The sequence below is a fragment of the Streptomyces sp. NPDC001700 genome (assembly GCF_053596435.1).
In genome coordinates this window covers 1-57,671 of the sequence record NZ_JBSFGE010000012.1, presented here as the reverse complement: position 1 = coordinate 57,671, position 57,671 = coordinate 1, and the positions used below count along the sequence as shown (strand labels likewise).

Below are 57,671 nucleotides of genomic sequence, written 5' to 3'. Positions count from 1 at the left end.
GCCCGAACGACGTCCGCCTCTATTCCGACCCGGCGGGACATCCCTTCAGGCTCCGTACGCCTTAGTCGAGGGGCGCTCAGGCCGCCGCCGGGAGGTCCGGCCGCAGCGGCCACGCCGGGTCGCAGACCTCGTCCGAGCCGTTGAGCGCGAACCATGCCTGGAGGCCGCGCGCCTGCGCCGCGTACCAGACCGTCTGCCGGGCGTGCAGCTCACTGGGCGTCAGCTTCTCCAGCCGTGACGCGAAGCGGCGGCCCACCGCCCGGACGACCTCCAGGGCGGCCGTCGCGTCCGCCGCCGCGTCATGCGCGCCCGTCAGCTCGACCCCGTAGTGCGCGCACAGATCGGTGAGCGTGCGGCGCCCCTTGCGATAGCGGTCCAGGTGCTTGTCCAGCACCCGGGGATCGAGGACGGACAGCGAACGCAGCGACAGATACGTGGCCAGCGTGGCATTGCGATGCCGCTTCAACTCGCGGTCCAGCAGCGTCAGATCGAACGGCGCGTTCATCACCACCACCGGGGTGCCCCGCGTCGTCTGCTCGGCGAGCGCCCGCGCCACCTCGTCCATCACCGGCGCGGGCCACCGGCCGTGCCGCTGCAGATGCGCGTCGGTCAGCCCGTGTATCTCGGTCGCCGCCTGTGGCACCGGTATGCCCGGGCTCACCAGCCAGCGCCGTATCTCCGGCAGACTCCCCGTGCCCCGCTGGACGACGAGAGCGGCCGACACGATCCGATCGTGCTCGACGTCGATCCCGGTCGTCTCCGTGTCGAACGCGGCGAGCGGCCCCTCGAACCAGGACGACATGGCCTCAACTCCTCGTGCATATGTGCCCCATGACCTCCGGATCCCGCCCCGACCTGGTGATACCCGGAGGGAGGTGGCCGAACCACCACTGTTTGCACGGCATCTGACGGGGAGACAACACAGATGTACGGACACCGGCGACGACCGGAAGGCGTCACATCATGGCGCTCGCGCAGCCCGAACCGGCCCCGTCGGCGAGCGGTTTGCTGCCCGAGCGGACCGCGCCTCCGCGTGGCCACATCGCCACCACCGCCTGCATGGAGACCCTGCAGGTCGGCTATCTGCACGCGGTCGCGGCGGCCGCGGGCTGCTCGCTCGCGCAGCCCTTCCCGGACCACGGCATCGACTGGCACGTCAGCCACAGCGCGCCCGGCCACGTGGCGGACGACGAGGTGACGATCAAGGTGCAGCTGAAGGCCACGTACCAGCTGGCACCGCATCCGCCCGGCCCGACCTTCGCCTTCACCCTCGACAACGACCACCTGGTCAAGCTCGCCCGCAGCCCGGTCTCCGTGCACAAGATCCTCGTCGTGATGATCGTGCCGCGCGGCCGGGACGACTGGATCCGGGCCGGGCACGACCGTCTGGCACTGCGGCACTGCTGCTACTGGATCAACCTGGCGGGCCACCCGGTGACGGGCCGCCGCCGGACCACCGTGCGGATCCCGACCTCGCGGATCTTCGACGATCGCGCGCTGTGCGAGATCATGACCCGGGTCGGGGCGGGAGGGAGACCCTGATGGACCGCGACCCCCTGCGCGCCCCTCCGACGGACCGCGACCCCCTGCCCGATCCTCTGCGGGACCGCGACCCTCTGCGGGACCGCGACCCCGGCCCCGCGCCCCGCCCCGACGAGGTGGACCCCGCCGTCCTCGGCGCCCTGCTCGCGCGGCACGGCTGGCACCGCCGAGGCGGCGCCCAGGGGCGGTACGCCCGCTGGACGCCCCCGGGCGAGCTGCCCGGCACCAGCCTGCTCGTGCCCGAGCACCGCGACTTCCCCGACAGCGGCGACCTTCTCGGCGAAGCGCTGCTCGCCCTGGCCCGCAGCGCCGCGCCCTCCGCCCGCGAGGTGCTCACCGGCCTCGCCGTGCCCAGCGACGAGGTCCGCTGGTGGCGCGAGGTGCCCGAGTCGCTGGTGCCCGGGTCGCGCGGCGGCACCGCCGCCTGGCCCGCGCAGGAGCGGCTGCGCGCCGCCGCCCGGGCGACCCTGCTGGCCGGGGCGCTCGCCGCCCGCGCCAGGGCCGGGTACTACGGCGCGCGGCACCGCAGGGCGGCCGAGGCGTCCCTGCAGCACGTGCTGACCGGACCTACGGGCACCGTGCCCGGCGGCCACCAGCTGACCGTCTTCGTCCCCGTCGAGGACGGCCGGGCCACCACCGCCACCCTGCTGCGCGCCCTGTACGCGCTGCGCGACGCCGTCGACTACCGGCGGACCACCGGCGGCATGGAGGCCTTCGACGCGGCCGTGGCGGCGGGGGTGAGCCGCGAGCTGACCGAGGCCGTCGTGGCGCTCGTCCAGGGCACCGAGGGCGCGCGCATGGCCCTGGAGTGGTCACCGGCCGCCGGTCCGCCGCCGGGGCTCTCCACCCGGCCCGCACCGGTCGAGTTCACGCCCGGCGATCTGCCGGGGCTGCGCGAGGCCGGGGCCCGCTACGTACGGGACGAGCCGTCCGTACCCGTACGGGTCACCGGCGCCGTGGTGCGCCTGGGCCGCGCCGGGCCGGGCGGCCCCGGGACGGTGCGGCTGCGGGTGCTGGCCGGGGCGGACGTGGCACGCTTGCGGATCGTGCTGGACGAGGACGACTACCGGATCGCGGGCCATGCCCATCTGGTCGGGCTGCCGATCCGGGTGAGCGGGCGCCTGGAGAGCCGCGGCGGCTTCCGGCGGCTGAGCGGAGCCGGTGGCGTCACCCCGGTGCGGGTGGACGACGCGGAGCGGGACCGGCTGCTCAAGTCGCTCCAGGAGAACCTGGACTTCTTCGAGGAGGCGTGTGGCGAGGAGGCGTGCGGCGAACCCTGATCGCGCCGGGGCGCCGCCTTCGCCGATCGCGCGGATAACCGTTTCGCGGTCGGGCCCGTCGGCTCGGTACGATTCTCGCTGCGCGGCAATCGCCGCGGGTAGCGATCCTTCAGTCAGGAGAGACCGGTGTCAGACGTCCGTGTGATCATCCAACGCGATTCCGAGCGGGAAGAGCGCGTGGTGACGACGGGCACTACGGCGGCGGACCTCTTCGCCGGCGACCGCTCGATCGTCGCCGCGCGCGTGGCCGGGCAGCTGAAGGACCTGGCGTACGAGCCGGGCGACGGCGAAGAGATCGAGCCGGTGGAGATCACCAGCCAGGACGGTCTCGACATCCTGCGCCACTCGACCGCGCATGTGATGGCGCAGGCCGTGCAGGAGCTGTTCCCGGAGGCCAAGCTCGGCATCGGCCCGCCCATCAAGGACGGCTTCTACTACGACTTCGACGTCGAGACCCCGTTCCAGCCGGAGGATCTCAAGCGCATCGAGAAGAAGATGCAGGAGATCCAGAAGAGGGGCCAGCGCTTTTCCCGCCGTGCGATCACCGATGAGGCCGCGCGCGAGGAGCTGGCCGCCGAGCCGTACAAGCTGGAGCTGATCGGGCTCAAGGGGTCGGCCGCGGACGCCGCCGAGGGCGCGTCCGCCGAGGTCGGCGCGGGCGAGCTGACCATCTACGACAACCTCGACGCGAAGTCCGGCGAGCTGTGCTGGAAGGACTTGTGCCGTGGTCCGCACCTGCCGACCACCCGCAACATCCCGGCCTTCAAGCTGATGCGCAGCGCCGCCGCGTACTGGCGCGGCAGCGAGCGCAACCCGCAGCTCCAGCGGATCTACGGCACCGCCTGGCCGACCAAGGACGAACTGAAGGCGTACCTGGAGTTCCTGGCGGAGGCGGAGAAGCGCGACCACCGCAAGCTGGGCGCCGAGCTGGACCTGTTCTCCTTCCCGGACGAGCTGGGCTCGGGCCTGGCGGTGTTCCACCCGCGCGGTGGGGTGATCCGCAAGGAGATGGAGGACTACTCGCGGAAGCGGCACGAGGAGTCGGGGTACGAGTTCGTCAACACCCCGCACATCACCAAGGCCAAGCTTTTCGAGACCTCCGGCCACCTGCCGCACTACATGGAGGGCATGTTCCCTCCCATGGAGTTCGAGGGGCAGGACTACTACCTCAAGGCCATGAACTGCCCGATGCACAACCTGATCTTCAGGGCGCGCGGGCGGTCGTACCGTGAGCTGCCGCTGCGGCTGTTCGAGTTCGGCACGGTCTACCGGTACGAGAAGTCCGGCGTCGTCCACGGTCTGACCCGGGCCCGGGGCTTCACTCAGGATGACTCGCACATCTACTGCACCAAGGAGCAGATGGCCGATGAGCTGGACAATCTGCTCACCTTCGTGCTGGACCTGCTCCGCGACTACGGCCTGAACGACTTCTACCTGGAGCTGTCCACCCGCGACGACTCCGACAAGTTCATGGGCGAGCCGGAGCAGTGGGAGGAAGCCACCGAGGAGCTGCGCAAGGCCGCCGAGAAGCAGGGCCTGGAGCTGGTCATGGACCCGGGTGGCGCGGCCTTCTACGGGCCGAAGATCTCGGTCCAGGCGCGGGACGCGATCGGCCGGACCTGGCAGATGTCGACCATCCAGGTCGACTTCAACCAGCCCGCCCGGTTCAACCTGGAGTACACGGCGGCCGACGGCTCGCGCCAGCAGCCCGTCATGCTCCACCGCGCGCTGTTCGGGTCGATCGAGCGCTTCTTCGCGGTGCTGCTGGAGCACTACGCGGGCGCCTTCCCGGCGTGGCTCGCCCCGGTCCAGGCGGTCGGCATCCCGATCGGCGACGGCCATGTGCCGTACCTGGAGGAGTTCGCCGCCCAGGCGCGGGCGAAGGGCCTGCGCGTGGAGGTCGACTCGTCGTCCGACCGGATGCAGAAGAAGATCAGGAACGCGCAGAAGAGCAAGGTGCCGTTCATGGTCATCGCGGGTGACGAGGACGTGGCGGCCGGGGCGGTCAGCTTCCGCTACCGCGACGGCTCGCAGAAGAACGGGATCCCGATCGCCGAGGCGATCGCCGAGATCGTCGACGTCGTGGAGCGCCGGGTCCAGGTGTGACCCGAACGTGAGGGGCGGTCCTGTACCGGGGCCGCCCCTCACCGCACCTCCATCCGGCGGGGACGAATATGCTGGCCCGCATGACGAGTGAGCCGGAACAGCAGATCGGAGTGGGAACGCCGGACGCGTTCCAGCGCCTGTGGACCCCCCACCGGATGGCGTACATCCAGGGCGAGAACAAGCCCACCGGCCCGGGGGCGGGCGATGGCTGTCCGTTCTGCTCCATCCCGGACAAGTCCGATGAGGACGGCTTGATCATCGCCCGGGGGGAGCGCGTCTTCGCCGTGCTCAACCTGTACCCGTACACCGGCGGCCACCTCATGATCGTCCCGTTCCGGCACCTGGCCGACTACACCGAGCTGGACGCCGAGGAAACGATCGAGCTGGCGGAGTTCACCAAGACCGCCATGACCGCGCTGCGCACCGCCTCGGGCGCGCACGGTTTCAACATCGGGCTCAACCAGGGCACCGTCGCCGGGGCCGGGATCGCGGCCCATCTGCACCAGCACGTGGTGCCCCGCTGGGGCGGTGACAGCAACTTCATGCCGGTCATCGGCCGCACCAAGGTGCTGCCGCAACTCCTCGCCGACACCCGCCGGTTGCTCGCGGACGCCTGGCCGAAGTCGAAGCCGTAGCGCACACCCCGGCTCTGGGGCCCGGCGGCACCGCCGCCGGGCCCTTTGCCGTGCGCGTCGCCTTACGCGTCGTACAGGTCGGCCTTCTTCGGGGAGGCGTCCTGGACCTGGCCGCTGAGGGCCAGCGAGCGGTTGCCGAAGCGCTCGGTGTCCACGCCGTGGTGCTTGAGCACGCCGATCGCCGCCTCGTGGACCACCCGCAGCACGGGGGCGGCGGTCCGCAGCGCGTCGTCCGCCATGAAGCGGTGCCGCCAGGGCTTGTCGGCCCAGGCGTGCCGCAGCCCGAACGGCTCGGGCAGCACGAGCTTCCCGCCGAGGTGGTCGAGGATCGGCGGGTACCAGGTGAAGGGGGCGCGCGCGGCGAGCCGCACCACCTCCTGGGGCTTCACGAGCGGCAGCGGGACCGACTTGGTCTCCCAGAACCGGAAGGTCTTGGCGACCGTCTTCGAGGGCGCCGACGGCTTGCCGAAGAACAGCGGGTGCACCGGGCCCAGCGCATGCCCGGTGACCTCGATCCGCAGCGTCTTGTGCAGCAGCGTCACCGTGATCATGAGCGTGATCACCAACTGGCCGTCCCACAGCACGAACTGCACGCCCAGGTAGTGCCGGTCACCGGCGCCGAACTGCTGCTGATCGCAGATCCGCTGCAGCTCGACGCCCTTTATCTGGAAGCCCTCCTCCTCGGAGGTGCCGCCGCGCTCGACCGACTTGGCGCCCTCGGTGACGGCGGAGACCACCCAGTGGCGCACCTGGGGCGGGGCGGTGAAGCCGCCGGTGTGCAGCGGGGTGCGCTCCAGCATGCGCAGCTGGTCGTGGATCGCCCGGATGACGTCCCAGCTGCGGAAGGGGTCGATCTCCTTGTCGGGGTCGGCGGAGACCAGGTCCTCGGCGAGCTGCCAGCTGCCCCAGCGGGTGCCCATGCCGAGTATGCCCTTGGCGCCGGCGTAGAAGACCACGTTGCTGTACTGCTCGGCGGTGAGCTTGTGCAGCGACTTGCGCAGCACCTCGGCGGAGGTCTGGCCCGGGTGGTTGGGCACGGTCTCGGGCACCTTGGCGCCGACTCCGGTGCCCGAGACCAGCCCGCCCCAGTAGTCCCGCAGCTCCTTGGCGGTGCGCTCACAGATCTGCTTGGCGATGTACCAGCCGATCACCGGGGCGACCACCACGCCCCGCAGGTATATGCCCCAGAAGCCGCCGAACGGCAGCTTGATCAGGAAGATGAGGACGAAGATGCCGAGCGCCGCCATCAGGACGGTGCCCAGCGCTCCCATCCGCTTGTCCTGGGCCCCGGCCACCGAGCGGCGGAGCTGGAAGGCGCCGAGCCACAGCAGCGCCCCGGGGAGGAACAGCAGCCCGAAGATCACCATGACGACGGTGAGGCGGGCGTCCCGGACCTTGCGGATGCGGTTGGCGGCCAGGCAGTGCTCGACGATCGTCTGGGGCTCGGTGCCGAAGGACTGGATCACCTGGTTGCGGCCGCCGCCGAGCATGCGCAGCTGCACGGCGCGCGAGAACGCCTCGCCCAGGTTCGGCTCGAACAGCGAGATCTTGGGCGCCTTCACCTCCGAGACCGTCCACTCGGAGTTGGCCTCCAGCAGCTTCGCCACCGGGTCGTCACGGTAGGCGGCCGAGGCCAGCGCCTGTGTCGCCGCCGTCTCTCCCGCAGACCCGGACAGGGGCACCTGTGCCCCGGGACTGAAATCGAATCCGTCCGTCACCAACGCCCCCAATACCGCACGCTGTTTGCGCTGCGACCTCAGCGTATAGGGGGTGCGTACTGCCTGTCGCCAGGGCGTCGTGGCCTGTGGATAACTTCCCGGCTCACAGGCGCGCGCCGCCCGCCGCCCGCCCCCGCCGAGTTGGCGGCGTGCGGCAGGCGGCAGGCGACGCGCGGCGGTCGGCGGACGACTGGCGGCGGCCTGTGAACTACGCCCCGGCCCCGGCCCGTTCGCCGCGCATCCGCTCGGCGACCTGCGGCGGCATCGGCTCGTGCCGGGCGTACGAGCGGCTGAACCGCCCGGTGCCGTGCGACAGCGACCGCAGGTCGACCGCGTACCGGCCGATCTCGATCTCCGGGACCTCCGCCTGGATCAGGGTCCGGCCGCCGCCCGACTGCTCGGTGCCGACGACTCGGCCGCGCCGCCCGGACAGGTCGCTCATGACGGCGCCGACATAGTCGTCGGAGATCAGGACGCCGACCTGGACCACCGGCTCCAGCAGCTCGATCCAGGTGTCGGCGGCCGCCTCACGCAAGGCGAGGGCGCCCGCCGTCTGGAACGCGGCGTCGGAGGAGTCCACCGAGTGCGCCTTGCCGTCCAGCAGCGTGATCCGCACGTCGACCAGCGGGTTCCCGGTGGAGACGCCGCGCGCCGCCTGGGCCCGTACGCCCTTCTCGACGGACGGGATGAACTGCCGGGGCACCGCGCCGCCGACGACCTTGTCCACGAACTCGATGCCCGAGCCGCCGGGCAGCGGCTCCACCTCGATCTCGCAGATCGCGTACTGGCCGTGCCCGCCGGACTGCTTGACGTGCCGCCCGCGCCCGGAGGACTTGCTTCCGAACGTTTCGCGCAGCGCCACCTTGTACGGGACGGCGTCCACCTGTACCCCGTAGCGGCCGCGCAGCCGCTCCAGCGCGACGTCCATATGGGCCTCGCCCAGACACCACAGCACCACCTGGTGGGTGTCCGGGTTCTGCTCCAGCCGCATCGTCGGGTCCTCGGCGACCAGCCGTGACAGGCCCAGTGACAGCTTGTCCTCGTCCGCCTTGCTGTGCGCCTCGATGGCGACGGGCAGCAGCGGGTCGGGCATCTGCCACGGCTCCATGAGCAGCGGCCGGTCCTTGGCCGAAAGAGTGTCTCCGGTCTCGGCGCGGGTCAGCTTGGCGACGCACGCCAGATCGCCCGCGATGGCCTGGGACAGGGTGCGCTGCTGCTTGCCGAACGGCGTGGACAGGGCGCCCACCCGCTCGTCCACGTCGTGGTCCTCATGGCCCCGGTCCTCCAGGCCGTGCCCCGAGACATGCACCGTCTCGTCCGGGCGCAGCGTCCCGGAGAAGACCCGGACCAGCGAGATCCGGCCGACGTATGGATCGGAGGAGGTCTTGACGACCTCGGCGGCCAGCGGGCCCTCCGGATCGCAGGTCAGCGCCGGGCGGGGGGCGCCCTGCGGGGTGGTGACCTCGGGTGCCTCGCGCTCCAGCGGGGTCGGGAAGCCGCGGGTGATCAGCTCCAGCAGCTCGGTGGTGCCCAGGCCCTGCCGGGAGCCTCCGGCGGCGGGCGCGGCGGCCAGCACGGGGTGGAAGCTGCCGCGGGCGACGGCCTTCTCCAGATCGTCGATCAGCGTCTTGACGTCGATCTCCTCGCCGCCCAGATAGCGGTCCATGAGGGTCTCGTCCTCGCTCTCGGCGATGATCCCCTCGATGAGCCGGTCGCGGGCCTCCGAGACCAGCGGGACCTGGCCGTCGGTGGGCGGGGTCTCGGTCCGCGACCCCGAGGAGTAGTCGTAGACCCGCTGGGAGAGCAGGCCGATCAGCCCGGTCACCGGGGCGTGCCCGTCCGGCGCCGGTTCGCCGCGCAGCGGCAGGTAGAGCGGCAGGACGGCGTCGGGGTCGTCGCCGCCGAAGGTCCGGCGGCAGATCTCCGTCATGTCCTCGAAGCTGGCGCGGGCCGCCTCCAGGTGTGTGATCACGATGGCGCGCGGCATCCCGACCGCCGCGCACTCCTCCCACACCATGCGGGTGGCGCCCGCTATGCCCACCGCGTCCTGGGCCGCGGAGACGACGAAGAGGGCCGCGTCCGCTGCCCGCAGACCGGCCCTCAGCTCCCCGACGAAGTCGGCGTATCCCGGGGTATCCAGGAGATTGATTTTCACCCCGCCCCATTCGACGGGGACCAGTGACAGCTGTACCGAGCGCTGCTGCCGGTGCTCGATCTCGTCGTAGTCGGAGAGACAGCCGCCGTCCTCGACCCGGCCTGCCCGGTTGATCGCGCCGGTCGACAGCGCCAGAGCCTCCACGAGTGTCGTCTTCCCGGACCCGCTGTGGCCGACCAGCACCACATTCCGCAGGGAGCTGGGCCGGTCGGCCGCCGCTGCCCTTCCGGCGGCCCCTGGGTGTGTGTTCGTCTTCTCGCCCATGTGTCTCGCCTCCCGGTCGACACCTTGCGATACTTCGAGCTTTCCACCGAGGTCACGGTGCGTCCATACGTCGCACATCGGGGCGTCGCCCGGGAGGGGCGTGGGAGCGGTCCGACAGGTGCGCGGCGCCCCGGTAGCGCCTGGCTACGATGGGCCAGCCGGTGGCCTCTTGGCCATCCGGCCCGTATCGACCCACCGGGAAGGCCATGCTGAACAAGTACGCGCGTGCTTTCTTCACGCGTGTTCTCACACCGTTCGCCGCCCTGCTCATCCGTCTCGGCGTCAGCCCGGACGCGGTGACCCTCACCGGAACCGGTGGTGTGATCGCGGGAGCGCTGGTCTTCTACCCCCGCGGCGAGTTCTTCTGGGGCACCGTCGTCATCACGCTGTTCGTCTTCTCGGACCTGGTCGACGGCAATATGGCGCGGCAACTGGGCCGCTCCAGCCGCTGGGGCGCGTTCCTGGACTCGACGCTGGACCGGGTCGCCGACGGGGCGATCTTCGGCGGTCTGGCGTTGTGGTACGCGGGTGGGGGCGACGACAATGTGTTGTGTGCGGTGACCATCTTCTGTCTCACCAGCGGCCAGGTCGTCTCGTACACCAAGGCGCGTGGCGAGAGCATCGGGCTGCCGGTGAACGTCAACGGGCTGGTCGAGCGTGCCGAGCGGCTGGTGATCTCGCTGGTCGCCTGCGGCCTCTCGGGCCTGCACATGTTCGGTGTGCCGCACATCGAGATCCTGCTGCCGATCGCGCTGTGGATCGTCGCCGTGGGCAGTGCGGTGACCCTCGTGCAGCGCGTGGTCACCGTGCGCCGGGAGGCCGCCGAGGCGGACGCCGCGGACCGGCCGGTGACCCAGGGGGGCGAGACACGGTGAAGGAAAGGCTGACCGACGCGCTGTACGGGCTCGGCTGGAGCACGGTCAAGAAGCTCCCCGAGCCGGTCGCCGTAGCGCTCGGGCAGCGCATAGCCGATCAGGCGTGGAAGCGGCGCGGCAAGGGCGTGCTGCGCCTGGAGGCCAATCTGGCGCGCGTGGTGCCCGAGGCCTCGCCGGGGCGGCTGGCCGAGCTGTCGCGGGCGGGCATGCGCTCGTACATGCGCTACTGGATGGAGTCGTTCCGGCTCCCCACGTGGAGCAGGGAGCGCATCCGCGGCGGCGTCGAGATCAAGGACGTGCACTACCTGGTCGACGGCCTGGCCAGCGGCCGGGGTGTGGTCCTCGCGCTGCCCCATATGGGTAACTACGACCTCGCCGGGGCCTGGGTCACCACCAGGCTGGAGGTGCCCTTCACCACGGTCGCGGAGCGGCTGAAGCCGGAGTCGCTGTACGACCGGTTCGTCGCCTACCGCGAGGGGCTGGGCATGGAGGTCCTGCCGCACGAGGGCGGAGCCGCGTTCGGCACGCTGGCGCGGCGGCTGCGGGCGGGCGGGCTGGTCGCTCTGGTGGCCGACCGGGATCTGTCCGCATCCGGGGTGGAGGTGTCGTTCTTCGGCGAGTCCGCGAAGATGCCCGCGGGCCCGGCCCGGCTCGCGGCGCAGACCGGTGCGCTGCTGCTGCCGGTCACTTTGTGGTACGACGAGTCCCCGGTCATGCAGGGCCGGGTGTATCCGCCCGTCGAGGTGCCGGAGAGCGGCACCCGGGACGAGCGGACCGCGGTCATGGCCCAGCAGGTCGCCGACGCGTTCGCCTCGGGGATCGCCGAACACCCGGAGGACTGGCACATGCTCCAGCGACTGTGGCTGGCCGACCTGGATCACGGTCCTGGAATGGAGAAGCCTTGAGGATCGGGATCGTCTGCCCCTACTCCTGGGATGTCCCGGGCGGCGTGCAGTTCCACATCCGCGACCTGGCGGAGCACCTCATCCGGCGCGGCCACGAGGTCTCCGTCCTGGCGCCCGCGGACGACGAGACCCCGCTGCCGCCGTACGTCGTCTCCGCGGGGCGCGCGGTCCCGGTGCCGTACAACGGCTCGGTCGCCCGGCTGAACTTCGGCTTCCTGTCGGCCGCCCGGGTGCGGCGCTGGCTGCACGACGGCGCGTTCGACGTCATCCACATCCACGAGCCCACCTCGCCCTCGCTCGGGCTGCTCGCCTGCTGGGCGGCGCAGGGGCCGATCGTCGCCACCTTCCACACCTCCAACCCCCGCTCGCGGGCCATGATCGCCGCGTATCCGATCCTGCAGCCCGCCCTGGAGAAGATCAGCGCGCGGATCGCGGTCAGCGAGTACGCGCGGCGGACCCTGGTCGAGCACCTGGGCGGCGACGCCGTCGTCATCCCGAACGGTGTCGACGTGGACTTCTTCGCGGACGCCGAGCCGAAGGAGGAGTGGCAGGGCGACACGATCGGGTTCATCGGCCGCATCGACGAGCCCCGCAAGGGTCTTCCGGTGCTGATGCGCGCCCTGCCGAAGATCCTCGCCGAGCGGCCCGGGACCCGGCTGCTGGTCGCCGGGCGCGGCGACGAGAAGGAGGCGGTCGCGGGGCTCCCGGAGGAGCTGCGGGGCCGGGTCGAGTTCCTGGGGATGGTCAGCGACGAGGACAAGGCGCGCTTCCTGCGCAGCGTGGACGTGTACGTCGCGCCCAACACGGGCGGCGAGAGCTTCGGCATCATCCTGGTGGAGGCCATGTCCGCGGGCGCCCCGGTCCTCGCGAGCGACCTGGACGCGTTCGCCCAGGTCCTGGACGGGGGAGCGGCCGGTGAGCTGTTCGCCAATGAGGACGCGGACGCGCTGGCGGCCGCCGCGGTACGGCTGCTGGGCGACCCGAAGCGGCTCGCCGAGCTGCGCGAGCGGGGCAGCAGCCATGTGCGCCGCTTCGACTGGTCGACGGTCGGGGCGGACGTCCTGGCGGTCTACGAGACGGTGACGGACGGTACGTCGTCCGTCGACGCGGACGACCGCGTCGGCCTGCTGACCCGGCTGGGCCTGACCCGCGACTAGGGTCCGCGACTGGGCTCCGGCCGCGCGGGCCGTAGACGGTAGCGTGGCGCGCCGTGAGCACACTGATCTGGATCGCGGTCGCGCTGGTCGTCGTCGCCGTCTATCTGAGCTGGACCGCGGGGCGGCTGGACCGGCTGCACAGCCGTCAGGACGCGGCACGGGCGGCGCTGGACGCGCAGCTGCTGCGCCGCGCCTCCATCACCCAGGAGCTGGGCACCGCCGGGGTGCTCGACCCGGCCTCGTCGATGGTGCTCTACCAGGCCGCGCACGCCGCCCGGCAGGCCGAGGAGGAGCACCGTGAGGTCGCCGAGAGCGAGCTGAGCCAGGCGCTGCGGGCCGTCTTCGAGGAGCCCGCGCAGGTCGAGGCGGTGCGGGAGGCGCCGGGCGGTGAGGCGGCCCTGGAGGAGCTGGCGGAGGCGGTGCGCCGGGTGCCGATGGCGCGGCGGTTCCACAACGACGCGGTGCGGGCGTCGCGGGCGCTGCGGCGCCACCGCAAGGTGCGCTGGTTCCGGCTGGCGGGGCATGCCCCGTTCCCGCTGGCCTTCGAGATGGACGACGAGCCTCCGGCGGCCCTGGTGGCGCGCGCGGCGCACTGACGCCTCGGGCTACCGGGCTTCCGGAGGGCGTTGGAGCCACCGGCCTTCGATTGGCCCTTGCCGAGGCCCGGCCGGACCGGGTTTCGTTGATGCGTGTACCACACACGTCCATGACCCGGACCGGATGGCCGGGTCATGAACAGGTATCGAACGGCCCTACGATGGGCTCATCGCACTTTTCACTATCGAGTGAGGTCAAACCGTGTCCACCACGTCCGCCAGCACGTCCCCGTCCGCCCAGAATCCGGCGGCTCCCGCGACCGGCACCGCCCGCGTCAAGCGCGGCATGGCCGAGCAGCTCAAGGGCGGCGTGATCATGGACGTCGTCACGCCGGAGGAAGCCAAGATCGCCGAGGACGCCGGTGCCGTCGCGGTCATGGCGCTGGAGCGGGTCCCGGCCGACATCCGCAAGGACGGCGGCGTGGCCCGGATGTCCGACCCGGACATGATCGACGGCATCATCAGCGCGGTCTCCATCCCGGTCATGGCGAAGTCCCGGATCGGCCACTTCGTCGAGGCGCAGGTGCTGCAGTCCCTGGGCGTCGACTACATCGACGAGTCCGAGGTGCTGACCCCGGCCGACGAGGTCAACCACAGCGACAAGTGGTCCTTCACCACCCCGTTCGTGTGCGGTGCCACCAACCTGGGCGAGGCGCTGCGCCGGATCGCCGAGGGCGCGGCGATGATCCGTTCCAAGGGCGAGGCCGGTACCGGCAACGTCGTCGAGGCGGTCCGTCACCTGCGCCAGATCAAGAACGAGATCGCCCGGCTGCGCGGCCTGGACAACCACGAGCTGTACGCCGCGGCCAAGGAGCTGCGCGCCCCGTACGAGCTGGTCGCGGAGATCGCGCAGACCGGCAAGCTGCCGGTCGTGCTGTTCTCCGCCGGTGGTGTCGCCACCCCGGCCGACGCCGCGCTGATGCGTCAGCTCGGCGCGGAGGGCGTCTTCGTGGGCTCCGGCATCTTCAAGTCCGGCGACCCGGCGAAGCGCGCCGCGGCGATCGTGAAGGCGACCACCTTCTACGACGACCCGAAGGTCATCGCGGACGCGTCCCGCGACCTGGGCGAGGCCATGGTCGGCATCAACTGCGACACCCTCCCCGAGGCCGAGCGGTACGCCAACCGCGGCTGGTAGCCACGGGCTGATCAGCACCGCATGACGCGTCCGGTGGACGGTCCGCGCCGCCGCGGGCCGTCCACCGTTCGCGTATCCCCCGTACAACCGAGCTGACATCCGAGAGGTCCCCGTACCGTGTCCGAGACGTCCCAGACTCCCCTCATCGGCGTGCTCGCCCTCCAGGGCGACGTCCGTGAGCACCTGGCCGCGCTCACCGCCGTCGGCGCCGAGGCCCGGCCGGTGCGCCGCCCCGAGGAGCTGGCCGAGGTCGAGGGTCTGGTGATCCCCGGCGGCGAGTCCACCACCATGTCCAAGCTCGCGGTGATCTTCGGGCTGCTGGAGCCGCTGCGCGAGCGGGTCCGGGCGGGCCTGCCGGTATACGGCACCTGCGCCGGTATGATCATGGTCGCGGACAAGATCCTCGACGGCCGGGAGGACCAGGAGACCCTGGGCGGCATCGACATGATCGTGCGCCGTAACGCCTTCGGCCGCCAGAACGAGTCCTTCGAGGCCGCCGTCGGCATCAAGGGCATCGAGGGCGGCCCGGTGGAGGGCGTCTTCATCCGCGCGCCGTGGGTCGAGTCGGTGGGCGCCGGTGCCGAGGTGCTGGCGACGTACGAGGGGCACGCGGTCGCGGTCCGGCAGGGCAATGTCCTGGCGACGTCGTTCCACCCGGAACTGACCGGTGACCACCGGGTGCACGCCTTGTTCGCCGGTATGGTGCGGGCCGCGCGCTGAGCGGCGATCCCGGTAGGATCTCAGGCGTTCGTACAGAATTGGGTAACGCGAAGGAGACAGGCGGATGTCCGGCCACTCTAAATGGGCTACGACGAAGCACAAGAAGGCCGTGATCGATGCCAAGCGCGGCAAGCTCTTCGCGAAGCTGATCAAGAACATCGAGGTCGCTGCCCGGATGGGCGGAGCCGACATCGACGGCAATCCGACGCTCTACGACGCCATTCAGAAGGCCAAGAAGCAGTCGGTTCCGAACAAGAACATCGACAGCGCGGTCAAGCGCGGTGCCGGTCTTGAGGCGGGCGGCGCCCAGTACGAGACGATCATGTACGAGGGCTACGGCCCCAACGGCGTCGCGGTGCTCATCGAGTGCCTGACCGACAACCGCAACCGCGCCGCCTCCGACGTCCGCGTGGCCATGACCCGCAACGGCGGCTCGATGGCCGACCCGGGCTCGGTGTCGTACCTGTTCAACCGCAAGGGCGTCGTGATCGTCCCCAAGGGCGAGCTGTCCGAGGACGACGTGCTGGCCGCGGTGCTCGACGCGGGCGCCGAGGAGGTCAACGACCTCGGTGAGTCCTTCGAGGTCCTGAGCGAGGCCACCGATCTGGTCGCGGTCCGCACCGCGCTCCAGAAGGAGGGCATCGACTACGACTCGGCCGACACCAACTTCGTGCCCACCATGCAGGTGGAGCTGGAGGAAGACGCCGCGCGCAAGATCTTCAAGCTGATCGACGCGCTCGAGGACAGCGACGACGTGCAGAACGTCTTCGCCAACTTCGACGTCTCCGACGAGGTCATGGCCAAGGTCGACGCCTGAGGGCACATCAGCGCACACACACGGCGGGCGGGTCGGCGGGGACACACCCCACCGGCCCGTCGGCGTTGTCGGCCGGTGCTGTCGGTGGCAGCCGCTAGCCTGCAGGAACACATGACCGAAGCGTGATCGGGGCGACGAAGGGGAGGGCCGCGGTGCGGGTGCTGGGCGTGGACCCGGGGCTGACCCGGTGCGGCATCGGCGTGGTCGAGGGGGTCGCGGGCCGCCCGCTGCGGATGCTGGGCGTCGGCGTCGTACGGACCCCGGCGGACGCCGCGATCGGCGACCGCCTCGTCCTCGTCGAGCGCGGCATCGAGGAGTGGCTGGAGGCGTACCGGCCCGAATACGTCGCGGTGGAGCGGGTGTTCAGCCAGCACAACGTGCAGACCGTGATGGGCACCGCCCAGGCCAGCGCCGTCGCCATGCTCTGTGCCGCCCGCCGCGGGCTGCCGGTCGCGCTGCACACCCCCAGCGAGGTCAAGGCCGCCGTCACCGGCTCAGGGCGCGCCGAGAAGGCACAGGTCGGCGCGATGGTCACCCGGCTGCTGCGGCTGGACGCCCCGCCCAAACCGGCCGACGCCGCCGACGCCCTGGCGCTCGCCATCTGCCACATCTGGCGCGCCCCCGCGACCAACCGGCTCCAGCAGGCCGTCGCCGCCCACCGCACCACCCCGAGCCGCCCCAGGAAAGGCCGTATTACATGATCGCGTTCGTCTCCGGTCCGGTCGCGGCCCTCGCCCCGGACACCGCCGTCGTCGAGGTCGGCGGCGTCGGGATGGCGGTCCAGTGCACCCCGGGCACCCTGGCCGGGCTGCGGGTCGGCGAACCGGCCCGGCTCGCCACCTCGCTCGTGGTCCGCGAGGACTCCCTGACGCTGTACGGCTTCGCGGACGACGACGAGCGCCAGGTCTTCGAGCTGCTCCAGACCGCCAGCGGGGTCGGCCCCCGGCTCGCCCAGGCCATGCTGGCGGTCCACGCGCCGGACGCGCTGCGGCTCGCCGTCTCCACCGGAGACGAGAAGGCGCTCACCGCCGTCCCCGGCATCGGCAAGAAGGGGGCGCAGAAGCTGCTGCTGGAGCTGAAGGACCGGCTCGGCGCGCCGGTCGGCAGGAGCGTGCCCGCCGCCCGCCCGGCCACCGCCGGGGGCTGGAGCGACCAGCTGCACACCGCCCTGGTCGGCCTCGGCTACGCCACCCGGGAGGCCGACGAGGCGGTGGCCGCCGTCACCCCGCAGGCCGAGGCGGCCCTGGCCGAGGGCGGTGCGCCGCAGGTGGCGCAGCTGCTGCGGGCCGCCCTGCAGACCCTGAACCGCACCCGCTGACCGGCCGCCGGGGCGCCATGCCGCGCCCGGCCGGACCGCTCGATGAGATCTCGCGAGGCGAAACGCAGTGAACTGGGACGAGACCGCACCGGCCGACGCCGACGACGCCCTCACCGGCGCCCTGCCCGGTGACGCGGGCAGCCGGCTGGTGGGCGCCGACGCCGACGGGGACGACCAGGCGGTGGAGGCCGCCCTCCGCCCCAAGGACCTGGGGGAGTTCGTCGGCCAGGAGCGGGTCCGCGAACAGCTGGACCTGGTCCTCAAGGCGGCCCGGCAGCGCGGCGGCACCGCCGACCACGTGCTGCTCTCCGGCGCGCCCGGGCTCGGCAAGACCACCCTCTCGATGATCATCGCGGCCGAGATGAACGCCCCGATCCGCATCACCTCAGGACCGGCCATCCAGCACGCGGGCGACCTCGCCGCGATCCTCTCCTCGCTCACCGAGGGCGAGGTGCTGTTCCTGGACGAGATCCACCGCATGTCCCGGCCCGCCGAGGAGATGCTGTACATGGCGATGGAGGACTTCCGCGTCGACGTCATCGTCGGCAAGGGGCCCGGGGCCACCGCCATCCCGCTGGAGCTGCCGCCGTTCACCCTGGTCGGCGCGACCACCCGGGCCGGGCTGCTGCCGCCCCCGCTGCGCGACCGCTTCGGCTTCACCGGCCACATGGAGTTCTACGCCCCCGCCGAGCTGGAGCGCGTGATCCACCGCTCCGCACGGCTGCTGGAGGTGACCATAGAGCCCGACGGCGCGTCCGAGATCGCCGGGCGCTCCCGGGGCACGCCCCGGATCGCCAACCGGCTGCTGCGCCGGGTCCGCGACTACGCCCAGGTCAAGGCGGACGGCCTCATCACCCGGGAGATCGCCGCGAGCGCCCTGGCGGTCTACGACGTGGACGGCCGCGGTCTCGACCGGCTGGACCGGGCGGTGCTCAGCGCCCTGCTCAAGCTGTTCGGCGGCGGCCCGGTGGGCCTGTCCACCCTCGCGGTCGCGGTGGGGGAGGAGCGTGAGACGGTGGAGGAGGTCGCCGAGCCGTTCCTGGTACGCGAGGGCCTGCTGGCCCGTACGCCCCGGGGCCGGATCGGGACCCCCGCGGCCTGGGAGCATCTGGGCCTCACCCCACCGCAGCGCGGTGCCGGGGGCGGCCAGAGCGGCCTCTTCGAGGCATGAAGGCGTGTGACTCCGGCATCATGGCGTCAAGAGCGAATAATGGTGGGGTCAGGAACCCCGGTGCCACGCCGGGCGTTGTTCCATAGGTGCGGGCTCGCTTAGACTCCGCCGATGCCGTCCGTATGCCGTCCGTTCTTCCGGCTGGCATACCCACCCCCGTAGACCAGGCCGCGCCCCAGCGGTCGTGTGAAGGATCTCCGTCCCGTGAATATCGTGACTCTCCTGCCGTTCATCGTGCTCATCGGGGCCATGTTCCTGATGACTCGGTCGGCCAAGAACAAGCAGCGCCAGGCCGCACAGATGCGCGACACCATGCAGCCGGGCACCGGCGTGCGGACCATCGGCGGCATGTACGCGACGGTCAAGGAGGTCCACGACGACACGGTCCTCCTTGAGGTGGCTCCCGCCGTTCACGCGATCTACGCGAAGAACGCGATCGGCGCCGTCCTCTCCGACGCCGAGTACAACCACATCGTCCACGGCATCGACCCCGACGAGGACGAGGCCGCCAAGGCCTCGGTCGTCCCGGACGACGCCTCCTCGCTGACCACGCCCGCGGGCGGCGACGATGACGCCGCCGACGCCCCGGCGTCCGGTGAGCCGGAGGACGAGAAGGCCGGCGCCAAGAAGATCGACCTCGGCAAGAACGACGCCGACGCGGCCGACGCGCCCGAGGACGAAAAGCGGGACGGCGGCGCCGACGCGAAGTAGTCCTGCACTGTGTGAACACGGCGTGCCCCCGCTCGGCGCGCCGTGATTCATGGACGGTCTAGGCTCCGGCGGGGGCACGTCCCCACAAGACTTCGTGGCCGCCCCGCGCGCATGCGTCGCGGGGCGGCCTGACAGGGAGATACGACAAGGTGGCAGCACCGAAGAAGGGCCGCAGGTCCCCAGGGTCGCAGGGCAGGCCCGGGCGCGCGCTGGCCGTGATCCTGATCGCCATGGTGGCGCTCACCGCGGGGATGTTCATCTCCGGTCACACCACACCGCGCCTGGGTATCGACCTCGCGGGCGGCACCAGCTTCACGCTGGAGGCCAAGAACCAGCCGGGCAAGCCCAACGCGATCAACACGGCCAACATGAACACCGCCGTGGGCATCATCGAGCGGCGGGTCAACGGTCTGGGCGTGTCCGAGGCGGAGGTCCAGACCCAGGGCCCGAAGCACATCATCGTGAACATCCCCAAGGGGTTGGACGCGAAGCAGGCCCGGCAGCAGGTCGGCACCACCGCGCAGTTGTACTTCCGGCCGGTGATGACCACCACGTCCGGCGGCAAGACCAAGCAGCCCGGCAGCACCCCGAGCCCCTCCGCGAGCGCGTCCAAGGGCAAGCCGGACAAGGGCGACCAGGGCAGCAGCGGGAAGCCCGAGAACGAGCCCAGCCCCTCCGCGAGCACCCAGGGCCGTGCCGTCCCCGAGGCGCTGAAGGCCGACAAGGCCGCGCCGACCCCGGACCCGTCCAAGACCCCCCAGAGCGGCGAGACGGGCAAGCCGTCGGACGCCCCCAGCCAGTCCGACCAGGAGAAGCTGGCCAAGGACTTCGCGGCGCTGGACTGCACCACCAGGGCGGGGCGCGCCGCGGCAGCGGAGAAGGCGGCCAACACCAAGCCGACCGACCCCGTTCTGGCCTGCAGCCAGAAGGGTGACTCGAAGTTCGTCCTGGCCCCCTCCGAGGTCGAGGGCACCGACGTGGACGACGCCTCGTCCGTCTTCGACAGCCAGAACGCCTCGGGCTGGATCGTGCAGCTCGACTTCAACAGCAAGGGCGCCAAGAAGTTCGCGAAGACGACCGGCGAGCTGACCAAGCAGCAGGCGCCGCAGAACCGCTTCGCGATCGTCCTGGACGGCGAGGTCGTCTCCGACCCCGAGGTCACCCAGGGCGCCATCACCGGCGGCCGCGCCACCATCTCCGGCGGCTTCACCCAGCAGAGCGCCTCGGACCTGGCCAACGTGCTGTCCTTCGGCGCCCTGCCGCTGTCCTTCGACATCGCGGACGAGACCACCGTCTCCGCGGCCCTCGGCGGCGAGCAGCTGAACGCCGGTCTGATCGCCGGTGCCATCGGCCTGGCCCTCGTGGTGATCTACCTGGTCGTCTACTACCGAGGCCTGTCCCTGGTGGCCATGGCGTCCCTCGCGGCCTCCGCCATACTGACGTACACGATCATGGTGCTGCTCGGCCCGGGTATCGGCTTCGCGCTGAACCTGCCCGCCGTCTGCGGTGCGATCGTGGCCATCGGTATCACCGCCGACTCGTTCATCGTCTACTTCGAGCGCATCCGTGACGAGATCCGTGAGGGCCGCTCGCTGCGTCCGGCCGTCGAGCGCGGCTGGCCCCGGGCCCGGCGCACCATCCTGGTCTCCGACTTCGTGTCGTTCCTCGCCGCCGCGGTGCTCTTCATCGTGACCGTCGGCAAGGTGAAGGGCTTCGCCTTCACCCTGGGGCTGACCACGCTGCTCGACGTCGTCGTGGTGTTCCTGTTCACCAAGCCGCTGATGACGCTCCTCGCCCGCCGCCCGTTCTTCGGGAACGGTCACCCGTGGTCCGGTCTGGATCCCAAGCGCCTCGGGGCCAAACCGCCACTGCGCCGCAGTCGTCCCGCCGCCCCCGGCCCCGCCGACACGAAGGAGGCGTGAGATGTCGCGACTCGGCAATCTCGGCGCCAGGCTCTACCGAGGCGAGGTCGGCTACGACTTCGTCGGCAAGCGGAAGATCTGGTACGCCATCTCGATACTGATCACCATCACGGCCATCGCAGGCCTGGCGGTGCGCGGGCTCAACATGGGCATCGAGTTCTCCGGCGGCGCGGTCTTCAACACCCCGAGCAGCAACATCTCGGTCTCCCAGGCCCAGGAGGTGGCGGAGCGGGCGTCCGGCGGCCACACCGCCGTCGTCCAGGAACTGGGCCGCGGTGGTCTGCGGATCCAGATCAGCGAGCTGGGCACCAAGGAAGCGGTGCCGGTCCAGGAGAACCTGGCCAAGGAGCTGGGCGTCAAGACCGACAAGATCGACACCCAGCTGGTCGGCCCGAGCTGGGGTGAGGAGATCGCCGGTAAGGCCTGGCAGGGCCTCGCGATCTTCATGGTCCTGGTGGTGATCTATCTCGCCATCGCCTTCGAATGGCGGATGGCACTGGCCGCCCTGATCGCCCTGATCCACGACCTCACCATCACCGTCGGTGTCTACGCGCTGGTCGGCTTCGAGGTCACCCCGGGCACCGTGATCGGTCTGCTGACGATCCTCGGTTACTCCCTCTACGACACCGTCGTGGTCTTCGACGGTCTCAAGGAGGGCGCCAAGGACATCACCAAACAGACCCGCTACACCTACGCCGAAGTGGCCAACCGCAGCCTCAACTCGACCCTGGTGCGCTCCATCAACACCACGGTCGTGGCGCTGCTGCCGGTCGGCGCGATGCTCTTCATCGGCGGCGGTCTGCTCGGCGCGGGCATGCTCAACGACATCTCGCTCGCCCTGTTCGTCGGCCTCGCCGCCGGCGCGTACTCCTCGATCTTCATCGCCACCCCGCTGGTCTCCGACTTCAAGAGCCGCGACCCGCAGATGAAGGCGCTGGCCAAGCGGGTGCGCGCCAAGCGCGCCGCGGCCGCCAAGGCCGACGCCGAGCGCGAGGGGAAGGACGAGGACCACTCGGCCGACGAGGGCGACGAAGCGGACCTGGAGGACGCGGCCACGGCCGGAGTCGTCGGCCAGCGCCGCCAGCCCGCCGCCCGCAACCGGGGCCGCGGCCGACCGTCGGGGAAGCGCCGATGAGCGGGCAGGCCGCGGAGCAGACCGCGACCGCGACCCCCGGCCCCCTCGGCACCGAGGAGCTGCGCGGGCTGCTGCTCAGCCGCATCCAGGACGTGCCGGACTACCCGCAGCCGGGCGTGATGTTCAAGGACATCACTCCGCTGCTGGCCGACGCCGCCGCCTTCTCCGCGCTGACCGAGGCGCTCGCCGAGCTGTGCGTGCGGCACCGGGCGGACAAGGTCGTGGGCCTGGAGGCGCGCGGCTTCATCCTCGCCGCCCCGGCCGCCGTGCGCGCCGGGATCGGCTTCGTACCGGTCCGCAAGGCCGGAAAGCTCCCCGGGGCGACCCTGGGGCAGGCGTACGAGCTGGAGTACGGCACCGCGGAGATCGAGATACACGCGGACGCGCTGGCCCCCGGCGACCGGGTCCTGGTCATCGACGACGTGCTCGCCACCGGCGGCACCGCCGAGGCGTCGCTCCAGCTCATCCGGCGGGCCGGCGCGCAGGTCGCCGGGGTCGCCGTGCTCATGGAGCTGGGCTTCCTGGAGGGCCGCAGACGCTTGCTGAGCGCGCTCGACAGCGCCCCGCTGGAGGCCCTGATCACGGTCTGACCGGAATCCGCCGAAACCGCCGCCGGAGGGCGGGGACCTGCGCAAGGAACAGGTCCCCGCCCTCCGGCGTTCCCCGGACATCGCGGCCGAGAGGCAAGCGGAGTGGCGGGATCGATACCATTGGCACCCCGACCCCCCGGGGTCCGGACCGCTTGAGGAGTGCTCTCTTGCCAGACGAGGCCCAGCCGCTCTCCCCCGGAGTCCGTCCCGCAGCGGACGCGACCACCGCCGCCGAGCCGACGGCGGCCTCAGCCACGCCCGGAAACGGCGCGGACCGTCCGGCCCCGGCGTCCGGCGCCCCCGAGCAGACGCGCCCGAAGCCCCCGGCGGCGGGCCGCCCGGGCGAGCTGAGGCCCGCCCCGGCCGCGCCGCGCACCACCCAGAGCCCGGCCCCGCGCTCCGGCTCGTCCAACCGCGTACGCGCCCGCCTCGCCCGCCTCGGCGTGCAGCGCTCCAGCCCGTACAACCCGGTCCTGGAGCCCCTGCTGCGCATCGTGCGCGGCAACGACCCCAAGGCGGACGGCGCCACGCTGCGCCAGATCGAGCGCGCGTACCAGGTGGCCGAGCGCTGGCACCGGGGCCAGAAGCGCAAGAGCGGCGATCCGTACATCACCCACCCGCTCGCGGTGACCACGATCCTCGCCGAGCTGGGTATGGATCCGGCCACGTTGATGGCCGGGCTGCTGCACGACACCGTCGAGGACACCGAGTACGGCCTGGACACCCTGCGCCGCGACTTCGGCGATCAGGTCGCCCTGCTCGTCGACGGCGTCACCAAGCTGGACAAGGTCAAGTTCGGCGAGGCGGCCCAGGCCGAGACCGTGCGCAAGATGGTCGTCGCGATGGCCAAGGACCCCCGGGTCCTGGTGATCAAGCTCGCCGACCGGCTGCACAACATGCGCACCATGCGCTACCTGAAGCGGGAGAAGCAGGAGAAGAAGGCCCGCGAGACGCTGGAGATCTACGCCCCGCTCGCCCACCGGCTGGGCATGAACACCATCAAGTGGGAGCTGGAGGACCTCGCCTTCGCGATCCTCTACCCCAAGATGTACGACGAGATCGTCCGGCTGGTCGCCGAGCGCGCCCCCAAGCGCGACGAGTACCTGGCCGTCGTCACCGACCAGGTCCAGGGCGATCTGCGAGCGGCCCGCATCAAGGCGACCGTCACCGGCCGCCCCAAGCACTACTACTCCGTCTACCAGAAGATGATCGTGCGGGGCCGGGACTTCGCCGAGATCTACGACCTGGTGGGCATCAGGGTGCTCGTCGACACCGTCCGCGACTGCTACGCGGCGCTCGGGACCATCCACGCGCGGTGGAACCCGGTGCCCGGGCGGTTCAAGGACTACATCGCGATGCCCAAGTTCAACATGTACCAGTCGCTGCACACGACGGTCATCGGGCCCAGCGGCAAGCCGGTCGAGCTGCAGATCCGCACCTTCGACATGCACCGGCGCGCCGAATACGGCATCGCCGCGCACTGGAAGTACAAGCAGGAGGCCGTCGCGGGCACCTCCAAGGTGCGCACCGACGTGCCCCGGGGCAAGGCCGGCAAGGACGACGCCGTCAACGACATGGCGTGGCTGCGGCAGCTCCTGGACTGGCAGAAGGAGACCGAGGACCCGGGCGAGTTCCTGGAGTCGCTGCGGTTCGACCTGTCCCGTAACGAGGTCTTCGTCTTCACGCCCAAGGGCGACGTCATAGCGCTGCCCGCCGGGGCCACCCCGGTGGACTTCGCCTACGCCGTCCACACCGAGGTCGGGCACCGCACGATCGGGGCGCGGGTGAACGGGCGGCTGGTGCCGCTGGAGTCGACCCTCGACAACGGCGACCTGGTGGAGGTCTTCACCTCCAAGGCGGCCGGTGCCGGGCCGTCCCGCGACTGGCTGGGCTTCGTCAAGTCGCCGCGGGCCCGCAACAAGATCCGCGGCTGGTTCTCCAAGGAGCGCCGCGACGAGGCCATCGAGCAGGGCAAGGACGCGATCGTCCGGGCGATGCGCAAGCAGAACCTGCCGATCCAGCGGATCCTGACCGGCGACTCGCTGGTCACCCTCGCCCACGAGATGCGCTACCCGGACATCTCCTCGCTCTACGCGGCCATCGGCGAGGGCCATGTCTCCGCGCAGAACGTCGTCGGCAAGCTCGTCTCGGCCCTCGGTGGCGAGGAGGCCGCCAACGAGGACATCGCCGAGACCGCCCCGCCCATCCGGCGCTCCAAGCGCCGCTCCAACGCCGACCCGGGCGTCGTCGTCAAGGGCGTCGAGGACGTGTGGGTCAAGCTGGCCCGCTGCTGTACGCCGGTGCCGGGCGACCCCATCATCGGGTTCGTCACCCGCGGCAGCGGCGTCTCTGTGCACCGCGCGGACTGCGTCAACGTCGACTCGCTCTCCCAGCAGCCCGAGCGCATCCTCGACGTCGAGTGGGCGCCCACCCAGTCGTCGGTCTTCCTGGTCGCCATCCAGGTCGAGGCGCTGGACCGGTCCCGGCTGCTGTCGGACGTCACCCGCGTCCTGTCCGACCAGCACGTCAACATCCTGTCGGCGGCCGTGCAGACCTCCCGCGACCGGGTGGCCACCTCGCGCTTCACGTTCGAGATGGGCGACCCCAAGCATCTGGGACACGTCCTGAAGGCCGTACGCGGCGTCGAGGGCGTCTACGACGTGTACCGGGTCACTTCGGCCCGGGCGCGCTGAGAAAGCGCCGCAGAACGTCCGCAGAACGCGAAGGGCGGCCCCGGACTCTCCCGGGGCCGCCCTTCGCGTTCAGACGTTCAGCTGTCCGGCGTCAGCCGCCGAACTCCTCCAGGCCCTTGAGCGCCTGGTCCAGCAGCGCCTGCCGGCCCTCCAGCTCCTTGGAGAGCTTGTCGGCCTTCGCGTTGTTCCCCGCCGCGCGGGCCGCGTCGACCTGGGAGCGCAGCTTGTCGACGGCGTCCTGGAGCTGACCGGTGAGCCCCTGGGCGCGCGCCCGCGCCTCCGGGTTCGTACGCCGCCACTCGGCCTCGTCGGCCTCCTGGAAGGCGCGCTCGACCGTGTGCAGCCGGCCCTCGACGCGGGCGCGGGCGTCCCGCGGCACATGGCCGATGGCCTCCCACTGCTCGTTGATCGACCGGAACGCCGCGCGGGACGCCTTCAGGTCCGAGATCGGCAGCAGCTTCTCGGCCTCGGCGACCAGCTCCTCCTTGCGCTCCAGGTTCTCCCGCTGCTCGGCGTCGCGCTCCGCGAAGACCGCGCCCCGGGCCTGGAAGAAGACGTCCTGGGCGCCCCGGAACCGGTTCCACAGGTCGTCCTCGTGCTCGCGCTGCGCGCGGCCCGCGGCCTTCCAGTCGGACATCAGCTCCCGGTAGCGGGCCGCGGTCGGCCCCCAGTCGGTGGAGCCGGACAGCGCCTCCGCCTCGGCGACCAGCTTCTCCTTGGCCTGCCGGGCCTCCTCGCGCTGCGCGTCCAGCGCCGCGAAGTGCGCCTTGCGCCGCTTGGAGAACGCCGAGCGGGCGTGCGAGAACCGGTGCCACAGCGCGTCGTCCGTCTTGCGGTCCAGCCGCGGCAGGCCCTTCCAGGTGTCGACCAGGGCGCGCAGCCGCTCCCCGGCCGCCCGCCACTGCTCACTGGCCGCCAGCTCCTCGGCCTCGGCGACCAGCGCCTCCTTGGCCTGCCGGGCCTCGTCGGCCTGGACCGCCTTGGCCGCCCGGCGCTCCTCACGGCGCGCCTCGACGTCCTTGGCGAGCTGGTCGAGCCGCTTGCGCAGCGCGTCCAGGTCGCCGACCACATGGTGCTCGTCGACCTGATGCCGGATGTGTTCGATGGCCGCCGTCGCATCCTTGGCCGACAGGTCGGTGGTCTTGACCCGGCGCTCGAGAAGGTCGATCTCGACGACCAGACCGTCGTACTTGCGTTCGAAGTAGGCGAGGGCCTCTTCCGGCGATCCCGCCTGCCACGATCCGACGACCTGCTCACCGCCGGCCGTACGCACGTACACGGTCCCCGTCTCGTCGACGCGGCCCCAAGGCTCGCTGCTCACAGCGCCTCCTCCACATGATGCCGGGGCGGGCGTGCGGCCCGCGGGCATCGTCCACAGTTTCTTCCGGCCGGGCAGCGACGCCCGGGCCGGTCTCCCAGCAGGATGGTGCGGCCATCGCGGCAGACACCCTGCACAACGCCAACATAGGCGACCGGTGCCCCGGCTGTCCGTATCCTGCGCGACCGAAATTTCGCGGTACGCACGCCCGGCGACCTCAGGACTTGGTGACCTCCGCCTTGTTGATCACCACGCTGGCGTTCGGGGCGGTGTTCTGCATCTGATCCGGGGCCGCCGCTCCGGCGGAGGCGATCTTCTTCAGGACCTTCATACCGTCCTTGGAGATCTTCCCGAAGGGCGTGTAGTCCGGCGGCAGCGGGCTGTCCTGGTAGACCAGGAAGAACTGGCTGCCGCCGCTGTCGCGGCCCTGTTTGGTCTGCGCGTTGTACTGGTTCGCCATCGCGACCGTGCCCGCCGGGTACTTGTTGCCCTTGAGGGAGGGGTCCTTCAGGTTCTCGTCCGGCAGCTTGTAGCCGGGGCCGCCCGCGCCGGTGCCCTGCGGGTCACCGCACTGGAGCACGTAGATCTGCTGGGGCACCAGCCGGTGGCACTTGGTGTGGTCGAAGTACCCCTTGCCCGCCAGGAAGTTGAACGAGTTGACCGTGTGCGGCGCCTTGGCCGCGTCCATGTCGATGGAGATGTCCCCGCAGGTCGTCTCCAGGTTCATGGTGTACGAGGCCGACTTGTCGATGGAGACCGCGGGCTCCTTCTTGAACGACATCTTCTTCGGCTTCTTCCCCGCGACCGCCTTCGCCTCCTTGGCGCACGGGTCCGGCGCCTTGCTGGTGGCGGGGGCCGAAGGAGTGGACGCGGCGTCGTCCTTCTTCTTGTCCTTGTCGTCCCCGGAGAAGGCGCCCGCGGCCGCCACGGCCCCGCCGCCCGCCAGCACCACGGCCAGCACGGAAGCGATCACCACATTGCGCTGGCGGGACTTGCGCCGTGCCGTCTCGCGCCGCTGCTGCTGCCGCAGGTACTTCTCCCGGGCAAGCTGCCGCCGCCGCTGCTCGCTACTGACCACCGGGTCGTCTCCTCACGCCGTATGTCATTCGGTGTCCTGCCGGAGGGCTCGGCCGTACCGTATACGGGTTCGCTGTGCTGGGGCCGCCGCCGGTAGGCTCTGGAGCTGCCGACATTCTTCCGCCGGCCGACTCTTCCGGACGACATTTAAGGACGATCGTGCTCATTGCCGGGTTCCCCGCCGGGGCCTGGGGGACCAACTGCTACCTGGTCGCCCCCGCCGCGGGTGAGGAGTGCGTGATCATCGACCCGGGCCACCAAGCGGCCCAGGGCGTCGAGGAAGCCGTCTCCAAACACCGGCTCAAGCCTGTCGCCGTCATCCTCACCCACGGCCACATCGACCATGTCGCCTCGGTGGTCCCGGTCTGCGGCGCCCATGACGTACCGGCCTGGATCCACCCCGCCGACCGCTACATGATGAGCGACCCGGCCAAGGCGCTCGGGCGGTCCATCGGGACGCAGCTGATGGGCGAGCTGACCGTCGGCGAGCCGGACGACGTGAAGGAACTGGCCGACGGCTCCGAACTGAAGCTGGCCGGGATGGAGTTCACCGTCGCGCACGCGCCGGGCCATACCAAGGGGTCGGTGACCTTCAGGCTGCCCGAACAGGCGGACATCCCCCCGGTGTTCTTCTCGGGCGACCTGCTCTTCGCCGGCTCCATCGGACGCACCGATCTGCCCGGCGGCGACCACGCCGAGATCCTCGAGTCCCTGGCCCGCGTGTGCCTGCCGCTCGACGACTCGACCGTGGTGCTGTCCGGCCACGGCCCCCAGACCAGCATCGGCCGCGAGCGCGCCACCAACCCCTTCCTGCGGCAGGTGGCCGCCGGCCCCCAAGGCGCCGCCGACGCGGCCGCGGCTCCGCGACGAGGAATGTGACGAGAGAACCCACGTTGAGCACCTTCAAGGCCCCCAAGGGCACCTATGACCTGATCCCGCCGGTCTCCGCGACCTACCTCGCGGTGCGGGACGCCATCGCCACCCCGCTCCGGCGGTCCGGCTACGGCTACGTCGAGACCCCCGGCTTCGAGAACGTCGAACTCTTCGCGCGCGGTGTCGGCGAGTCCACCGACATCGTCACGAAGGAGATGTACACCCTCACCACCAAGGGCGGCGACGAGCTGGCGCTGCGCCCCGAGGGGACCGCGTCGGTGCTGCGCGCCGCGCTGGAGGCCAACCTGCACAAGGCCGGCAGCCTGCCGGTCAAGCTCTGGTACTCCGGCTCGTACTACCGCTACGAGCGCCCCCAGAAGGGCCGCTACCGCCACTTCTCGCAGGTCGGCGCCGAGGCGATCGGCGCAGAGGACCCGGCCCTCGACGCCGAGCTGATCATCCTCGCGCACGACGCCTACCGGTCGCTGGGGCTGCGTGACTTCCGCATCCTGCTGAACTCGCTCGGCGACGCCGAGTGCCGCCCCGTCTACCGGGCCGCCCTCCAGGACTTCCTGCGCGGGCTCGACCTGGACGAGGACACCCGGCGGCGCATCGACATCAACCCGCTGCGGGTGCTCGACGACAAGCGGGACGCCGTCCAGAAGCAGCTGACCGGAGCGCCGCTGCTGCGCGACTACCTGTGCGACGGCTGCCGCGAGTACCACGCGCAGGTGCGCGAGCTGATCACCGCGCAGGGCGTGGTCTTCGAGGACGACCCGAAGCTGGTCCGCGGCCTCGACTACTACACCCGGACCACCTTCGAGTTCGTCCACGACGGGCTCGGCTCGCAGTCCGCGGTCGGCGGCGGCGGCCGGTACGACGGCCTCTCCGAGATGATCGGCGGCCCGGCCCTCCCGTCGGTCGGCTGGGCGCTCGGGGTGGACCGTACGGTGCTCGCGCTGGAGGCCGAGGGCGTCCAGCTGGACCTGCCGGACGCGACGAGCGTCTTCGCCGTGCCGCTGGGGGAGGAGGCCCGGAAGGTCCTCTTCGGCGTCGTCGCCGAGCTGCGCAAGGAAGGCGTGGCGACGGACTTCGCGTACGGCGGCAAGGGGCTCAAGGCCGCGATGAAGGCCGCGAACCGCAGCGGGGCGCGGTACGCCATCGTGGCGGGCGAGCGGGACTTCGCGGAGGGCGTGGTCCAGCTGAAGGACATGGAGTCGGGCGAGCAGGAGGCCGTTCCGCTGTCCAAGATCGTGACCGCGGTCCAGGCGAAGCTGAGCTGACTCCCTTAGAGGGGGCTGCCGTCAACGCGGCGGGAGCGATTCATCCTGCCAATCGACGCGGCTCCCCGGGGCCGGTCCCGCCCGCCCGGGGCGGGATCATGGCCCCCTGAGCGCCCCGGAGCCCGTGCTTATCCCCGCCCAACGGAAGATCCGCGAAGATGGTCGGGCCCTGACAACGGGGCATTGCGGCGCCATGGGTTGGGGCACAATGGCCGTGCCCGACGGGGCCGGACAGTGTGGAGAGCGACGGACGGCGATATGGCGACGACACTGATGGACGACGTGGAGTCCGACGAGGCGCGGGACGGCGCTCGGACCGGAACGGGGGGCGGCCGCGCCTTCGCGCTCCTGCTCATGATCACCGGCGCGATGGGGCTGCTGGCGGCCTGGGTCATCACGCTCGACAAGAACAAGATCCTTGAGTTCAAGGCCGACGGCAAGGTCTTCACCCCCGGCTGCAGCCTCAACCCCGTGGTCTCCTGCGGCAACATCATGGAGAGCAAGCAGGCCGAGGCGTTCGGCTTCCCGAACCCGATGCTCGGCCTGGTCGCCTACGGGATCGTCATCTGCGTGGGCGTCTCCCTGCTGGCCGGGGCGCGCTTCCCGCGCTGGTACTGGCTGACGTTCAACGCGGGCACCCTCTTCGGCGCCGGGTTCGTGACCTGGCTCCAGTACGAGTCGCTGTACGTCATCGGCTCGCTGTGCCTGTGGTGCTGCCTCGCCTGGGTCGCCACCATCGTGATGTTCTGCTACGTCACCGGCCACAACCTCAAGCACGGCTACCTCCCGGCGCCCGACGGACTGCGGCGCGGGCTGCTGGAGTTCCACTGGGTGGTTCCGGTGATGTGGCTCGGCGTGATCGGGATGCTGATCCTGACGCGCTGGTGGGACTTCTGGACCAGCTAGCCCCACCAGCCAGCCCCAGCCCGGATGACCGCCCGAGCCCGCGAAACCGCTGGCCCGGGCCCCGGGGAACGGGCGCTGTCGGTGCGGTGTCATAGGCTTCCCGGGTGGAGCCAGATCTGTTCACCGCCGCCGCCGAGGACCGCCAGGAGAAGGACCCGTCCAGCAGTCCGCTGGCCGTGCGCATGCGCCCGCGCACGCTGGACGAGGTCGTGGGGCAGCAGCATCTGCTGCGCCCCGGGGCTCCGTTGCGCAGACTGGTCGGCGAGGGCAGCGGGGGCCCGGCAGGGCCGTCCTCGGTGCTGCTGTGGGGCCCGCCCGGCATCGGGAAGACCACCCTCGCGTACGTGGTCAGCCAGGCCACCCAGAAGCGGTTCGTGGAGCTTTCGGCGATCACCGCGGGGGTGAAGGAGGTGCGGGCCGTCATCGACGGCGCACGCCGCTCCTCGGGGGCGTACGGCCGGGAGACCGTGCTCTTCCTGGACGAGATCCACCGTTTCAGCAAGGCGCAGCAGGATTCGCTGCTGCCCGCCGTGGAGAACCGCTGGGTCACCCTGATCGCGGCCACCACCGAGAACCCGTACTTCTCGGTGATCTCCCCGCTGCTGTCCCGCTCGCTGCTGCTCACCCTGGAACCGCTCACCGACGAGGATCTGCGCGGGCTGCTGCGCCGTGCGCTGGCCGACGAGCGGGGGCTCGGCGGCGCGGTCACCCTCCCCGACGAGGCCGAGGGGCATCTGCTGCGGATCGCGGGCGGCGACGCCCGGCGGGCGCTCACCGCGCTGGAGGCGGGGGCCGGGGCGGCCATCGCCAAGGGCGAGGCGGAGATCACGCTGACCACGCTGGAGGAGGCGGTCAACCGGGCCGCGGTCACCTATGACCGGGCCGGTGATCAGCACTATGACGTGGCAAGCGCTCTCATCAAGTCGATCCGCGGCTCGGATGTGGACGCCGCGCTGCACTATCTGGCGCGGATGATCGAGGCGGGGGAGGACCCGCGGTTCATCGCGCGGCGGCTGATGATCTCGGCGAGCGAGGACATCGGGCTGGCCGATCCGACCGCCCTGCCCACCGCCGTGGCGGCGGCGCAGGCGGTCGCGCTGATCGGTTTCCCCGAGGCCGCCCTGACGCTCAGCCATGCCACGATCGCGCTGGCGCTCGCGCCCAAGTCCAACGCGGCCACGACGGCGATAGGCGCGGCGCTGGCGGACGTCCGGGCGGGGCTCGCGGGCCCGGTGCCGCCGCATCTGCGGGACGGGCACTACAAGGGTGCGGAGAAGCTCGGTCACGCCCAGGGGTATCTGTATCCGCACGATCTGCCGGGCGGCATCGCGGCGCAGCAGTACGCGCCGGACAAGATCCACGGGAAGCGCTACTACGAGCCGACGCGGTACGGGGCGGAGGCCCGCTACGCCGATGTGGTCGAGCGGGTCCGGGCGCGGCTGCGCGGCGACCCGCCGCCGGAGTCCCCATAAGACGGCGCGAGAGTAAGGGGTTTCGGCCCGCGCCGCCCCCGCACCCCTGGTCCGGGGGCGCCGTCACGGGCCCGCTCCTAGTCGGCGGCCGCCTCGAACAGGGCGTGCATCGCGCGGCGCAGTTCGGAGACGCTCTCCACCGGCTCCGGGAAGTCGAAGCGCGCGTCGAACGGCTGGTCGGCGTCGTCCGTGAAGCGGACGCGCAGGCCGAAGCGGTCGAGGGCCACGGGGATCGCGGGGCCACGGGTGCACACCATGGACGAGCGCTCGCCCAGCAGGGCGCACAGCCCGTGCACCTGGTCGCTGTGGGCCGAGTGCAGATGCTGCAGCAGCTCGGCCTCGTGCGGGGCGAGCGGGTCGGGGGTGGCCTGCGCGAAGTCGTCCGGCTCGACGCCGTCCGCGCCCCACAGGTCGTCCACACAGGCCTCGGCGACCTCCAGCCGCAGCAGCGTCCACGCGGCGGTCCGGCTGCGCGGTCCGGCGGCGGAGTCGGGCTGCAGGGCCTCCCCGAGGCCCAGCAGCTCACCGACCGGGTGGTGCTGGGCGAGCAGTGCCGCGCTCGCGGCGCGGTCGCCGCCGCGTACGGGGGTGAGCCAGCCCGCCACCCAGGCGCGGCCGCGGATCCGCTGGGGGACCGAGACCGGGGCGACGTCCGTGATCTCTATCACGCAGGTCAGGTCGTCGTCCTGCGCGTAGGCCGCGGCGCGGGCCGCCGGTGAGGCGCCGGGGACCAGCAACAGCACATCCCCGTCCGGGGTGACGGCGCGGGCGGCCGGTCCGTCCGTGGCGAGGTCATCGGGGACCTCGATTCCGGGAATCGTCAATGACGCCGTAGCCTTGGCTTCCACGAGAGTTCGTACACGCTCTGCCGCCGTAGGCCGCAGGGCGTCTTCCTTGGGACGCGGCTGACCCTCCTGAAGGCTCTGAGCAGTGCTGGGCAGGGGGATCCCAGGTCGAAACATGCGTTCTCCTCGGCTAAGGTAAGGCATACCTAACTTACATGGAGGTTCGTTCCACGTGAACCAGTCGCGTCCCAAGGTCAAGAAGTCGCGCGCACTCGGCATCGCGCTGACGCCGAAGGCCGTCAAGTACTTCGAGGCCCGTCCCTACCCGCCCGGCGAGCACGGCCGTGGCCGCAAGCAGACCAGTGACTACAAGGTCCGGCTGCTGGAGAAGCAGCGCCTGCGCGCTCAGTACGACATCAGCGAGCGCCAGATGGCCCGTGCCTACGACCGCGCTCGGAAGGTCGATGGCAAGACAGGCGAGGCCCTGATCATCGAGCTTGAGCGCCGTCTGGACGCGCTCGTCCTGCGGTCGGGAATCGCCCGCACGATTTACCAGGCCCGCCAGATGGTGGTCCACGGTCACATCGAGGTCAACGGCCGCAAGGTCGACAAGCCCTCCTTCCGGGTCCGCCCGGACGACGTGGTGATGGTCCGCGAGCGCAGCCGCGAGAAGCACCCCTTCCAGGTGGCCCGTGAGGGTGGCTACGCCCCCGACGGCGAGACCCCGCGCTACCTGCAGGTCAACCTGAAGGCGCTCGCCTTCCGCCTGGACCGGGACCCGAACCGCAAGGAGGTCCCGGTGATCTGCGACGAGCAGCTCGTCGTCGAGTACTACGCCCGCTGACCCAGCGGATCCGTCTGTGCTCAACAGCCCGCGGGTTCCCCATCGACCGCCGTGTCGGAGGGGAGCCCGCGGGCTGTTTGGCTGAGGGGAATGCGTTTCAGCCGGGCCTGCCCGGCGCGATAGGGTCGATACCTGCCGCCCGCGCCCGGATGACCGCCCGAGACCGGCGGGCGACGGACGACGGACGACTCGGATCGACACACGATGCGAATCGACGGACGACCTGAACGACGACGACCGACGTGATCGGCAGCAGGGAGCGGTGCAACGTGTCCGGTGGAGAGGTGGCCGGGATCCTCGTGGCCGTCTTCTGGGCGATCCTGGTGTCCTTCCTCGCCCTCGCCCTGGTGAGGCTCGCCCAGACGCTCAAGGCGACGACCCGGCTGGTGGCCGAGGTCACCGAGCAGGCGGTGCCGCTGCTCAGCGAGGCGTCCGCGACCGTGCGCGAGGCGAACACCCAGCTCGCGCGCGTGGACTCGATCGCCTCCGACGTCCAGGAGGTCACCTCGAACGCCTCCGCGCTGTCCTCGACCGTCTCCTCCGCCTTCGGCGGACCGCTGGTCAAGGTGGCCGCGTTCGGCTACGGCGTCCGGCGCGCGATCGGCCGTAAGGCGGCTCCCGAGGACGCGCCCACCGGCACCGTCGTTATCGGCAAGACCCTGCCGTCCGCCCGCCGGGGCGGCCGCCGCAACCGTGGATCGAAGGGCTGAGAGACCGGATGTTCCGCCGCACTTTCTGGTTCACCACCGGCGTCGCAGCCGGTGTGTGGGCCACCACCAAGGTCCAGCGCAAGCTCAACCAGCTCACCCCCGAGAGTCTGGCGGCGCAGGCCGCCGACCGGGCGGTGCTCGCCGGACGGCGGATCAAGGTCTTCGCGCTCGACGTGCGCGACGGCATGGCCGACCGCGAGGCGGCCCTCAAGGACGCCCTGGGGCTGACTTCGGCGCCGCCCAACGACCTCACGCAGCTGCCCGCCCAGCGCGGCCGGGCCCAGCTCACCCACACGTCTCCGTACCCCTACCCGAACGCCCGAAATGAGGACCACTGATGGAGTCGGCTGAAATCCGCCGCCGCTGGCTGCGCTTCTTCGAGGAGCGCGGGCACACCGTCGTGCCGTCGGCGTCGCTCATCGCGGACGACCCGACCCTGCTGCTGGTCCCCGCGGGCATGGTGCCCTTCAAGCCGTACTTCCTCGGCGAGGTCAAGCCCCCCTTCGACCGCGCCGTCAGCGTGCAGAAGTGCGTACGGACGCCGGACATCGAAGAGGTCGGCAAGACCACCCGGCACGGCACGTTCTTCCAGATGTGCGGCAACTTCTCGTTCGGCGACTACTTCAAGGAAGGCGCCATCACCTACGCCTGGGAGCTGCTGACCAGCTCCGTGGCGGACGGTGGCTACGGTCTTGACCCCGAGCGCCTGTGGATCACCGTCTACGAGCAGGACGACGAGGCCGAGCGCATCTGGCGCGACGTCGTCGGCGTCCCCGCCGAGCGGATCCAGCGCCTGGGCATGGGCCCCAACTACTGGTCCATGGGCGTCCCCGGCCCCTGCGGCCCCTGCTCCGAGATCAACTACGACCGTGGTCCGGAGTTCGGCGAGGAGGGCGGCCCGGCCGTCAACGACGAGCGCTACGTGGAGATCTGGAACCTGGTCTTCATGCAGTACGAGCGCGGCGCGGGGGAGGGCAAGGAGAACTTCCCCATCCTCGGTGAGCTGCCCAGCAAGAACATCGACACCGGCCTCGGCCTCGAACGCCTCGCGATGATCCTGCAGGGCGTGCGGAACATGTACGAGACCGACACCCTGCGTGTCGTGATGGACAAGGCCACCGAGCTGACCGGGGTCGCCTACGGCGCCGCCCACGAGTCCGACGTATCGCTGCGCGTGGTCGCCGACCACATGCGCACCTCTGTCATGCTCATCGGCGACGGCGTCACCCCCGGCAACGAGGGCCGTGGCTATGTGCTGCGCCGCATCATGCGCCGCGCCATCCGCAACATGCGCATCCTCGGCGCCACCGAGCCGGTCGTCGGCGAGCTGGTGGACACCGTCCTCAAGACGATGGGCCAGCAGTACCCGGAGCTGCTGACCGACCGCAAGCGCGTCGAGACCGTCGCGCTCGCCGAGGAGTCGGCCTTCCTGAAGACCCTCAAGGCCGGTACGAACATCCTCGACACCGCCGTCACCGACACCAAGGCCGCGGGCGGCTCGGTGCTCGCCGGCGACAAGGCGTTCCTGCTCCACGACACCTGGGGCTTCCCGATCGACCTCACCCTGGAGATGGCCGCCGAACAGGGCCTCTCGGTGGACGAGGACGGCTTCCGCCGCCTGATGCGGGAGCAGCGGGAGCGCGCCAAGGCCGACGCCAAGTCCAAGAAGACCGGCCACGCCGACCTGTCCGCCTACCGCGAGGTCGCCGACACCTCCGGCTCGACCGAGTTCACCGGCTACAGCGACACCTCCGGTGAGTCCACCGTCGTCGGCCTGCTGGTCGACGGGGTGTCCTCGCCCGCCGCCTCCGAGGGCGACGAGGTCGAGGTCGTCCTCGACCGTACCCCCTTCTACGCCGAGGGCGGCGGCCAGCTCGCCGACATGGGCAGGATCAAGCTGTCCTCCGGCGCCGTCGTCGAGGTGCGGGACGTCCAGCAGCCGGTGCCCGGCGTCAGCGTGCACAAGGGCGTCGTCCAGGTCGGCGAGGTGACGGTCGGCTCCGCCGCGTACGCCGAGATCGACGTCGCCCGCCGCCGGGCCATCGCCCGCGCCCACAGCGCCACCCACCTCACCCACCAGGCGCTGCGCGACGCCCTGGGCCCGACCGCCGCCCAGGCCGGTTCGGAGAACTCGCCCGGCCGCTTCCGCTTCGACTTCGGCTCGCCGTCCGCCGTCCCCGGCGGGGTGCTCACCGACGTCGAGCAGAAGATCAACGAGGTGCTCTCCCGCGAACTCGACGTGCGCGCCGAGGTCATGAGCATGGACGACGCCAAGAAGCAGGGCGCCATCGCCGAGTTCGGCGAGAAGTACGGCGACCGGGTGCGCGTGGTGACCATCGGCGACTTCTCCAAGGAGCTGTGCGGCGGTACGCACGTCCACAACACCGCCCAGCTGGGTCTGGTGAAGCTGCTCGGCGAGTCCTCCATCGGCTCCGGTGTGCGCCGCGTGGAGGCCCTGGTGGGCGTGGACGCGTACAACTTCCTCGCTCGTGAGCACACGGTCGTCTCCCAGCTCACCGACCTGGTCAAGGGGCGTCCTGAGGAGCTTCCGGAGAAGATCTCCGGCATGCTCGCCAAGCTCAAGGACGCCGAGAAGGAGATCGAGCGGTTCCGCGCCGAGAAGGTGCTGCAGGCCGCCGCCGGGCTCGCCGACGGCGCCAAGGACGTCCGGGGCGTCTCGCTGGCCACGGGCCGGGTGCCGGACAGCACCTCCGCCGACGACCTGCGCAAGCTGGTGCTGGACGTACGGGGACGGCTGGACCAGAAGTCGGGGGCCGTCGACCGGCCCGCCGTCGTCGCCCTGTTCACCGTGGCGAACGGCCGTCCGCTGACCGTCATCGCCACCAACGAGGCGGCCCGCGAGCGCGGTCTCAAGGCCGGTGACCTGGTCCGTACCGCCGCCAAGACGCTCGGCGGCGGAGGCGGCGGCAAGCCGGACGTCGCCCAGGGCGGTGGCCAGAACCCGGACGCCGTCGGCGACGCCATCGAGGCCGTCGAGCGGCTCGTCGCGGAATCGGGCCAGTAGCCGTGCGGCGCGGCCGGCGCATCGCCATCGACGTCGGGGACGCCCGGATCGGGGTCGCCTCGTGCGACCCCGACGGGATCCTCGCCACCCCCGTGGAGACCGTGCCGGGACGCGACATCCCGGCCGCCCACAAGCGGCTGGCGGCCCTCGTCGAGGAGTACGAGCCCATCGAGGTGGTGATCGGCCTCCCGCGCTCGCTCAACGGGCGTGAGGGGCCGGCCGCGACCAAGGTGCGCACCTTCGCCCGGGAGCTGGCGCGGCGGGTCCAGCCGGTCTCCGTACGGCTCGTGGACGAACGTATGACGACCGTCACAGCGACGCATGGCCTCCGGGCTTCCGGGGTGTCGTCCAAGAAGGGCCGTTCGGTGGTTGACCAGGCAGCAGCGGTGGTCATCCTGCAGAGCGCGCTGGAGACCGAGCGGGCCTCAGGTCGGGCCCCGGGCGAGGCCGTCGAAGTGGTCATCTGATCGCGATACGGTAACGTTCCGCGCGACATGGCAGCCGTCGCTTGTGCCGCGAGCGCACACGGTGGCTGCCACCGCCATCGCTAGGGGTTCGATGACTGAGTACGGCCGGGGACCCGGCTCCCAACCGTGGCATCCCGAGGACCCGTTGTACGGGGACCAGGGATGGGGCGGGCATCAGGCGGTGACGGGTCAGGAACCGTATCCGCAGGACCCGAACGACCCCTACGGACAGGTCCCCTACGCACCGGACGGCTACGCGCAAGGCGGCTACGACCCGGGTCTCCACGGCCAGGACGTCTACGGGCAGGACCCCTACGGGCACCAGCAGTACCCGCACGGATACCCGCAGGACGCCCAGGCGTTCCCGCAGCAGCAACAGCAACCCCCCTGGGACCAGCAGGGGCAGCAGGGGCAGCAGCAGTACGACACCGGCGGCTGGGACGTCTCGTACGGCGCCGGGATGGACCCGAACGACCCGTACGGCTACGCGGCCCAGGGCGGCGGCCAGGAGGGCTTCCCGCAGCAGGCGGCGCACGAACCCCCGCAGGCGATGCCGCAGGACGCGCAGATGCCGGGGCACACCCAGCAGATGCCCCAGGTACCGCAGCAGGCACAGCCGCCGCAGCAGGAACAGGAGCCGCAGGAGCCGGAACCGGGGCCATCCCGGAAGGACGCCCCGGCGGACGACCATCCGTTCTTCCGGAACGACAGCGGCGGCACGGTGGACGACGGCGAGGAGGACGCCTCCGAGGGGCGCTCCAAGAAGTCCAAGAGAGCCCAGAAGGCCGAGCGGGCCGAGAAGGGGAAGAAGGGGAAGGCCGAGCCCAAGCGCCGCAACGGGGTCGCCTGTCTCTTCGTCACCGTCGTCCTGGTGGGTGTCGTCGGCGGAGGCGGCTATTTCGCCTACGACTTCTGGCAGACCCGCTTCGGCCCCGCGCCGGACTACGCGGGCCAGGGCTCCGGTCAGGTCGAGGTGGAGGTCCCCGACGGCTCGGGCAACGCCGAAATCGGCGGCATCCTCGCCGAAAAGGGCGTGGTGAAGAGCAGCGGCGCGTTCGTGGAAGCCGTCGAGGACAGCGGCAAGTTCGTCCAGCCGGGAAGCTACAGCCTCCGCAAGGAAATGTCCGGCGAGGCCGCGGTGAAGCTGATGCTCAGCCCCGCGGGCAACAACGCGCTGATCGTCACCGAGGGCATGCGCGATGTGGCGGTTTACGCGGCGATCGACAAGAAGACCGGCGTCAAGGCGGGCACCACGGCGGGCGTTGCCAAGAAGGAGGCCAAGAACCTCGGGCTGCCTTCCTGGGCGAATGACAATTCGAAGATCAAGGATCCGCTGGAAGGATTCCTCTACCCGTCCCGCTACAGCGTGGCCAAGAACGCCAAGCCCGCGGACGTGCTGCGCAAGATGGTCGCCGAGGCCACCAGGAACTACGCGAAGTACGACCTGGAGGGCAAGGCCAGGGAAGAGGGCCTGGAATCCCCGCTCCAGCTGCTCACCGTGGCGAGCCTGGTCCAGGCGGAGGGCATCACCCACAGCGACTTCCGGCAGATGGCCGAGGTGGTCTTCAACCGGCTCAAGGTCGGTAACACCGAGACCAATGGCAAGCTGGAATTCGACTCGACGTACAACTACATCAAGAACCAGAGCGAGCTGGATATCTCGATCAGCGAGATCAAGGGATACGACAACCCGTACAACACCTACTTCTACAAGGGGCTCCCGCCCGGACCCATCGGCAATCCGGGAGCGGATGCGCTGAAGGCGTCCGTGAATCCGACCGACAACGGGTGGTTCTACTTCATCTCGCTCGACGGTAAGACGAGTGAGTTCTCCAAGACCTACGCGGAGCACCAGAAGTTGGTCGACAAGTTCAACAAGCAGCGCAGAAACAACTGAGGAAAGCCATGTCGCACAACCGCCGGGCGGCCGTGCTCGGTTCGCCGGTCGCCCACTCCCTGTCCCCGGCGCTGCACAACGCCGCGTACCGGAAGCTGGGGCTCGACGGCTGGCACTACGGCACCGTCGAACTCGACGAGGCCGCGCTGCCGGGCTTCTTCGAGCGGCTCGGCACGGCGGACGAGCCGGACTGGGCGGGGTTCTCGGTGACCATGCCGCTCAAGCGCGCGGTCATCCCGCTGCTGGACCGGGTCAGCGACACGGCGGCCTCCGTGGAGGCGGTCAACACGGTCGTCCTGACCGACGATGGCCGGCGGCTCGGCGACAACACGGACATCCCCGGCATGGTGGCGGCGCTCGCGGAGCGCGGCGTCCAGCGGGTGGAGCGGGCGGCCGTCCTGGGCGCCGGGGCCACCGCCTCCTCCGCCCTGGCCGCGCTCTCCCGCGTCTGCGACGGCGAGGTCACCGCGTACGTCCGCAGCGACGCCCGGGCGGCCGAGGTGCGGCAGTGGGGCGAGCGGCTGGGCGTGACGGTGCGTACGGCGGACTGGGCCGACGCGGCCGAGGCGTTCGACGCGCCGCTGGTGATCGCCACCACCCCCGCCGGGACGACCGACGCGCTCGCGGCGTCGGTCCCCGAGCGGCCCGGCACGCTCTTCGACGTCCTCTACGACCCCTGGCCGACCGCTCTGGCCGCCGCCTGGTCGGCGCGCGGCGGTGCGGTGGTCGGCGGTCTCGACCTGCTGGTCCACCAGGCCGTGGGGCAGGTCGAGCAGATCACCGGGCGCGCCCCGGCGCCGCTCGCCGCGATGCGCGAGGCGGGCGAGGCGGCCCTCGCCGCCCGTGGCTGACGCCCGCGCGGCGTTCCCGATCCCGCCCTGACCCGGCCTTGACCTCGTACGGCGTCTCATGCCCAGGTCCGTCTGATGGACCACTGCCCCGGCCGCCTGGGCGGACGTGGGAGGATCGGAGGAGGCGGGCCAGGCCCCACCAGGTCCCGCCACGAGACGTCGAGGGGCAACGCATGAGGGAGCACCGTTGAGCAGGTTGCGCTGGCTGACCGCGGGGGAGTCGCACGGCCCCGCGCTTGTGGCGACGCTGGAGGGGCTGCCCGCCGGGGTGCCGATCACCACCGACATGGTGGCGGACGCCCTCGCGCGGCGCCGACTCGGCTACGGCCGCGGGGCGCGGATGAAGTTCGAGCGCGACGAGGTCACCTTCATCGGCGGTGTCCGGCACGGTCTGACCCTCGGCTCCCCGGTCGCGATCATGGTCGGCAACACCGAGTGGCCCAAGTGGGAACAGGTCATGGCCGCCGACCCGGTCGACCCCGAGATCCTGGACGGGCTGGCCCGTAACGCGCCGCTGACCCGCCCCCGCCCCGGCCACGCCGACCTCGCGGGCATGCAGAAGTACGGTTTCGACGAGGCGCGGCCCATCCTGGAGCGCGCCAGCGCCCGCGAGACCGCCGCCCGCGTCGCCCTCGGCGCCGTCGCCCGCTCCTACCTCAAGGAGACGGCCGGGATCGAGATCGTCTCCCATGTGACCGAGCTGGCCGCCGCCAAGGCCCCGTACGGCGTCTACCCGAAGCCGTCCGACGTCGAGCGGCTGGACGCCGACCCGGTGCGCTGCCTGGACGCCGACGCGAGCAAGGCGATGGTGGCCGAGATCGACCAGGCCCACAAGGACGGCGACACCCTCGGCGGCGTCGTCGAGGTGCTGGCGTACGGCGTGCCGGTGGGTCTCGGCTCGCATGTGCACTGGGACCGCCGACTGGACGCCCGGCTGGCCGCCGCGCTGATGGGCATCCAGGCCATCAAGGGCGTCGAGGTCGGCGACGGCTTCGACCTGGCCCGGGTGCCCGGCTCCCAGGCGCACGACGAGATCGTGGCGACCGACGAGGGCATCAAGCGCTCCTCCGCCCGCTCCGGCGGCACCGAGGGCGGGCTGACCACCGGCGAGCTGCTGCGGGTACGGGCCGCGATGAAGCCGATCGCGACCGTGCCCCGCGCGCTGGCCACCATCGACGTCACCACCGGCGAGGCCACCAAGGCCCACCACCAGCGCTCGGACGTGTGCGCGGTGCCCGCCGCGGGGATCGTCGCCGAGGCGATGGTCGCCCTGGTCCTGGCGGACGCGGTCGCCGAGAAGTTCGGCGGCGACTCGGTCGCCGAGACCCGCCGTAACGTCCAGGGCTTCCTCGACAGCCTGGCCATCCGGTGACCGCGCCCAGCGCACCGGAGGGGCCAAGCGCACCGGAGGGGTCCGGCGCACCGGAGGGGCCCGGCGCACCGGAGGGGCCCGCGGCCGTTCTGGTCGGGCCCATGGGCGTCGGGAAGAGCACCGTCGGACGGGTGCTCGCGGAGCGGCTGGGCACCACGTTCCGCGACACCGACACCGACATCGTGGAGAGCGCGGGCAAGGAGATCTCCGAGATCTTCATCGACGAGGGCGAGCCCCACTTCCGCGAGCTGGAGCGGCAGGCCGTGCGGACCGCCGTCGCCGGTCATCAGGGCGTGCTGGCGCTCGGCGGCGGCGCGATCCTGGACCCGGGCACCCGCGCCCTGCTCACCGGCCTCCCGGTGGTCTTCCTGGAGATGGGCGTCGCCGAGGCCGTCAAGCGCACCGGCCTGGACGCCCCCCGCCCGCTGCTCGCCGTCAACCCGCGCCAGCGCTGGCGCGAGCTGATGGAACAGCGCCGCCCGCTGTACACCGAAGTCGCCCGGGCCGTCGTGACGACCGAGGGCCGCACCCCGGACGAGGTCGTCGACGCCGTCATGGACGCACTGGAGCTGAAAAAGGCATGAGCACCGAAACCCCCACGCGCATCCAGGTCGGCGGCACCGCGGGCACCGCGCCGTACGAGGTCCTGGTCGGCCGCCAGCTCCTCGGCGAGCTGCCCGGCCTGATCGGGGACGCGGTCAAGCGCGTCGCCGTCCTGCACCCCGAGGCGCTGGCCGACACCGGCGAGGCGATCCGCCAGGACCTCGCCGACCAGGGGTACGAGGCCGTCGCGATCCAGTTGCCGAACGCGGAGGAGTCCAAGACCGCCGAGGTCGCCGCGTACTGCTGGAAGGCGCTCGGCCAGACCGGCTTCACCCGCAGCGATGTGATCGTGGGCGTCGGCGGCGGCGCCACCACCGACCTGGCCGGTTTCGTCGCCGCGACCTGGCTGCGCGGGGTGCGCTGGATCGCCGTCCCGACGACCGTGCTCGGCATGGTCGACGCGGCGGTCGGCGGCAAGACGGGCATCAACACCGCCGAGGGCAAGAACCTCGTCGGCGCCTTCCACCCCCCGGCCGGGGTGCTGTGCGACCTGGCCGCACTGGACTCGCTGCCCGCCAACGACTACATCAGCGGCCTCGCCGAGGTCATCAAGGCCGGGTTCATCGCCGACCCGGCCATCCTGGAGCTGATCGAGCAGGACCCGGCCGCGGCCCGCACCCCCGGCGGCGCGCACACCGCCGAGCTGATCGAGCGTTCCATCCGGGTCAAGGCCGAGGTCGTCTCCAGCGACCTCAGGGAGTCCGGCCTGCGCGAGATCCTCAACTACGGGCACACGCTCGCGCACGCCATCGAGAAGAACGAGCGCTACAACTGGCGGCACGGCGCCGCGGTCTCCGTCGGCATGGTCTTCGCCGCCGAACTGGGCCGTCTCGCGGGCCGCCTGGACGACGCGACCGCCGACCGGCACCGCGCCGTCCTGGAGTCCGTCGGACTGCCGCTCACCTACCGCGGCGACCAGTGGCCCAAGCTGCTGGAGACCATGAAGGTCGACAAGAAGTCCCGCGGTGACCTGCTGCGCTTCATCGTGCTGGACGGCATCGCCAAGCCCACCGTGCTGGAAGGCCCGGACCCGGCGGTGCTGCTCGCGGCGTACGGGGAGATCTCCCGGGAGACGTCCGGGAGCTGACCGGGTTCCGTCACAAGCGTGTCATCACCATCGAAGCCCGCGGCACCGCCGCGGGCTTTCGAACACCCCGGAACGGGGCGGCAGTTGCGGCCGCTTGAGGACAAATTGCCTGGCTGACGCGCCGGGACGGGCACTCATCGGGTTTCCGGGGCGTTCACACAGCGCGGGCCTGGGCAGGTACCGTTCGGTAGGAGCGGCCTCACCGCCGCGTCACCACGCGACAGTTGTTCCGTCACGACTGCCGCCTGTACGAGACGGAGTGCCACCGGATGCAGCACGCAGTGGGCGCAGGCTGGGCCCAGAGCGCGAGCCAACCCCCCGGTCCCCATGCGCACCCCCCGGCCCCGCCCGTACCTCCGGTGCCCACCCCGCCGGCGCCGCCCGCGCACCCCGCGGTGCCCATGCAGCCGGTGCCCGTGCCCCCGGTGCCCGCCCCGCCCGCGCCCCCGGTGACGGGCCATCCGCAGCCCGTGCACCCCACCCCGCAGCCGCCCGTCGAGCACCCCGGCTCCACCGGCCACATCCAGCTGCCGCCCGGCGGGCCCGTCCCGCTGCCGCACCCGCCCGCCGACCCGGCCATGGCCGACGCCTCCCACGCGGCCGTCGCCGTGCTGCTCATCGGACCGGCCGGAGCGGGCAAGACCACCGTCGCCCGCTACTGGGCCGACCGCCGCCGGGTGCCGACCGCCCACATCAGCCTTGACGACGTCCGCGAATGGGTCAGGTCGGGCTTCGCCAACCCCCAGTCGGGCTGGAACGAGAACTCCGAGGCGCAGTACCGCCTCGCCCGCCGCACCTGCGGCTTCGCCGCCCGTAACTTCCTGGCCAACGGCATCTCCTGCATCCTGGACGACGCCGTCTTCCCGGACCGCCCCGTCGTCGGCCTCGGCGGCTGGAAGCGGCACGTCGGCCCCGGCCTGCTGCCCGTGGTGGTGCTCCCCGGCCTGGAGATCGTCCTGGAGCGGAACGCGGCCCGCAGCGGCAACCGCCGCCTCAGCGACGAGGAGGTCGCCCGCATCCACGGCCGGATGGCGGGCTGGTACGGCTCGGGGCTGCCGATCATCGACAACTCGACGTACGACGTCGAGACCACCGCCCGCATGCTGGACGAGGTAGTGGCCCGCTCCATCGCCAGCCCGCCCGCTTTCTAAAGCTTTCTGAAGAGGCTGGCGGCCCGGCCGCTCGTCCGGCGGCGCTCAGACGGCCGGGGCGGGCCGGAGTGCGTACGCTCAGGGGCATGTCCCAGGTGTACGCGGCCCGACGTGCCCGCCTGCACGACCAGTACGCGGCCGCCGGGAGCGAGGCCGCCCTGGTCTCCCGGCCCGCCAACGTGCGCTATCTGTGCGGCGACGCGCCCCCGGGCGCCACGCTGCTCCTCGGGCCCGGCCAGGACGTCCTGGTGGCGCCCGAGGCGTCCTCATGGGGGCCGGTGCCGGGGCCGCATCCGGAGGATCTGCGGCTGCTCCTGCTGTCAGGGCCTGACGGCGACCCGGCCGTGGCCGCGGCCGACTTGGCGGCGGCGGACGGCGCCGAGTCGCTGGCCGTCGAGGAGCACGATCTGACCGTGGCCCGCCACCGGGCGGTCGGCACCGCCGCCCCGCGGCTGCGCCTGACCGATCTGGGGCGGACCGTCGAGCAGCTGCGGATCGTCAAGGACGACGAGGAGATCTCCTGCATGCGGATCGCCGGGGAGCTGGCCGACCAGGCCCTCGGCGAGCTGTTGGAATCGATCCTGGTGGGCCGCACCGAGCGGCATCTCGCGCTGGAGCTGGAGCGCAGGCTGGTGGATCACGGGGCGGACGGCCCGGCGTTCCCCACCGTCGTCGCCGCGGGGCCGCACGCGGGCCGGGCCGGGCATCCGCCCACCGACCGGCGGGTGGAGGAGGGCGACTTCCTGACCATCTGCCTGGGCGCCGACTACCGGGGATACCGCTGTCAGGTGGGCCGTACGTTCGTCATCGGCCCCTCGCCCGCGGACTGGCAGGTCGAGCTGTACGACCTCGTCTTCGCCGCTCAGCGGGCCGGTAGGGAGGCGCTGCTGCCGGGCATGGCGTACCGGGACGTGGACCGGGTGACCCGCCAGGTGCTGGACGCCGCGGGGTACGGGGAGGGGCTGGAAGCGCGTACCGGACACGGTGTGGGCCTCGAAATCGACGAGGACCCTCGGCTCTCGCCGTCAGCCATGGGTAAACTGGACGCTTGTGTGCCGGTCACCGTCGAACCGGGGGTCCACCTCCCGGGACGGGGCGGTGTCCGGATCGACGATACGCTCGTCGTCCGCCCCGAGGCGGACGGCGGACCCGAGCTACTCACCATCACGACCAAAGAGCTGCTCGCGCTGTAGTTCTGGCTGACAGTCTTCGGCTGACGGCATTGGCTGATAACGGCGCATCGCGGCTCTCTGGTCTCCACCAGCTGTAGTCCAGGAGATCCCGCAACCGTGGCATCCACGAACGACCTCAAGAACGGCCTTGTGCTCAAGCTTGACGGCGGCCAGCTCTGGTCCGTCGTCGAGTTCCAGCACGTCAAGCCCGGCAAGGGCCCTGCCTTCGTGCGCACCAAGCTCAAGAACGTGCTGTCCGGCAAGGTGGTCGACAAGACTTTCAACGCCGGCGTGAAGGTCGAGACGGCCAATGTCGACAAGCGCGGCATGCAGTTCTCGTTCAAGGACGGCGAGAGCTTTGTGTTCATGGACATGGACACCTACGACCAGATCTACGTCACCCCCGAGGTCGTCGGCGACAACGCCCGGTATCTGCTCGAGGGCTTCGAGGCGGTCGTCGCGATGTACGAGGGCAACCCTCTGTATGTCGAGCTGCCCGCCGCCGTCGAGCTGGTGATCGAGTACACCGAGCCCGGCGTCCAGGGCGACCGCTCGACCGGTGGTTCCAAGCCCGCCAAGCTGGAGACCGGCTACGAGATCGGCGTCCCGCTGTTCATCACCACCGGTGAAAAGATCAAGGTTGACACCCGTTCCGGTGAGTACCTCGGTCGGGTGAACAACTAACCGTGGCTGCCCGCAACAAGGCCCGTAAGCGTGCCTTTCAGATCCTTTTCGAGGCCGACCAGCGTGGCAGCTCCGTGCAGACCGTCCTCGCGGACTGGATTCGGCACGCCCGGACCGACGACCGGCAGCCTCCGGTCAGCGAATACACGATGCAGCTCGTCGAGGGATACGCGGAGCACACCGCGCGAATCGACGAGCTGCTCGCCACCTACGCGGTGGGCTGGACGCTGGACCGGATGCCGGTCGTCGACCGGAACATCCTGCGGCTCGGCGCCTATGAGCTGGTGTGGGAGGACGCGACCCCGGACGCGGTGGTGATCGACGAGGCGGTTCAGCTCGCCAAGGAGTTCTCCACCGACGACTCGCCGTCGTTCGTCAACGGTCTGCTGGGCCGGCTCAAGGAGCTGAAGCCCGGTCTGCGCCGGGACACGGAGACCGAGGACTCGGAGACCCAGGCCTAGCCCAGGACCGGGCCGCCCGGTCAGCAGGAGTCAGCACAAAGCCGCCGGGGGCGGTGGAGGCCGTACGGCACTTCCACCGCCCCCGGCGGCACGTTTCTGCTGGTGGAGAGGGTGCGAGAGCGCTATGCGCGCCCGTTACACATCCTCGTGCTGGACCGCGCGACGCGCGTCGGCACCCAGCACTCCCCAGCTGATCAGCTGTTCGGTCAGCACGGACGGCGACTGGTCGTAGATCACGGCGAGGGTGCGCAGGTCGTCCTGGCGGATCGACAGCACCTTGCCGTTGTAGTCGCCGCGCTGGCTCTGGATCGTGGCGGCGTACCGCTGGAGCGGGCCCGCCTTCTCGACCGGCACATGGGCCAGCCGCTCCAGGTCCAGCACCAGCTTCGGCGGCGGCTCCGCCGCCCCGGCCGGGCTGGTGCCCGGCAGCAGCTCCTGCACCGGGACGCCGTAGAAGTCGGCCAGTTCGGCGAGACGCTGGACGGTCACGGCGCGGTCGCCGCGCTCGTACGATCCCACCACCACGGCCTTCCACCGGCCCTGGGACTTCTCCTCGACGCCGTGAAGGGAGAGGCCCTGCTGGGTGCGGATGGCGCGGAGCTTGGCCCCGAGCTGTTTGGCGTATTCGCTGGACATAAAGCTCCCCGGACACTGAATCGACGTGCGGCTCCGCCGCGCGGCTGGTAACTCACTGTGAAGGTTACGTAGCGTAATCTCCATTCGTCAAGCCGAATGGAGCGGAGGGGCTCCCGCCAGGGGTGTTGACGAGCGCCCCATGCGCCCCTGCTACTGTGAATGGCGCAAATCCGACGTCCTTTAAGGTCCGTCCCGTGAGGCGGAGAAGGAGGTCCGTTCCATGGACGCCCGTACCTCGGACGCCGCGCGTTCCGTGCTCGAAGCACCGGACATCGCGCGCGTTCTGACCCGCATCGCCCACGAGATCGTCGAGCGCGCCAAGGGCGCCGACGACGTGGTGCTCCTCGGCATCCCGACCCGCGGTGTCTTCCTCGCCCGGCGGCTGGCCGCCCGGCTGGAGGAGATCACCGGCAGGTCGCCCGGTGAGCTTCCGGTCGGCTCGCTCGACATCACGATGTACCGCGACGACCTGCGGCTGCGGCCCGCCCGCGCGCTGGCCCGCACCGAGATCCCCGACGATGGCGTCGACGGCCGGCTGGTCGTCCTCGTCGACGATGTGCTCTTCTCCGGCCGCACCATCCGCGCCGCGCTCGACGCCCTCGGTGACATCGGGCGGCCGCGCGCCGTCCAGCTGGCGGTCCTCGTCGACCGAGGTCACCGGGAACTGCCGATCCGGGCCGACTACGTCGGCAAGAACCTCCCCACGTCGCTGCGGGAGACGGTCAAGGTCCAGCTCACCGAGGAGGACGGCCGCGACAGCGTGCTCCTCGGCCTGCGCGAGACCACCCCCGCGGACGGGAAGTAGCGCCCCGGTACCGACGGCGACGGCTCCCGGCGATCCCGGGTACCCGGCCTCGGTACCACCGGTACGGAGCCCCACGGCCCGGCACCGGACCCGGCGCATGCCCGCCCGCACGCCCGCATCCCTCCTCAACCACGGAGCAACCGGATGAAGCGTCACCTCATCTCGGCCGCCGACCTCTCGCGCGACGACGCCGTCCTGATCCTCGACACCGCCGAGGAGCTGGCCCGGCTCGCCGACCGGCCGATCAAGAAGCTGCCGACCCTGCGCGGCCGCACCGTCGTGAACCTCTTCTTCGAGGACTCGACCCGCACCCGCATCTCGTTCGAGGCGGCCGCCAAGCGGCTGTCCGCCGACGTCATCAACTTCTCCGCCAAGGGTTCCTCGGTCTCCAAGGGCGAGTCCCTGAAGGACACCGCGCTCACCCTGGAGGCGATGGGCGCCGACGCCGTCGTCATCCGGCACCCGTCCTCCGGCGCCCCGCACCGGCTGGCCACCTCCGACTGGATCAACGGCTCGGTCGTCAACGCCGGTGACGGCACCCATGAGCACCCCACCCAGGCGCTGCTCGACGCCTTCACGATGCGCCGCAGGCTGGCCTCCGGGGGCGCCGGGGTGGGCCAGGACCTGGCCGGCCGCCGGATCACCATCGTCGGCGACGTGCTGCACAGCCGGGTCGCCCGCTCCAACGTCCACCTGCTGTCCACCCTCGGCGCCGACGTCACCCTGGTCGCCCCGCCCACCCTCGTCCCCTTCGGCGTCGAGAGCTGGCCCTGTGACGTCTCGTACGACCTGGACGCGGTGGTGGGCAAGTCCGACGCCGTCATGATGCTGCGGGTCCAGCGCGAGCGCATGAACGCCGCCTTCTTCCCCACCGAGCGCGAGTACGCGCGCCGCTACGGCCTGGACGCCGACCGGATGGCCCGGATGCCCGAGCACGCCATCGTCATGCACCCCGGCCCGATGAACCGCGGCATGGAGATCACCGCGGAGGTCGCCGACTCCGACCGCTGCACCGCCGTCGAGCAGGTCGCCAACGGCGTCTCGATCCGCATGGCCGTCCTGTACCTGCTGCTCGGCGGCAACGAGCCCGCCGTCGCCGCCGCCCGCACCGAGGAGAACCAGTAACCATGAGCGACACGAACAAGACGCTGCTGCGCGGCGCGAAGGTGCTCGGCGGCGAGCCGCAGGACGTGCTGATCGAGGGCGAGCGGATCGCCGCCGTCGGCACCGGCCTCGACGCGGACGGCGCCACCGTCATCGACGCCGCCGGGCAGATCCTGCTGCCGGGCCTGGTCGATCTCCACACCCATCTGCGCGAGCCCGGCCGGGAGGACTCCGAGACCGTCCTCACCGGCACCAAGGCCGCCGCGGTCGGCGGCTTCACCGCCGTCCACGCCATGGCCAACACCTTCCCCGTGGCCGACACCGCGGGCGTCGTGGAGCAGGTGTGGCGGCTCGGCAAGGAGTCCGGCTACTGCGATGTGCAGCCCATCGGCGCCGTCACCGTCGGCCTGGAGGGCAAGAAGCTCGCCGAGCTGGGCGCCATGCACGAGTCCGCCGCCGGGGTCCGGGTCTTCTCCGACGACGGCAAGTGCGTCGACGACGCCGTGATCATGCGCCGCGCCCTGGAGTACGTGAAGGCATTCGACGGCGTGATCGCCCAGCACGCCCAGGAGCCGCGGCTCACCGAGGGTGCCCAGATGAACGAGGGCATCGTCTCCGCCGAACTGGGCCTGGGCGGCTGGCCCGCCGTCGCCGAGGAATCGATCATCGCTCGCGACGTACTCCTCGCCGCCCACGTCGACTCCCGGGTGCACATCTGCCACCTGTCCACCGCGGGCTCCGTCGAGATCGTCCGCTGGGCCAAGTCCAAGGGCTGGAACGTCACCGCCGAGGTCACCCCGCACCACCTGCTGCTCACCGACGAGCTGGTCCGCTCGTACAACCCGGTCTACAAGGTGAACCCGCCGCTGCGCACCGAGGCCGACGTCATGGCGCTGCGCGAGGCGCTGGCCGACGGCACCATCGACTGCGTCGCCACCGACCACGCCCCGCACCCCCACGAGGACAAGGACTGCGAGTGGGGCGCGGCGGCCATGGGCATGGTCGGCCTGGAGACCGCGCTGTCCGTCGTCCAGCACACCATGGTCGACACCGGGCTGCTGGACTGGGCGGGCGTCGCCGACCGGATGGCCGTCCGTCCCTCCGCCATCGGCCGCCTCACCGGCCAGGGCCGCCCGATCGCCGTCGGGGAGCCCGCCAACCTCACCCTGCTGGACTCCGCATACCGTGGTCAGGTAAACCCCGCGGGCTTCGCCTCCCGCAGCCGCAACACCCCCTACGAGGGCCGGGAACTGCCGGGCCGGGTGACGCACACCTTCCTGCGGGGCCGGGCGACGGTCGTGGACGGGAAACTGGCGTGATATCTCCGAATCCTTTGATCTCCTTGGCGGCCGAGCAGCGGTCCCAGGACGTCACCGACTGGGCCGCCCGCATCGGCTGGGTCGTCGGCCTGCTGCTCTTCATCGCGCTGATCTACTGGCTGATGCGCGAGGGCTGGAAGTGGCGCGGCACGCTCCAGGGCGATCTGCCCGAGCTGCCCGAGGCCCCGGCCGCACCGGGCCCCGCGAAGCTCACCCTCACCGGCCGCTACCACGGCTCCACCACCGCCGGACAGTGGCTCGACCGCATCGTGGCCCATGGCCTCGGCACCCGCAGCCGCGTCGAGCTGACCCTCACCGACCAGGGCGTGAGCGTCGTACGGCCCGGTGCCCAGGACTTCTTCATCCCGGCCGGAAGCCTCCGCGGCGCCCGGCTCGACAAGGGCATCGCGGGCAAGGTCCTCGCCGAGGGCGGGCTGCTGATCGTCACCTGGCAGCTCGGCGACCGGCAGATCGACTCCGGATTCCGCTCCGACCACGCCGCCGAGCACGCGGCCTGGGTCGAAGCCCTCGGCGTCACCGAAGACGTCACGGACGACGTCAAGAACGACGTCAAGAACGCAGAGCTCAACCAGGAAGGCGCACGATGACGACCTCCACCAGGGGGGCCCAGACCCCCGCCGTACTCGTCCTGGAGGACGGCCGCAGCTTCCGTGGCCGCGCCTACGGGGCCGTGGGGGAGACCTTCGGCGAGGCCGTGTTCTCCACCGGGATGACCGGCTACCAGGAGACCCTGACCGACCCGTCCTACCACCGCCAGGTCGTCGTCATGACCGCGCCGCACATCGGCAACACCGGCGTCAACGACGAGGACCCCGAGTCCGGCCGCATCTGGGTCTCCGGCTACGTGGTGCGCGACCCCGCCCGTACGCCGTCCAACTGGCGCTCCCGCCGCTCGCTGGACGACGAGCTGACCGCCCAGGGCGTCGTCGGCATCAGCGGCGTCGACACCCGCGCCCTCACCCGCCATCTGCGCGAGCGCGGCGCCATGCGCGTCGGCATCTTCTCCGGCGAGGCCCTCGCCGACGAGGCCACCCTGCTCGCCCGGGTGCAGGCCGCCCCGCAGATGAAGGGCGCCGACCTGAGCGGCGAGGTGGCGACCAAGGAGACGTACGTCGTCCCCGCGATCGGCACCAAGCGCTTCACCGTCGCCGCCGTCGACCTCGGCATCAAGGGCATGACCCCGCACCGGATGGCCGAGCGCGGCATCGAGGTGCACGTCCTGCCCGCCACCGCCACGGTCGACGACCTCTACGCGGTGAACCCGGACGGCGTGTTCTTCTCCAACGGCCCGGGCGACCCGGCCACCGCCGAGCACCCGGTCTCCCTGATGCGCGCCGTGCTGGAGCGGTCCACCCCGCTGTTCGGCATCTGCTTCGGTAACCAGATCCTGGGCCGCGCCCTCGGCTTCGGCACCTTCAAGCTGAAGTACGGCCACCGGGGCATCAACCAGCCCGTGCAGGACCGCACCACCGGCAAGGTCGAGGTCACCGCGCACAACCACGGCTTCGCCGTGGACGCCCCGCTCGACGCGCCCAGCGACACCCCCTACGGGCGGGCCGAGGTCTCCCACGTCTGCCTCAACGACAACGTGGTCGAGGGGCTGCGCCTGCTCGACCGCCCCGCATTCAGCGTCCAGTACCACCCCGAAGCCGCCGCGGGCCCGCATGACGCCGGGTACCTGTTCGACCGCTTCGTCACCCTGATGGAGGGCCAGCGTGCCTAAGCGCACCGACATCCAGTCCGTCCTGGTCATCGGCTCCGGCCCGATCGTCATCGGCCAGGCCGCCGAGTTCGACTACTCCGGCACCCAGGCCTGCCGGGTGCTCAAGGCCGAGGGCCTGCGGGTCATCCTGGTCAACTCCAACCCGGCCACGATCATGACCGACCCGGAGATCGCCGACGCCACGTACGTCGAGCCGATCACCCCGGAGTACGTCGAGAAGATCATCGCCAAGGAGCGCCCCGACGCGCTGCTGCCCACGCTCGGCGGCCAGACCGCGCTCAACACCGCCATCTCCCTCCACGAGGCGGGCACCCTCGACCAGTACGGCGTCGAGCTGATCGGCGCCAACGTCGAGGCGATCAACAAGGGCGAGGACCGCGACCTCTTCAAGGATGTCGTCGAGGCGGTCAACGCCAAGATCGGCCACGGCGAGTCCGCCCGCTCGTACATCTGCCACTCCATGGAGGACGTCCTCGCGGGCGTCGAGGAGCTGGGCGGCTACCCCGTCGTCGTCCGCCCCTCCTTCACCATGGGCGGCGCCGGTTCCGGCTTCGCGCACGACGAGGACGAGCTGCGCCGCATCGCCGGGCAGGGCCTGAACCTCTCGCCCACCACCGAGGTGCTGCTGGAGGAGTCGATCCTCGGGTGGAAGGAGTACGAGCTGGAGCTGATGCGCGACAAGCACGACAACGTCGTGGTCGTCTGCTCCATCGAGAACTTCGACCCCATGGGCGTGCACACCGGTGACTCGATCACCGTCGCCCCGGCGATGACGCTGACCGACCGCGAGTACCAGGTGCTGCGCGACATCGGCATCGCCGTCATCCGCGAGGTCGGCGTGGACACCGGCGGCTGCAACATCCAGTTCGCGGTCAACCCCGAGGACGGCCGGGTCATCGTCATCGAGATGAACCCGCGCGTCTCCCGCTCCTCCGCGCTCGCCTCCAAGGCCACCGGCTTCCCGATCGCGAAGATCGCCGCCCGGCTGGCCGTCGGCTACACGCTGGACGAGATCCCCAACGACATCACCGAGAAGACCCCGGCGTCCTTCGAGCCCACGCTCGACTACGTCGTGGTCAAGGTGCCGCGGTTCGCCTTCGAGAAGTTCCCGGCCGCCGACGCCCGCCTCACCACCACCATGAAGTCGGTCGGCGAGGCCATGGCCATCGGCCGTAACTTCACCGAGGCGCTGCAGAAGGCGCTGCGCTCGATGGAGAAGAAGGGCAGCCAGTTCGACTTCACCGGTGACCCCGGTGGCCTCGGTGACAAGGCCGAGTTGCTGGAGCGGGCTGACATCCCCACCGATGGCCGGATCAACACGGTCATGCGGGCCATCCGCGCCGGGGCCACCCCGCAGGAGGTCTTCGACGCCACGAAGATCGACCCCTGGTTCGTGGACCAGCTCTTCCTGATCAAGGAGGTCGCGGACGAGCTGGCGGCCGCCGACAAGCTGGGCCCGGAACTGCTCGCCGAGGCCAAGCGGCACGGCTTCTCCGACGCCCAGATCGCCGGGATCCGCTCGCTGCGCGAGGACGTGGTCCGCGAGGTGCGGCACGCGCTCGGCGTCCGGCCCGTCTACAAGACGGTCGACACCTGCGCCGCCGAGTTCGCCGCCAAGACCCCGTACTTCTACTCCTCCTACGACGAGGAGTCCGAGGTCGCCCCGCGCGAGACCCCGGCCGTGATCATCCTCGGCTCCGGCCCCAACCGCATCGGCCAGGGCATCGAGTTCGACTACTCGTGCGTCCACGCCTCCTTCGCGCTGAGCGCCGCGGGCTACGAGACCGTCATGGTCAACTGCAACCCGGAGACCGTCTCCACCGACTACGACACCTCCGACCGGCTCTACTTCGAGCCGCTCACCCTGGAGGACGTCCTGGAGATCGTCCACGCCGAGCAGCAGGCGGGCCCCGTCGCGGGCGTCATCGTCCAGCTCGGCGGACAGACCCCGCTCGGCCTCGCCCAGGCCCTCAAGGACAACGGCGTGCCCATCGTCGGCACCTCGCCCGAGGCCATCAACCTCGCCGAGGAGCGCGGCGCCTTCGGCCGGGTGCTGACCGAGGCCGGACTGCCCGCCCCCAAGTACGGCACCGCCTTCTCCTTCGAGCAGGCCAAGGGCATCGCCGCCGAGATCGGCTACCCGGTCATGGTCCGCCCGTCCTACGTGCTGGGCGGCCGCGGCATGGAGATCGTCTACGACGAGGCCTCGCTCGCCGCGTACCTGGAGCGCCACGCGGGCCTCATCTCCGAGCACCCGGTGCTCATCGACCGCTTCCTCGACGACGCGATCGAGATCGACGTCGACGCGCTCTACGACGGCCAGGAGCTGTACCTCGGCGGCGTCATGGAGCACATCGAGGAGGCCGGTATCCACTCCGGCGACTCGGCGTGCGCGCTGCCCCCGATCACCCTCGGCGGCTTCGACATCAAGCGGCTGCGCGCCTCCACCGAGGCCATCGCGCGCGGCGTCGGCGTGCGCGGGCTGATCAACATCCAGTTCGCGATGGCCGGGGACATTCTCTACGTCCTGGAGGCCAACCCGCGCGCCTCCCGTACGGTCCCCTTCACCTCCAAGGCCACCGCCGTACCGCTGGCCAAGGCCGCCGCCCGGATCTCGCTGGGCGCGACCGTCGCCGAGCTGCGCGCCGAGGGCCTGCTGCCCGCGACCGGCGACGGCGGCACCCTGCCGCTGGACGCGCCGATCTCCGTCAAGGAGGCCGTCATGCCCTGGTCGCGGTTCCGCGACGCCTCGGGGCGCGGCGTGGACACCATCCTCGGCCCGGAGATGCGCTCGACCGGCGAGGTCATGGGCATCGACTCGGTCTTCGGCGCGGCGTACGCCAAGTCGCAGGCCGGGGCGTACGGGGCGCTGCCCACCAAGGGGCGCGCCTTCGTCTCCGTCGCCAACCGCGACAAGCGCTCGATGATCTTCCCGGCCCGGGAGCTGGTCGCCCTCGGCTTCGAGCTGATGGCCACCTCGGGCACTGCGGAGGTGCTCAAGCGCAACGGCATCAACGCCACCGTCGTCCGCAAGCAGAGCGAGGGGGAGGGGCCGGACGGTACGAAGACCATCGTCCAGCTCATCCACGACGGCCAGGTCGACCTGATCGTCAACACCCCGTACGGCACCGGCGGCCGCCTCGACGGCTACGACATCCGTACGGCGGCCGTCGCCCGCGGCGTCCCGTGCCTGACCACCGTCCAGGCGCTCGCCGCCGCCGTCCAGGGCATCGAGGCGCTCGGCCGGGGTTCGGTCGGCGTCCGGTCGCTCCAGGAGCATGCGGAACATATGACGTCCGCCCGCGAGGAGTGAGGCGAGGGAGGGGGACACCGGCCGGTGTCCCCCTCTTCGCGAGCCCCCTTCTTCTCGTCTCGCCGCGCGCAGAAAGCTGCCCATGTACTCGCTGTTCTTCAACCTGATCTTCCGGCGCATGGACCCGGAGAGCGCCCACCACCTGGCCTTCGGCTGGATCCGGCTGGCCGCCCGCGTCCCCGTCCTGCGCACCTTCCTCGCGGCCCTCCTCGCCCCCCGCGACAAGGCGCTGCGCACCGAGGCGCTGGGCCTGCGGATGCACGGGCCGTTCGGGCTCGCCGCCGGGTTCGACAAGAACGCCGCCGGGATCGACGGCATGGCCATGCTCGGCTTCGACCACGTCGAGATCGGCACCGTCACCGGACAGCCGCAGCCCGGCAACCCCAAGAAGCGGCTCTTCCGGCTGGTCTCCGACCGTGCGCTGATCAACCGCATGGGCTTCAACAACGAGGGCTCGGCCGCCGTCGCCGCCCGTCTCGCGGCCCGCCGCGCCGCCTTCCGTACGACGGTCGGCGTCAACATCGGCAAGACCAAGGTCGTCCCGGAGGCGGAAGCGGTCGCCGACTATGTGACCTCGACCGAGCGACTGGCCGCCTACGCGGATTACCTCGTCGTCAACGTCTCCTCGCCCAACACCCCCGGACTGCGGAACCTCCAGGCCGTCGACCACCTGCGGCCGCTGCTGACCGCGGTCCGCGAGGCCGCCGACCGCGGTGTGAGCGGGCGCCGGGTGCCGCTGCTGGTAAAGATCGCGCCAGATCTCGCCGACGCGGACGTGGACGCGGTCGCCGATCTCGCCGTCGAACTCGGGCTGGACGGGATCATCGCGACGAACACGACCATCGCGCGGGACGGGCTCGGTCTGACGTCCCCGGCGGGGGTCGTCGGTGAGACCGGCGGGCTGTCCGGCGCGCCGCTGAAGGCGCGGTCGCTGGAGGTGCTGCGGCGGCTGTACGCGCGGGTGGGGGACCGGCTCACGCTCGTGGGCGTGGGCGGGATCGAGACGGCCGACGACGCGTGGGAGCGGGTCCTCGCGGGGGCGACGCTGGTGCAGGGCTACAGCGCGTTCGTCTATCGCGGGCCGTTCTGGGCCCGCGAGATCCATCGCGGTCTCGCCGCCCGGCTTGCTGCCTCGCCGTACGAGACCCTGGCCGACGCGGTCGGCGCGGACGCGCGCAGGACCCCGCCGAGCGCCGCACCTCCGTCCCCGGGGTCGCGACCGGGCTCGCGGTGACGGGCGCGGGCGGCGACGTGCTGTACGTGGAGG

Annotated in this window: 52 protein-coding genes (1 of these 52 running past the window's edge); 45 read left to right on the top strand and 7 right to left on the bottom strand. The window is 71.3% G+C overall.

What is annotated here, in order from left to right:
* Nucleotides 1-65, top strand: partial view of a VOC family protein gene (locus ACWC5C_RS22730; protein ID WP_450877944.1) — the 3' end only. Its footprint begins 310 nt before the window's first position; 65 of the gene's 375 nt are visible here — the last part of the coding sequence; the start codon falls outside the window, past its left edge; the stop codon is at nt 63-65.
* 11 nt (nt 66-76) lie between these two features.
* Here the strand turns inward: ACWC5C_RS22730 and ACWC5C_RS22725 are convergent, their stop codons facing one another.
* Entirely contained in the window at nt 77-802 is a 726-nt protein-coding gene (locus tag ACWC5C_RS22725; RefSeq protein WP_385444502.1) for a 3'-5' exonuclease, read from the bottom strand.
* A 161-nt stretch (nt 803-963) separates the two neighbouring features.
* Between ACWC5C_RS22725 and ACWC5C_RS22720 the strand changes: the two genes are divergently transcribed.
* From ACWC5C_RS22720 to ACWC5C_RS22705, 4 genes are all read left to right on the top strand, one after another.
* Entirely contained in the window at nt 964-1,542 is a 579-nt protein-coding gene (locus tag ACWC5C_RS22720; RefSeq protein ID WP_450877942.1) for a DUF4365 domain-containing protein, read from the top strand.
* On the top strand, nt 1,542-2,822 hold the full coding sequence (locus tag ACWC5C_RS22715; protein ID WP_450877940.1) for a hypothetical protein: 1,281 nt from the start codon (nt 1,542-1,544) through the stop codon (nt 2,820-2,822). Before ACWC5C_RS22720 ends, ACWC5C_RS22715 begins: the two co-directional genes overlap by 1 nt.
* Before the next feature lie 126 nt (nt 2,823-2,948).
* Nucleotides 2,949-4,928 carry a threonine--tRNA ligase gene (gene thrS / locus ACWC5C_RS22710; protein WP_450877938.1) on the top strand — a complete coding sequence of 660 codons (1,980 nt, stop codon included), beginning with the start codon at nt 2,949-2,951 and terminating at the stop codon, nt 4,926-4,928.
* Between the two features lie 68 nt (nt 4,929-4,996).
* Nucleotides 4,997-5,563 carry an HIT family protein gene (locus ACWC5C_RS22705; protein ID WP_385444508.1) on the top strand — a complete coding sequence of 189 codons (567 nt, stop codon included), beginning with the start codon at nt 4,997-4,999 and terminating at the stop codon, nt 5,561-5,563.
* 62 nt (nt 5,564-5,625) lie between these two features.
* Here ACWC5C_RS22705 and ACWC5C_RS22700 read toward each other — a convergent pair whose 3' ends face one another.
* Together ACWC5C_RS22700 and ACWC5C_RS22695 are read right to left on the bottom strand one after the other, a co-directional pair.
* Complete coding sequence (locus ACWC5C_RS22700; RefSeq protein ID WP_450877936.1) at nt 5,626-7,281, bottom strand: hypothetical protein; 1,656 nt, start codon at nt 7,279-7,281, stop codon at nt 5,626-5,628.
* Nucleotides 7,282-7,489: 208 nt separating this feature from the next.
* A complete protein-coding gene (locus ACWC5C_RS22695; protein WP_450877934.1) occupies nt 7,490-9,700 on the bottom strand; it encodes an elongation factor G-like protein EF-G2 in 2,211 nt (736 codons plus the stop codon).
* A gap of 206 nt (nt 9,701-9,906) precedes the next feature.
* On the opposite strand from ACWC5C_RS22695, the gene pgsA reads away from it, so the two are divergent.
* From pgsA to ACWC5C_RS22620, 15 genes are all read left to right on the top strand, one after another.
* On the top strand, nt 9,907-10,575 hold the full coding sequence (gene pgsA, locus ACWC5C_RS22690; protein ID WP_450877932.1) for a phosphatidylinositol phosphate synthase: 669 nt from the start codon (nt 9,907-9,909) through the stop codon (nt 10,573-10,575).
* Nucleotides 10,572-11,480: a phosphatidylinositol mannoside acyltransferase gene (locus ACWC5C_RS22685; protein WP_450877930.1), complete on the top strand. Its 909-nt coding sequence runs from the start codon at nt 10,572-10,574 to the stop codon at nt 11,478-11,480. Before pgsA ends, ACWC5C_RS22685 begins: the two co-directional genes overlap by 4 nt.
* Nucleotides 11,477-12,637, top strand: coding sequence for a glycosyltransferase family 4 protein (locus tag ACWC5C_RS22680; RefSeq protein ID WP_450877928.1), 1,161 nt, complete (start codon nt 11,477-11,479; stop codon nt 12,635-12,637). Before ACWC5C_RS22685 ends, ACWC5C_RS22680 begins: the two co-directional genes overlap by 4 nt.
* A 53-nt stretch (nt 12,638-12,690) precedes the next feature.
* Complete coding sequence (locus ACWC5C_RS22675) at nt 12,691-13,233, top strand: hypothetical protein (RefSeq protein ID WP_385444519.1); 543 nt, start codon at nt 12,691-12,693, stop codon at nt 13,231-13,233.
* 202 nt (nt 13,234-13,435) lie between these two features.
* A complete protein-coding gene (gene pdxS, locus ACWC5C_RS22670) occupies nt 13,436-14,368 on the top strand; it encodes a pyridoxal 5'-phosphate synthase lyase subunit PdxS (protein ID WP_385444521.1) in 933 nt (310 codons plus the stop codon).
* A 117-nt stretch (nt 14,369-14,485) separates the two neighbouring features.
* Complete coding sequence (pdxT, locus tag ACWC5C_RS22665) at nt 14,486-15,088, top strand: pyridoxal 5'-phosphate synthase glutaminase subunit PdxT (protein ID WP_450877925.1); 603 nt, start codon at nt 14,486-14,488, stop codon at nt 15,086-15,088.
* A 64-nt stretch (nt 15,089-15,152) separates the two neighbouring features.
* Nucleotides 15,153-15,905 (top strand): YebC/PmpR family DNA-binding transcriptional regulator, encoded by a 753-nt coding sequence (locus ACWC5C_RS22660; RefSeq protein ID WP_450877923.1) that lies wholly within the window; start codon nt 15,153-15,155, stop codon nt 15,903-15,905.
* A 152-nt stretch (nt 15,906-16,057) separates the two neighbouring features.
* Nucleotides 16,058-16,606, top strand: coding sequence for a crossover junction endodeoxyribonuclease RuvC (ruvC, locus tag ACWC5C_RS22655; protein ID WP_385444525.1), 549 nt, complete (start codon nt 16,058-16,060; stop codon nt 16,604-16,606).
* Nucleotides 16,603-17,223 carry a Holliday junction branch migration protein RuvA gene (gene ruvA, locus ACWC5C_RS22650; RefSeq protein WP_450877921.1) on the top strand — a complete coding sequence of 207 codons (621 nt, stop codon included), beginning with the start codon at nt 16,603-16,605 and terminating at the stop codon, nt 17,221-17,223. Before ruvC ends, ruvA begins: the two co-directional genes overlap by 4 nt.
* Nucleotides 17,224-17,290: 67 nt before the next feature.
* On the top strand, nt 17,291-18,394 hold the full coding sequence (gene ruvB, locus ACWC5C_RS22645; protein WP_450877919.1) for a Holliday junction branch migration DNA helicase RuvB: 1,104 nt from the start codon (nt 17,291-17,293) through the stop codon (nt 18,392-18,394).
* Between the two features lie 204 nt (nt 18,395-18,598).
* A complete protein-coding gene (gene yajC, locus ACWC5C_RS22640) occupies nt 18,599-19,105 on the top strand; it encodes a preprotein translocase subunit YajC (RefSeq protein ID WP_450877917.1) in 507 nt (168 codons plus the stop codon).
* 149 nt (nt 19,106-19,254) lie between these two features.
* Nucleotides 19,255-21,027, top strand: a complete 1,773-nt coding sequence (gene secD, locus ACWC5C_RS22635) for a protein translocase subunit SecD (RefSeq protein WP_450877915.1) — start codon at nt 19,255-19,257, stop codon at nt 21,025-21,027.
* Nucleotide 21,028: 1 nt separating this feature from the next.
* Nucleotides 21,029-22,162 (top strand): protein translocase subunit SecF, encoded by a 1,134-nt coding sequence (gene secF / locus ACWC5C_RS22630; protein WP_450877913.1) that lies wholly within the window; start codon nt 21,029-21,031, stop codon nt 22,160-22,162.
* Nucleotides 22,159-22,752 carry an adenine phosphoribosyltransferase gene (locus tag ACWC5C_RS22625; protein ID WP_450877911.1) on the top strand — a complete coding sequence of 198 codons (594 nt, stop codon included), beginning with the start codon at nt 22,159-22,161 and terminating at the stop codon, nt 22,750-22,752. Before secF ends, ACWC5C_RS22625 begins: the two co-directional genes overlap by 4 nt.
* Before the next feature lie 167 nt (nt 22,753-22,919).
* On the top strand, nt 22,920-25,445 hold the full coding sequence (locus ACWC5C_RS22620; RefSeq protein ID WP_385444537.1) for a RelA/SpoT family protein: 2,526 nt from the start codon (nt 22,920-22,922) through the stop codon (nt 25,443-25,445).
* 91 nt (nt 25,446-25,536) lie between these two features.
* On the opposite strand, the gene ACWC5C_RS22615 is transcribed toward ACWC5C_RS22620, so the two are convergent.
* Both ACWC5C_RS22615 and ACWC5C_RS22610 read right to left on the bottom strand, forming a co-directional pair.
* Nucleotides 25,537-26,766: a DUF349 domain-containing protein gene (locus ACWC5C_RS22615; protein ID WP_450877909.1), complete on the bottom strand. Its 1,230-nt coding sequence runs from the start codon at nt 26,764-26,766 to the stop codon at nt 25,537-25,539.
* A 214-nt stretch (nt 26,767-26,980) separates the two neighbouring features.
* Nucleotides 26,981-27,841 carry a peptidylprolyl isomerase gene (locus tag ACWC5C_RS22610; RefSeq protein WP_450877907.1) on the bottom strand — a complete coding sequence of 287 codons (861 nt, stop codon included), beginning with the start codon at nt 27,839-27,841 and terminating at the stop codon, nt 26,981-26,983.
* A gap of 158 nt (nt 27,842-27,999) precedes the next feature.
* On the opposite strand from ACWC5C_RS22610, the gene ACWC5C_RS22605 reads away from it, so the two are divergent.
* The 4 genes from ACWC5C_RS22605 (at nt 28,000) to ACWC5C_RS22590 (ending at nt 32,374) form a co-directional block, all read left to right on the top strand.
* Nucleotides 28,000-28,719, top strand: coding sequence for an MBL fold metallo-hydrolase (locus ACWC5C_RS22605; RefSeq protein ID WP_385444541.1), 720 nt, complete (start codon nt 28,000-28,002; stop codon nt 28,717-28,719).
* A 14-nt stretch (nt 28,720-28,733) separates the two neighbouring features.
* Entirely contained in the window at nt 28,734-29,996 is a 1,263-nt protein-coding gene (hisS, locus tag ACWC5C_RS22600; protein WP_450877904.1) for a histidine--tRNA ligase, read from the top strand.
* A gap of 258 nt (nt 29,997-30,254) precedes the next feature.
* Nucleotides 30,255-30,902: a vitamin K epoxide reductase family protein gene (locus ACWC5C_RS22595; protein WP_385444545.1), complete on the top strand. Its 648-nt coding sequence runs from the start codon at nt 30,255-30,257 to the stop codon at nt 30,900-30,902.
* 104 nt (nt 30,903-31,006) lie between these two features.
* The gene (locus ACWC5C_RS22590) at nt 31,007-32,374 is read left to right on the top strand and encodes a replication-associated recombination protein A (protein ID WP_450877902.1); all 1,368 of its coding nucleotides are present in this window, start codon (nt 31,007-31,009) and stop codon (nt 32,372-32,374) included.
* Nucleotides 32,375-32,451: 77 nt separating this feature from the next.
* On the opposite strand, the gene ACWC5C_RS22585 is transcribed toward ACWC5C_RS22590, so the two are convergent.
* Nucleotides 32,452-33,198, bottom strand: a complete 747-nt coding sequence (locus ACWC5C_RS22585; RefSeq protein WP_450877900.1) for a DUF2470 domain-containing protein — start codon at nt 33,196-33,198, stop codon at nt 32,452-32,454.
* Between the two features lie 193 nt (nt 33,199-33,391).
* Between ACWC5C_RS22585 and rpsD the strand changes: the two genes are divergently transcribed.
* The 14 genes from rpsD to nusB all read left to right on the top strand — a co-directional run bounded on the left by rpsD (nt 33,392) and on the right by nusB (nt 47,483).
* Nucleotides 33,392-34,003 carry a 30S ribosomal protein S4 gene (gene rpsD, locus ACWC5C_RS22580; protein WP_009713641.1) on the top strand — a complete coding sequence of 204 codons (612 nt, stop codon included), beginning with the start codon at nt 33,392-33,394 and terminating at the stop codon, nt 34,001-34,003.
* 269 nt (nt 34,004-34,272) lie between these two features.
* On the top strand, nt 34,273-34,713 hold the full coding sequence (locus tag ACWC5C_RS22575; RefSeq protein WP_450877897.1) for a DUF948 domain-containing protein: 441 nt from the start codon (nt 34,273-34,275) through the stop codon (nt 34,711-34,713).
* An 8-nt stretch (nt 34,714-34,721) separates the two neighbouring features.
* Nucleotides 34,722-35,051 carry a DUF6167 family protein gene (locus ACWC5C_RS22570; RefSeq protein ID WP_385444554.1) on the top strand — a complete coding sequence of 110 codons (330 nt, stop codon included), beginning with the start codon at nt 34,722-34,724 and terminating at the stop codon, nt 35,049-35,051.
* Entirely contained in the window at nt 35,051-37,738 is a 2,688-nt protein-coding gene (alaS, locus tag ACWC5C_RS22565) for an alanine--tRNA ligase (RefSeq protein ID WP_450877895.1), read from the top strand. Before ACWC5C_RS22570 ends, alaS begins: the two co-directional genes overlap by 1 nt.
* Nucleotides 37,739-37,740: 2 nt before the next feature.
* Entirely contained in the window at nt 37,741-38,205 is a 465-nt protein-coding gene (ruvX, locus tag ACWC5C_RS22560) for a Holliday junction resolvase RuvX (protein ID WP_385444558.1), read from the top strand.
* A gap of 91 nt (nt 38,206-38,296) precedes the next feature.
* Nucleotides 38,297-40,102 carry an endolytic transglycosylase MltG gene (gene mltG, locus ACWC5C_RS22555; RefSeq protein ID WP_450877893.1) on the top strand — a complete coding sequence of 602 codons (1,806 nt, stop codon included), beginning with the start codon at nt 38,297-38,299 and terminating at the stop codon, nt 40,100-40,102.
* 8 nt (nt 40,103-40,110) lie between these two features.
* Nucleotides 40,111-40,953: a shikimate dehydrogenase gene (locus ACWC5C_RS22550; RefSeq protein WP_450877891.1), complete on the top strand. Its 843-nt coding sequence runs from the start codon at nt 40,111-40,113 to the stop codon at nt 40,951-40,953.
* A gap of 187 nt (nt 40,954-41,140) precedes the next feature.
* Nucleotides 41,141-42,325: a chorismate synthase gene (gene aroC, locus ACWC5C_RS22545; protein WP_450877889.1), complete on the top strand. Its 1,185-nt coding sequence runs from the start codon at nt 41,141-41,143 to the stop codon at nt 42,323-42,325.
* A gap of 101 nt (nt 42,326-42,426) precedes the next feature.
* Nucleotides 42,427-42,909: a shikimate kinase gene (locus ACWC5C_RS22540; protein WP_450877887.1), complete on the top strand. Its 483-nt coding sequence runs from the start codon at nt 42,427-42,429 to the stop codon at nt 42,907-42,909.
* Complete coding sequence (gene aroB / locus ACWC5C_RS22535; RefSeq protein WP_385444565.1) at nt 42,906-44,015, top strand: 3-dehydroquinate synthase; 1,110 nt, start codon at nt 42,906-42,908, stop codon at nt 44,013-44,015. The genes ACWC5C_RS22540 and aroB overlap by 4 nt, the downstream gene beginning before the upstream one ends.
* Before the next feature lie 269 nt (nt 44,016-44,284).
* A complete protein-coding gene (locus tag ACWC5C_RS22530) occupies nt 44,285-45,166 on the top strand; it encodes an AAA family ATPase (RefSeq protein WP_450877884.1) in 882 nt (293 codons plus the stop codon).
* Nucleotides 45,167-45,252: 86 nt separating this feature from the next.
* Nucleotides 45,253-46,359: a M24 family metallopeptidase gene (locus ACWC5C_RS22525; RefSeq protein ID WP_450877882.1), complete on the top strand. Its 1,107-nt coding sequence runs from the start codon at nt 45,253-45,255 to the stop codon at nt 46,357-46,359.
* A gap of 96 nt (nt 46,360-46,455) precedes the next feature.
* Complete coding sequence (gene efp, locus ACWC5C_RS22520; RefSeq protein ID WP_385444570.1) at nt 46,456-47,022, top strand: elongation factor P; 567 nt, start codon at nt 46,456-46,458, stop codon at nt 47,020-47,022.
* A 2-nt stretch (nt 47,023-47,024) separates the two neighbouring features.
* On the top strand, nt 47,025-47,483 hold the full coding sequence (gene nusB, locus ACWC5C_RS22515) for a transcription antitermination factor NusB (protein WP_009713628.1): 459 nt from the start codon (nt 47,025-47,027) through the stop codon (nt 47,481-47,483).
* A 135-nt stretch (nt 47,484-47,618) separates the two neighbouring features.
* Here nusB and bldD read toward each other — a convergent pair whose 3' ends face one another.
* Complete coding sequence (gene bldD, locus ACWC5C_RS22510; protein ID WP_014056259.1) at nt 47,619-48,119, bottom strand: transcriptional regulator BldD; 501 nt, start codon at nt 48,117-48,119, stop codon at nt 47,619-47,621.
* Nucleotides 48,120-48,339: 220 nt separating this feature from the next.
* On the opposite strand from bldD, the gene pyrR reads away from it, so the two are divergent.
* From pyrR to ACWC5C_RS22475, 7 genes are all read left to right on the top strand, one after another.
* Nucleotides 48,340-48,924, top strand: a complete 585-nt coding sequence (gene pyrR / locus ACWC5C_RS22505; protein WP_385444573.1) for a bifunctional pyr operon transcriptional regulator/uracil phosphoribosyltransferase PyrR — start codon at nt 48,340-48,342, stop codon at nt 48,922-48,924.
* 144 nt (nt 48,925-49,068) lie between these two features.
* Nucleotides 49,069-50,049, top strand: coding sequence for an aspartate carbamoyltransferase catalytic subunit (locus tag ACWC5C_RS22500; protein WP_450877879.1), 981 nt, complete (start codon nt 49,069-49,071; stop codon nt 50,047-50,049).
* Between the two features lie 2 nt (nt 50,050-50,051).
* Entirely contained in the window at nt 50,052-51,347 is a 1,296-nt protein-coding gene (locus ACWC5C_RS22495) for a dihydroorotase (RefSeq protein ID WP_450877877.1), read from the top strand.
* Complete coding sequence (locus tag ACWC5C_RS22490; protein ID WP_450877875.1) at nt 51,344-51,955, top strand: PH-like domain-containing protein; 612 nt, start codon at nt 51,344-51,346, stop codon at nt 51,953-51,955. Before ACWC5C_RS22495 ends, ACWC5C_RS22490 begins: the two co-directional genes overlap by 4 nt.
* Nucleotides 51,952-53,091 (top strand): glutamine-hydrolyzing carbamoyl-phosphate synthase small subunit, encoded by a 1,140-nt coding sequence (gene carA / locus ACWC5C_RS22485; RefSeq protein WP_385444580.1) that lies wholly within the window; start codon nt 51,952-51,954, stop codon nt 53,089-53,091. The genes ACWC5C_RS22490 and carA overlap by 4 nt, the downstream gene beginning before the upstream one ends.
* Entirely contained in the window at nt 53,084-56,404 is a 3,321-nt protein-coding gene (carB, locus tag ACWC5C_RS22480; protein ID WP_450877873.1) for a carbamoyl-phosphate synthase large subunit, read from the top strand. Before carA ends, carB begins: the two co-directional genes overlap by 8 nt.
* An 82-nt stretch (nt 56,405-56,486) precedes the next feature.
* Nucleotides 56,487-57,638 carry a quinone-dependent dihydroorotate dehydrogenase gene (locus tag ACWC5C_RS22475; RefSeq protein ID WP_450877871.1) on the top strand — a complete coding sequence of 384 codons (1,152 nt, stop codon included), beginning with the start codon at nt 56,487-56,489 and terminating at the stop codon, nt 57,636-57,638.
* Nucleotides 57,639-57,671 lie beyond the last annotated feature (33 nt).

Bases quoted from the DNA above. Each gene is read 5' to 3' on its own strand.
- ACWC5C_RS22725 (WP_385444502.1), bottom strand. From the start codon at position 802: ATGTCGTCCTGGTTCGAGGGGCCGCTCGCCGCGTTCGACACGGAGACG.
- ACWC5C_RS22720 (WP_450877942.1), top strand. From the start codon at position 964: ATGGCGCTCGCGCAGCCCGAACCGGCCCCGTCGGCGAGCGGTTTGCTG.
- ACWC5C_RS22715 (WP_450877940.1), top strand. From the start codon at position 1,542: ATGGACCGCGACCCCCTGCGCGCCCCTCCGACGGACCGCGACCCCCTG.
- ACWC5C_RS22705 (WP_385444508.1), top strand. From the start codon at position 4,997: ATGCTGGCCCGCATGACGAGTGAGCCGGAACAGCAGATCGGAGTGGGA.
- ACWC5C_RS22695 (WP_450877934.1), bottom strand. From the start codon at position 9,700: ATGGGCGAGAAGACGAACACACACCCAGGGGCCGCCGGAAGGGCAGCG.
- pgsA (WP_450877932.1), top strand. From the start codon at position 9,907: ATGCTGAACAAGTACGCGCGTGCTTTCTTCACGCGTGTTCTCACACCG.
- ACWC5C_RS22660 (WP_450877923.1), top strand. From the start codon at position 15,153: ATGTCCGGCCACTCTAAATGGGCTACGACGAAGCACAAGAAGGCCGTG.
- ruvA (WP_450877921.1), top strand. From the start codon at position 16,603: ATGATCGCGTTCGTCTCCGGTCCGGTCGCGGCCCTCGCCCCGGACACC.
- secF (WP_450877913.1), top strand. From the start codon at position 21,029: ATGTCGCGACTCGGCAATCTCGGCGCCAGGCTCTACCGAGGCGAGGTC.
- ACWC5C_RS22625 (WP_450877911.1), top strand. From the start codon at position 22,159: ATGAGCGGGCAGGCCGCGGAGCAGACCGCGACCGCGACCCCCGGCCCC.
- ACWC5C_RS22595 (WP_385444545.1), top strand. From the start codon at position 30,255: ATGGCGACGACACTGATGGACGACGTGGAGTCCGACGAGGCGCGGGAC.
- ACWC5C_RS22570 (WP_385444554.1), top strand. From the start codon at position 34,722: ATGTTCCGCCGCACTTTCTGGTTCACCACCGGCGTCGCAGCCGGTGTG.
- alaS (WP_450877895.1), top strand. From the start codon at position 35,051: ATGGAGTCGGCTGAAATCCGCCGCCGCTGGCTGCGCTTCTTCGAGGAG.
- mltG (WP_450877893.1), top strand. From the start codon at position 38,297: ATGACTGAGTACGGCCGGGGACCCGGCTCCCAACCGTGGCATCCCGAG.
- ACWC5C_RS22550 (WP_450877891.1), top strand. From the start codon at position 40,111: ATGTCGCACAACCGCCGGGCGGCCGTGCTCGGTTCGCCGGTCGCCCAC.
- ACWC5C_RS22540 (WP_450877887.1), top strand. From the start codon at position 42,427: ATGGGCGTCGGGAAGAGCACCGTCGGACGGGTGCTCGCGGAGCGGCTG.
- aroB (WP_385444565.1), top strand. From the start codon at position 42,906: ATGAGCACCGAAACCCCCACGCGCATCCAGGTCGGCGGCACCGCGGGC.
- ACWC5C_RS22530 (WP_450877884.1), top strand. From the start codon at position 44,285: ATGCAGCACGCAGTGGGCGCAGGCTGGGCCCAGAGCGCGAGCCAACCC.
- ACWC5C_RS22525 (WP_450877882.1), top strand. From the start codon at position 45,253: ATGTCCCAGGTGTACGCGGCCCGACGTGCCCGCCTGCACGACCAGTAC.
- bldD (WP_014056259.1), bottom strand. From the start codon at position 48,119: ATGTCCAGCGAATACGCCAAACAGCTCGGGGCCAAGCTCCGCGCCATC.
- pyrR (WP_385444573.1), top strand. From the start codon at position 48,340: ATGGACGCCCGTACCTCGGACGCCGCGCGTTCCGTGCTCGAAGCACCG.
- ACWC5C_RS22500 (WP_450877879.1), top strand. From the start codon at position 49,069: ATGAAGCGTCACCTCATCTCGGCCGCCGACCTCTCGCGCGACGACGCC.
- ACWC5C_RS22495 (WP_450877877.1), top strand. From the start codon at position 50,052: ATGAGCGACACGAACAAGACGCTGCTGCGCGGCGCGAAGGTGCTCGGC.
- carA (WP_385444580.1), top strand. From the start codon at position 51,952: ATGACGACCTCCACCAGGGGGGCCCAGACCCCCGCCGTACTCGTCCTG.
- ACWC5C_RS22475 (WP_450877871.1), top strand. From the start codon at position 56,487: ATGTACTCGCTGTTCTTCAACCTGATCTTCCGGCGCATGGACCCGGAG.